Source organism: Mariniflexile gromovii (assembly GCF_017814435.1).
Classification (GTDB): domain Bacteria; phylum Bacteroidota; class Bacteroidia; order Flavobacteriales; family Flavobacteriaceae; genus Mariniflexile; species Mariniflexile gromovii.
Window position 1 is genome coordinate 1 of sequence record NZ_JAGJCB010000025.1, and the last position, 48773, is coordinate 48773.

Below are 48773 nucleotides of genomic sequence, written 5' to 3' on the forward strand. Positions count from 1 at the left end.
ACCAAAATAACAGAACCAAGAAAAATGGCCTGCTTCTCTGGGGTAGTCCCTTTTGAGCACCAATCGGGAAGCTCGATTTACAGAAAACCAAAAGTGTCATTCTATGCTGATAAATCAATTAAAAGCATTCTGCATTTAGGGGCTTTGAGTGCTATAAGGCTTAAAAATGATTTGGGCAATTATTACCGTAGGAAAGTAAGTGAGGGCAAAAATAAAATGTCTGTGTTAAACGCCGTGAGAAATAAAATCATTTACCGTATTTTTGCTGTAATAAAAAACCAAACTATTTATAAAAATAATTTGGTTTTATCATAGAAATCAACCTGACAAATAAAACTTAATGCACTTTTCAGACAGCCTCTTTTAAAAAGTATTTTGAATAATGAAACAAAGCGACTAACTCAAACTTATTCTATCCATACTTTTTTAGAAACAATGCCATTATCTGTTTTTAGTTTTATAATGTATGTTCCTGCACTCATGAATTTGTTTTTATGGGTTATAATAGGTTCATTTGAATTTGTTTCAATTTTAAGAACAGACTGACCTAGCATATTAAACATTTCGGTTGTTTTAATGTTTTTCAAATGAGGGTTTTGAATAATAATATTTTTATCTTCATTTGAAAAATAAACGTCTATGGTCGTCGTGTTGGCGATTGATGGGTTTTCTACGTCAAGTGTTTGTGGTGTTGAAAACGTTATTTCAAACCTGCTTAAATAACTGCCAGCTTCCAAATAAACTTGATAATTGCTGTCCTTCAAATTGTGATATAGGTTTAATTTTTTATCATGAAGATAAATTTTTAAATCACTTGCTGTATTTTCAGTTTTATAAATGGAAATAGTGTTCAAACCTTTTGTTTTTGTGTGAATGCCTAAAGGTAGTATGGTTTGTTCAGTTATGGTATTTATACCTTGAATGGTGTATTTGTTATTGCCAATTAACCAGTACATATCATCCATTTGTTCATCGATATAAGGAGCGTCATAACCCCAATCGTAACCCATGGAGGTGTTTGCATCTACCGTGGTTAAAAGTTGTCTTCTAATGGTATTTACAGAAAGAAATGTGAGTCTTAATTTTTCTCTAACATCCTTATTTTCAGCATTAGTACTTTTTTCTGTTTTGGTGTTAGTTGACTTCATAAATACGGAGTTGGTTCCATCTTCAACCTGAAATACCCGTTGACCATTATTAAATTTAATGGTTCCCGTAGCTTCTGCAGTTACAAAAAATCCCTGAGCCACAGGAATGTAGCGCCCAGGTGTTTTTGTAGGTGTGCCACCCGTAGCAACATTAGGGTCTGAAGTACCCATAGCTGCTGCAGGAACACCACCAGCCAACGTGTAGGTAGCATAACCACCTTGGTAATTTCTTAAATAATGGGAGCCACCACCCCAATGTTCCCAAAAGTACAAGGTGCCGGTTGTGGAGCCTGGACCGGCAATGGTTGTACCATTATCTAATATAAATTGATCGGCATCCAGCGCAGAAGGGTATGGGTTGCCAACCAAATAATCGTTACCAGCATTAATTGCTAAGTTAATATTGCCATTGTTGGGTTTCCCTGCCAGAACATAGTTTTGCCATGTAGCAATAGAACCTGTTCCAGGGCCTTTCATAGAAAAACCTTCACCGGCAATCAGCGTACCAGTACTTCTTACATGTTGCCAAGAAGCATAATTACCACTCAGTTGATTGTTGAATTTCCAAATCCAATAATCTGCAATACCAAGTGGAGAAGCCGTTCCGTTGTAGCCAGAGGTTAAAAAGGTTACATTTTTGAAAATATCTGTTACTTTATAACTATTGTTGTTTGTTGTGCTGTTGCTTTTCCCTACTGGAGAAGACCAATAATTGTAGGTATAGGTATCTGCGGTTCCTTGTTGGTCCATTTCCAAAATGCCGGAACTTGTTACATCTAAAGTGCTTCCTAAATCTTGTAATAGCTGCGATTCTTCTTCTAAATCTATTTTGCCGTCAAGTTTTAAGTTTTCAGTAATGCGTATACTATTGTCTATCACGGTTAAAGTCGTATTGCTTTCTAATACTATGGTTTTAACATATCCTGAAGTTGTACCATTGGAAATGATAGGGTAATTTGTTAATCCTGAAGGTATTAATGTATTTAGTGTGGCTTCTATGCCATTTGTGGGTACACCTGCGCACCAGTTTGAAGGGTTGTTCCAATTAGAGTCGATATCACCGGTCCAATAATTTTTAGTTACAGTTGCTATTATCGCAGTTCTAGTTGCTGTTGTGCAACCACCATTTGTAGCATCTACCCAATAAGTAGTAGTTGAAGAAATACTAGGGGTTGTGAAACTGGTTCCGGTTCCAAGTGATGACCCACCCGTTGCATTTGCGTACCAATTGATGGTTCCTGTAGAAGTAGTTGCCCCTAACGTTACAGTTCCAGTACCGCATCTTGAATTAGGCGTTGTTCCGGTAATGGTAGGTATGGTATTTACAGTGGCCGTTACGGATGTTCTTGTAGCCGTTGTACAGCTACCATTTGTAGCATCTACCCAATAAGTAGTAGTTGAAGAAATACTAGGGGTTGTGAAACTGGTTCCGGTTCCAAGTGACGATCCACCCGTTGCATTAGCGTACCAATTGATGGTTCCGGCCGAAGCAGTTGCATTTAAAGTTACAGTGCCTGTGCCACATCTGGAATTAGGCGTTGTTCCTGTAATGGTAGGACTGGTATTTACGGTGGCCGTTACAGATGTTCTTGTAGCTGTTGTACAACTACCATTTGTAGCAGCAACCCAATAGGTTGTGGTAGATGAAATACTTGGGGTTGTAAAACTGGTTCCGATTCCAAGTGATGATCCGCCCGTTGCATTTGCATACCAGTTAATGGTTCCGGCCGAAGCAGTTGCGTTTAAAGTTACAGTGCCTGTGCCACATCTTGAATTGGGTGTTGTTCCAGTAATGGTAGGAATGCTATTTACGGTGGCCGTTACAGATGTTCTTGTAGTTGTTGTACAACTACCATTTGTAGCAGCAACCCAATAGGTTGTGGTAGAAGAAATACTTGGGGTTGTAAAACTGGTTCCGGTTCCAAGTGATGATCCGCCCGTTGCGTTAGCGTACCAGTTAATGGTTCCTGCCGAAGCAGTTGCACTTAAAGTTACAGTGCCTGTACCACATCTTGAATTGGGTGTTGTTCCTGTAATGGTAGGAATGCTATTTACGGTGGCCGTTACAGATGTTCTTGTAGCTGTTGTACAACTACCATTTGTAGCAGCAACCCAATAGGTTGTGGTAGATGAAATGCTTGGGGTTGTGAAACTTGTTCCGGTTCCAAGTGATGACCCGCCCGTTGCGTTAGCGTACCAATTGATGGTTCCTGCCGAAGCACTTGCGCTTAAAGTCACGGTTCCAGTGCCGCATCTTGAATTAGGGGTTGTTCCTGTGATGCTTGGAATTGCAGTAATGGTGATATTGTTTCCGTTGTCAGTTCCTATAACCGCTGGGTTATTACTTACTATACGTATGCGGTAACCACTTCCGGTTGATGTTGCAATTGGTATGGTTGCGGAAATGGTTCCTGAATTGGTTGAGGTTAAAGTTCCAATAGATACTGGTGAAGCAAAACTACCACTGGCATTAGATAATTGTGCAGTAAACACGTTTCCGCTTATAAAAGTTCCTGTAAAGGTATATGGTACGCTTACTGAAGCTCCAGAGCAATAAGTTGTTGGTGAAATGGTTCCTGTTGATAGCACTGGTACAGGAATAACATTGATGCCGTAATCTTCTACTTCACCATCAAAGCCTATTTCACATGCGCTGGGATTGCTGTTATATTTGGTAGATACCCTCATTCGTGTTGTTCCCAAAGTGGCTGATGCAGGTATTGTTATTGATAATGGAGATAACGATGTGTTGCCATTGGAAACGTTGTTTGCAGATCCTAAATTATAGGATTCGCCTGGGTCATCAAAATCCATATCTTGATTCCAATCAATCCAAACATAAGTTCTGGTTGTATAATTTCCATCTGTATTAACTTTTACGGTTAAATCATAGGATGAGCTTCTATATACTGAGGTGGATTCAGAAGATGTGTAATCTGAATAATCATTAAATTCAGAAGGAGATGTTTTATCTATGGTATTAAAGGTAACGCGCCTTGTCCCTGTTCTGTATTCAGTATTGCCCGTTGATGGACAATAGCCGTTGTATCCTTTAATTATAAATTCGTCAAAAGCAACGCCTGTATCAGTAACACTGTCGTCAGATGCAAAAAGCACCCTAAACTTTGCTTGTGTTGCAGAATTAAAACCAATGTCTTCGCTGGTTAAACTAATGCTTTTAATTTGCCATCCATTACTATCTCCAGACCAACCATCTTCATTATTACTAAAAGCATCCACATCGGTATCATTATACCAATTGGAACTTACAGAACCTAAAGAATTCCAACTGCTTCCATTGTTTAAAGAATATTCAATTTTCATCCCATCCCATTCAGATTCGGTTTTGTACCAAACCTTTAATTCTAGAGTAATGGAATTATAACCGGTTAAATTGATGGCAGGACTTGTGGCGGTAATAAAGGTGTTATCTTTATAATCTGAACCGAATTTTTTTGAATAATAATATTTACCTGTGGCACCAGTAGAATGGCTAGCATCTGTACCTCGAATCCAATCACCATTTCCAGAACCCGTTGAAGTTTCTGTCCAATTATTGGAAGTGAAGTTTTCGGAATAGATTGTTGTTTGCGAAAACGAATTTACAGCAAAAGCTGAAAATAAAGCAAGGAGAGACCTCCTTGCTTTGTGAGAGACAATTTTCATAGAGAGAGAGTACTGTTTTAAAAATTAATAACAATTTACTCTACAATAATAAAACAAAACTCCATGAAATGCAAATAAAATCGATAAAATACAACTAATTAATTTAATTCAACATGAAATGTTGTTTTTTTAGCCTATATTTTGTATCTAAATTTTGGCAATTTTATGGTGATTTCTGAAGGTTATTTAAGTTTGATATGCGAATTTGTAAGATTAAACAACAGTTAATAAAAAGAAGACACTAACATGGGATTATTAACAAAAAAAAGTCCTAAATTAAATTAGGACTTTGAAAGTTCTTTGAATAATTAAAGTGAAGAACTTAATTATTGCGGTATTTGTTGACTTAAACAATGCAAGGTGCCAAAACCCCAAATAAAATCGGTGGCACCAATACCTATAATGTCTCTATCTGGAAAACATTCGGCAATCGTGTTTAGTGCAATACGGTCGTTAACATCATTAAAAGTAGGCACTAAAACAGTTTTATTCAATATTAAAAAGTTAGCATAACTAGCAGGTATGCGAATGCCATCAAAATCTAAACGTTTGGGCATCGGTAAGGTAACAATATTGGGCTGTTTGCCGTTTTCTAGAGTAGCCGATTGCAGTCGTTTTAAATTGTCTTGAAGCGGTTTGTAATTAGCATCTTTTGGGTCTTGTTCAACAACTGTAATAATGGTGTCTTCATTCACAAAACGTGCTAAATCATCAATATGTCCATGTGTATCATCACCTTCAATGCCATTTCCTAACCAAATCACGTTTGTTATGCCCAAATATGCTTTAAAAGCAGCTTCGTAATCTGTTTTTGTTAAACCAGCATTTCTAACTTGTACTGTAGGATGAAGCAAGCATTCTTCGGAAGTTAAAAGCGTTCCTTTTCCATTTACATCAATAGCGCCACCTTCCAAAATAAACGGTATACCGTTAAAAATAGCTTGTTCTAAAGGAATATTTAAAAAATCTGCCACTTTTGCAGGAACATGTTTGTCTAATTTATAGTTAGTGTATTTTGCCCAACCATTAAAATTGAAGTTGATTGCCTTTCTTTCTTTTCCTTTTTTTACAATGATGGGGCCAGAATCTCGCATCCAACTGCGGTTGGTTTTATGAATAATGAAAGCGATATTTTTTAACTGTACGTGCGCCATTTCCAGCATACCAGTTACTTTTGTTTTTAGTTTTTCATCTGCAACAACAAGAAAAACTTCTTCCACCAAAGCTATTTTTTTAATAAACTCAACAAAAGCCCATTGAACAGCTTCATATTTCCCTGGCCAATCGTTACCGTTATGTGGAAAACATAATAAAATACCTTGTTGTTTTTCCCATTCAGCAGGAAATATCCAGTCATTTTTCATTCTTAAATTATTGGAATTTGGAATTTAATTTTTGGATTTTAATTTTTAATCGATGGCTCTTTTTGTGATTTCGTCATATTTATCAATACGTCTATCACGTAAAAAAGGCCAGCTTTGTCGAACGTTTTCCTGCAAACTTAAATCGACTTCAGCAATTAAAATTTCTTCTTTATCCACCGAAGCCTGTGCTAGAATTTCACCTTGAGGGCCAGCAATAAATGATGAACCCCAAAATTCAATCCCATTCGTATCTGGCAGGTATTTTTCCAAACCAATTCTGTTTGCAGCAGCTACATAAATACCGTTTGCTACGGCATGCCCACGCATCACGTTCATCCAAGCACCTTGTTGGTTTTCGCCATATTGTGCTTTTTCTTGTGGATGCCAACCAATAGCGGTAGGGTAGAATAACACTTCTGCACCTTGTAAAGCCGTTAGTCTGGCAGCTTCTGGGTACCATTGGTCCCAACAGATAAGCGTACCAATATTTCCTTTTTTAGTTGGAAATGATTTGAAACCTATATCACCTGGGGTGAAATAGAATTTTTCGTAAAAATGAGGATCGTCTGGGATGTGCATTTTTCTATATAAACCAGCTTCCGTACCATCGGTATCAATAATATAAGCACTGTTGTGGTACACGCCTGCCATTCTTTTTTCAAAAAATGGTACAATAATAACCACGCCTAATTCTTTAGCCAATTCACTAAAAGCAATAAACGATGTGCTGTATAAAGGTTCCGCGAAAGCGAAATTATCAACATCTTCACTTTGGCAGAAATAATGACTTGAATATAATTCGGGTAACAAAATGACTTCGGCACCTTGTTTGGCAGCATCTTTTACCCATTGCATGCATTTTTTTAGATTGTTTTCAGGTTTGTCATTCAAATTTAATTGAAGAACAGCTATTTTATATTTGTTTTTGGACATTACTAATAATTGAAAATTTAATACAAAGATATAATTTTTTAAAAAGACTATTTGTCCTTCTTATAAAGCGGAATTCTGTATGAAAGTGAATAACTATAACCTGCACCTATACCAGTACTATCATAGGTTTTATTAAACCCAGGGATATATACGTTTTCAAAATTATTAGGTTCGGTTTGGCTTGCCATAATTTTTAATTGAACGTTTAAGCCAAGATATAAATTGGTCAATAACTCTGCTTTTATGCCAAGTATGAGCTCTCCCCAAAAGGCCGTTAAACCGTTGAATTCTTGTAAATCGGTTGAGGAAAATTGGGGTGACCAATAGGGGTCGGTAGTATAAATGGTATAGCTATTTAGTTTTTGATTGAAGGTGCTGGCGCCCACGCGAAAACCAGCATAAATCATGTTATCCATGTCCAGCCAGTTTTGGTATAAATTATAGTCAATACCACCTTTTATATAACTACCGCTGGTGGTTATATTTAAATAATCGGTAGTAGTTTGTTTTTCTTCAATACCTAATTCACCAGCAATGTATAGACGCTTTTTTAATCGGAAATCTGCCGAAACTTCAAAACCTGTATAATCATCATCTACAAAGGAACGGACAAGTTTTCCAATATCACCACCCACACGCAGTCCATACTTTTCTTTAATTTTTACGGAATCTTTAACGGTGTTTGCAATGCTATCGTTTTGAGCGTTTAATGACACAGAACATAAAAGCAGACATGTTAGGCAACTAGTGATATATGTTAAAATGTGTTTCTGTTTCATCTTCTACAGATTGATTATCGTTTAAAGGTTGTCTTGATATTATCCAGTTATTAGAATCAAGATTAAGTGTAACGTTTTTAAAAATAGTTTTGTAACCACAGGCGCGAGATACATATACTTCTTCTCTGCTATAATTTATAGTAATTATATCGGTATTACCATCATAAAAATCATCACTACTATCATCTGGTGTACCATTATCATTAACAAAGGCATCTTCAATAAGAGAATATTGTGTGGTGTTAGCATCGGTTCTTAACGGAAGCACTATTTGTGATAAAGATACAATGCCGTTAGTAAGTATAAAATCGTTACCAATACCTCCAATAACCAATTTGGTTACGGCTTTTTTGTTTTCGGGTGTTTCAACATCATAGGCATCAATAATTAAACTAGGTGTGGTTGGTGTACTTTCTGGACAAATATCATCCCGTTCACAACTTATTGTAATCCCTATTCCAATGAAGGTTAATAATATTAAAAGTAAACTCGTTTTTTTCATTTAATCTCTATTAAGAGTTTATTCGTTGATGTGTTTGTTCGTTTATTACACTGTTACGCAGTTACACAATTTCAAATTAAATCATCTTTTCTCCAAAAGTATAACATTTTCAACATGGAATGTTTGCGGAAACATATCTACAGCTTGTGTTTTTGTTACCTTATAAATAGCGTCCATAAGCTCTAAATCCCGGGCTTGTGTAGCACTGTTACAACTTACATACACTACTTTTTTAGGAGCTATGTTTAGTATTTGTTGCACAACATCTTTATGCATGCCGTCACGCGGTGGGTCGGTAATAATAATATCCGGTTGCCCGTGTGCGGTAATAAATGCATCGTTAAACACATGTTTCATATCGCCTACAAAGAATTCAACGTTATTAATGCCGTTTAATTGTGCATTTTCTTTGGCAGCGGTAATAGCATCAGGAACAGCTTCAACACCAATTACTTTTTTAGCTTGTTTTGCAACAAACTGCGCAATGGTACCTGTGCCCGTATATAAATCGTAAACCAGTTCATTGCCCGTTAAGCCAGCAAAGTTTCGGGTTATTTTATACAATTCATAAGCTTGCTCGGAATTGGTTTGATAAAACGATTTTGCATTTATTTTGAATTTCAAACCTTCCATTTCTTCAAAAATGTGGTCTTCACCTTTATAGCAAATCACTTCTTGGTCGTAAATGGTATCGTTTGCTTTTTCATTGATGATGTATTGTAATGAGGTTATCTGCGGAAATGTTTCAGCTAGAAAATCCAATAACATAATGCGTTTTACTTTATCTTCTTTGAAAAATTGAATGACCACCATCACATCGCCCGTAGTAGATGTACGAATCATCATGGTTCTTAATAAACCTATTTGATTACGTGTGTTGAAAAATTCAAAATTATTATCAAGCGCAAATTGCTTCACCGCATTTCTAATAGCATTAGAAGGATCTGCTTGCAAATGGCATTTTTTAATGTCCAAAATCTTGTCCCACATACCAGGAATGTGGAAACCTAGGGCATTTCTATCGCCCAAATCGGCATCCGATTGAATTTCTTCCAAGGTTAACCACCGACTATCGCTAAATGAAAATTCCATTTTATTTCGGTAGAAATATTGATTGGCTGAGCCTAAAATAGGCGTAATCTCTGGTAATTCTATATGCCCAATACGGGTTAAGTTATTGGTAACTTCTTTTTGTTTGTAATACAGTTGATGTTCATAGCCCATATCTTGCCACTTGCAACCGCCACAAACACCAAAATGTTCGCAAACCGGAGTCGTTCTTTTATCGGACAATTTATGAAATACGGTGGCTTTCGCTTCGTAATAGGCTTTACGGGCTTTAAAAGTTTGCACATCTACCACATCACCGGGTACGGTATTGGATAGAAAGATAACCTTTCCATCGGGTGCTTTTGCAATGGTTTTTCCTTTGGCACCAGCATCTAAAACTTCAACGTTTGTAAACGCTTGTTTTTTCGTTCTTTTTGACATGCTGCAAAAGTAATGAAACGATTTACGATTTACGATTTTTGATTAACGATTTTTAATTAAGGAGTTTCAAAGTTGCAAAGTAACATAGAATCTATGTAAAAAATGGCCATTCAAACAATCTAAAAAGCTTTGAAACTTTGTGACTTTGCAACTTTGTAACTACAAAGAATATTCACTAACTTGCACCTCTATCCGGGGATGATTTCTCTCCCACGCTGCTTTTCCGTCCTGATAACTATTGGGGTCTTGGAAGAATAAAGGTACAGTAGGAATGGTTATTTTATCAATTTAAAATTTTATTTAAAATGGCTGTTTTAGAACAATTAACTTCGCAACAAGCGATAGATTTAGAAAAACGTTACGGATCAAACACATATCACCCTTTACCGGTGGTTTTAAGTAAAGGTGAAGGTGTATTTGTTTGGGATGTAAACGGAAAAAAGTATTACGATTTTTTATCAGCATATTCAGCTGTAAACCAAGGGCATTGTCATCCAAAAATTGTAAATGCATTAATTAAACAAGCACAAACATTAACTTTAACTTCTAGAGCATTTCATAATGATGTGCTCGGGAAATACGAGAAATTTGCTTGTGAATACTTTGGTTATGATAAGTTGTTGCCAATGAATTCTGGTGCAGAAGCCGTAGAAGCTGCTATTAAACTTTGCAGAAAATGGGGCTATGAAGTAAAAGGCATTAAGGAGCATGAAGCTAAAATTATTGTTTGCAACAAAAATTTTCATGGACGTACCACCACTATTGTTTCTTTTTCAAGTGACGAAACTGCGAACAAGAATTTTGGTCCCTATTCCAATGGTTTTATTAATATCGATTTTGATGATTTAGAAGCTCTTGAAACCGTATTAAAAAGCAACAAAAACATTGCAGGCTTTTTGGTAGAACCTATTCAAGGTGAAGCAGGCGTATATGTACCAAGTGAAGGGTTTTTGAGACATGCAAAAGCACTGTGTGAACAGCATAATGTTTTGTTTATTGCAGATGAAATACAAACGGGAATAGCAAGAACGGGCAAACTTTTGGCAGTTGACCATGAAAATGTTAAACCCGATATTTTAATTTTAGGTAAAGCTTTGAGTGGTGGTGTTTATCCGGTAAGTGCTGCTTTAGCAAATAATAATATTATGGATGTATTAACTCCTGGAACGCATGGCAGTACTTTTGGGGGCAACCCCATGGCGGCGGCAGTTGCAATAGCTGCTCTTGAAGTAATTAGGGATGAAAACCTTGCTGAAAACGCTGGAGCTTTAGGACAATTGTTCAGAAGTGAATTAAATAAATATATTGAAACAAGCAGTATTGTAAATTTAGTAAGAGGTAAAGGTTTGTTAAACGCCATAGTTATTAACGATACAGAAGATAGCGGTACCGCTTGGAATATTTGTTTGGCTTTGCGGGATAATGGTTTGTTGGCAAAACCAACCCATGGTAATATCATACGCTTTGCACCACCATTGGTCATGACAAAAGAACAACTATTGGATTGCGTTGCTATTATAACAAAAACACTCAAACAATTTGAAAAGTAATATTGTTGAGTAAAAACACAATAAAAAAGCGACCATTTGGTCGCTTTTTTTATTTCTATATATGAATGAAATTATTGTCCCATATATTCACGCATTCTTTCCTGCATTAATTCTTGGTCTTGCATAGTATCCCATCCAAAAACAGATATAACCCAAACAACAAAAATTAAATATAAAACACTTAGTACAATACCAATAATAGCAAGTATTTTTCCTGTTTTTACATTTGAATATCCAATATAAATTTCTGGGTTTGCTATATAGAGTTTAGTTGCTTTAGAGGCTAAAATAATAGCTGTAATACCTAATGCTAAACCAATAATACCATAGCAACAACAGGTAACTATTGATAAGATTCCGAATACTAAAATGAGTGTTGAATTTGGTAGTTTTTGTTGTTCCATAAAAATTTTTGTTAGATTAGAAATGTTTTTATTATAAAATTGGCAATAATTACAACGGCGTTTAAAACAGCCAAAATAAAAATTATTGTATTAGCATTTTTGAAATTCTTGAAAAAATTTATAGTTATAATTACAAAAAGCAATAATAATGTATAAATAGCTGGATACATATAAAATGCAGATGTAAATTCACCGTGAATTATTAGGGATAAAGACCGTTGAAAACCACAGCCCATGCATTCAAAACCAAAAAACTTTTTGTTTAAACAAGGCAACATGTAATCGTCTAAAGAAGACATACTATAATTTTTAGTTTTTCAAATTTATTAAAATTATAGAAGTGTTGTTGGTTTTTTGCACCGCTATTTTTTACCGCCAACAATAATTTTTTTACTGAAAAATTGATCGTTTTCTAATAGTATGTTTACAATATAAACACCATCGCTTAAACTTTTTGTAGAGTAAGATTGCGTAGTTTGTTTAGAACGTATTTTTTTATTGAGAACAAGTTTGCCTGTAGCATCAAACAACTTAAACGATTCTATATTTATAGCTTTCGGGTTGTTTATAGTTAATGAAGAACTGTTATTGTTATGATATACTTCTACGGACTTAAATTCATCAAAATCAGTACTTAGTGTGTTTTTGGTGAAAGTGATTTCAAAACGATTGTTATAAGTCCCTTTTGGAAGATTTATATTAAAAGTTCCATTTACAACATCAGTATAAACATTTGTAAGTTTATCAAAAACATAAACTTCAAGACTTTCGGGTGTTTCTTTTAATCTGTTTATTGAAATGCTAAAATTAGAATTGGTTTTGCTGGTTTTTAGTCCAAAAGGTATTTTAACATCTTGGGCATAATTAATGGATTTGACAACCAATTCTTTGTCACTAGAAACTAAATATGCATCTGAACTTAATTCATTTATGTTTCTAGCATCATAAAATTTATTGTAAACATTATTGTTTGGAGTACTTTCTCTAAAAGCTATTACATTTTCCTTATAAAATGTATTGTCAATATGTGTATGAAGTCTTATTTCAGGAATGATAGTAGGTTGATTAACAATGGTATTATAATCTACACCATTGTTGGATTGAGGAATGATTTTTTCTTTTGAAATATTATTTTTTAAGTTTTTGTTTTTAGCAAAAATAGAGCCGTCACCACCAGGGTTAGAATCCTCTGGAAAATAAACACGCATTGAGTTTTCAAAAATGGCATCACCACCATTAACATTACTGGCAATTACAAACCCTTGCCCAATAGCGGCAAAGCGTCTTTGGTTGTTGGCACTAAAATCGGTCGTGTTTAGAGAGGTGGTGCCAATGGTGCTTCCATCGCCATTATAATTTTCAAAAGGGGCGACTGCATAGTTTCCGTTATCGAATAAATCAAAAGGATCTCCGGGTGCATAAGTGCTATAACCTCCTTCATAATCAACTAAATAATGGGAGTTTTTTTGTTTTTGTTCCCAGAAAAATATTTCACCACTTAAATCTGCATCATTGTTGGGGTGGATAAGAAATAGTTTCAAATCTAAAGCAGAAGGGTATGGGTTGCCGGTTAAGGTTTCAGCATAATTAGGAGTACCGGAATTAGGTTGATTATCAACACCGTCAAATGAGCAACTAACCGTAATGGTGCCATTATTTGGTCTGCCTCTAAAATCTAAAACATTATTAATATTGGGGCTTCCTTTTTGTGTAAATCCATAGCCTGTGCCAACATCTCCTGTATTTGAAATTTTTTTCCAACTATAGTAACCTTCACCATCTTTTAGCGTGTGCATCCAATAACTGGATAATTCTGTAGCAGTTCCGTTATAGGCTGTAGTGTACAAATAGGAAGTTGAATTTATATTGGCTAAATCTGTAGCATCTACGGGATCGTATATATTGGAACCGTTAAAATCGACGTTCGTTTTTGTAGTACCATCAACACTAACACCAACAGGAGAACACCAATAGTTGTATTCATAAATATTTGTTGTTTGGTTTTGGTATATTGAGAAATTGCCCGCATCAGAGTTCTTTACATCTGCAATTTGATAGAGTTGCGCATCACCTCTAAAATACAAGTTTGAGGTTGGTGTTTCTAACCTAATGTCGTTAGTAACAGTTACTACAACATCTTTAGCGTACAAATACGTGTTATTACCTACATACAAATCTTGGGAAAAACTAATATCAGCAAAAGACAAAAACATTACCAAACCTATAAATGGTTTAGGTAACTTTTTAATTTTTGTATAAATTAAAAGTGAAATTAAGGATTTGTACTTCATGGGGTAATAATTAATTCAATCAAATATAACTATTTTCATATTAAAAACTGATCTATTTGCAATTTAATCGTTATAAATTGCTTTTAATCGAATAAAATAGATGGTTTAATGTAAAGTGTAGGCTCTTATTTTATAATAAATTATTGTAATTTTAGAGTTCTAAATTTACATATTAATAATGAAATATTTTAACTATATAATGATAGTGCTTGGTGCTATTGTAGCTATTTATGCTAAAACAGGAACAGAGCAGAACCAATATATTTTAATTGGAGGTATTGTACTTCTTATGGTAGGGATTTATAGAATTTCTAAAACCATTCCAAGTAAAAATGAAGATGAAGATTTGAATAATGATGAAAATTAATAATAATGATTTTTGAAGTAGGCAATAAAGTTTTGGTTTTGGATGAAGCGATGCAAGGTGTTGTAAAAAAAATAGTGGGTAATACCATTACTGTTGAAACTACGGATGGCTTTTTGCTTGATTTTGAAAGTGAAGAGTTGGTTAAACAGACTTCAAAAAGCAGTATAAATAAAGACATGCTTTCGTATGCAAGCATAAATTCGGCTAAAAAAGAAAAGGAGCAATCAGCCAAAAGAAAACAACCTAAAACCAAAGCTAAAGACCGTTTTGAGCCTACTATGGAAGTGGATTTGCACATCAACCAATTGGTGAAATCATCAAGAGGGATGAGTAATCATGACATGCTAACGCTGCAATTGGATACTGCAAAACGCCAATTGGATTTTGCTATTTCAAAACGCATTCAAAAAATAGTTTTTATACATGGCGTGGGCGAAGGTGTGCTAAAAGTTGAGTTAGAATACCTGTTTGGACGTTACAATAATATTAAATTCTATGATGCCAACTACCAAAAATATGGTGTTGGAGCTACCGAAGTTTATATTTTTCAGAATGCACCTAGCAACTAATTAAAAGGCGGTGTTATTTTTCTGGAGGTTGATAAATCACTATCATCTAAAACACCAAAATCAAAAACATCTAAGGATATTATTTGCAAATCGAAGTTAGACACTGTAAGCGTAACCACATAAGTCTGATAAATAGTATGCTGTCTATATTTGGTGGCCTGTGTTTTTGTTGCAACGGCAGGGTTTAAATAATCGGCAATACCATCTAAACTAATATCGTTTCCGGGATTTTGGTCTGGAGATTGATTTTCTTCGTCGCGGGTTAAAATACCATCACCATCATCATCATCATCTAAGTAGTTTGGGTCGTCATCTCCATCAGTATTTAAGGCATCACTTAAATCGCCATCACCATTTGGGTCGGGGCTTTCATTTTTTGTAAGTACGTTATCGCCATCATCGTCTTCATCTAAATAGTTAGGAATTCCGTCACCATCAGTATCATCGTCGGTTAAATCGCCATTACCATTAATATCTTCTAATTCTGCAGGAATGCCATCATTATCATCTTCGGTAAGTACTGTTTTAATGTGCACATTTCCGCTAGTACTTTCAATATCTTTAATAATTTTAACAGAAGAAAGAGGCACATCACTACAAAATAAGCCCGATGTGGGTAATGTGGTATTACTATAGGTTCTATAATTAAATACGTTTGTAGCACTTAAAGCAAAATCGGCTTCATAGGTGTTAGTAAGAGAATCAACAACAAGTATTTCGCCAATACTATCAAGTTCTGTAATTCTAATGGATAAAGATTCTGATGGATCGTTTTTTGTTTTGTAAAATACCAAACCATCGGTTCCACAAACCTGAAATGTTTCATCATAGTCAAAATCAACGGTAATAACATCACCATCATCACATGTGTAAAAACTTAAAATTGAAAGACTAAAAAGAATAAAAAATAATGGACGCATTCGGCTTGGGTTTTAGGCAAAAATAAACGAATTGTTATTTATAACGCAGCATATTGATAATAATTTTATTCTAAGTATTTTTACAATCTAAAAAAAACTGACATGCAACAGGTGTATTTTGATAATGCCGCTACCACACAAATACGGGAAGAAGTAATTTCTGCAATGACCGAAGTAATGAGAACCAATTACGGAAATGCATCTTCATCACATAGTTTTGGAAGGTCTTCAAAAGCTTTAATTGAAAAATCAAGAAAAACTGTTGCTGGCTATTTGAACGTTTCAGCTAGTGAAATTATTTTTACTTCTGGAGGTACCGAAGCCGATAATTTAATATTGTGCAGTGCTGTTAGAGATTTGAAAGTAACGCACGTTATTACTTCTAAAATTGAACATCATGCGGTTTTACATACCATAGACCAATTGGTTAAAGATTATAAAATAGCGGTTAGTTATGTTGATTTGAAGCCCAACGGAAAGATTGACTATTTACATTTAGAAACCCTTTTGAAAAATGAAAATAAGACCTTAGTAAGCTTAATGCATATTAACAATGAAATTGGTAATGTTTTAGATTTGAAACGTGTTGCTTCCTTGTGTAAAGCAAACAATGCATTGTTTCATAGCGATACGGTACAGTCTGTTGGTCATTTTAAAATGGATTTGCAAGATATTCCAGTAGATTTTATTACCGCTGCAGCACATAAATTTCATGGGCCAAAAGGTGTTGGTTTTGCATTCATCAGGAAAAATTCAGCATTAAAACCTCTTATTTATGGAGGCGAGCAGGAGCGAGGACTTCGTGCAGGTACTGAAAGCGTTCATAATATTGTAGGTTTAGAAACCGCATTAAAAAGTGCCCATGATTATATGGCTACCGAAGTTGCTTACATAAAAGATTTAAAACAATACTTTATTAATAAAGTTGAAAGCGAATTGCCCAATGCCACGTTTAATGGAAAGTCTGGGAATATGGAAAAAAGCACCTACACCTTAGTAAATGTATGTTTACCCATACCACCAAAAAAAGCAGCCATGTTATTATTTCAATTGGATTTAAAAGGAATAGCCTGTTCTAAAGGAAGTGCTTGCCAAAGTGGAAGCAATCAAAACTCGCATGTATTGACTGAAATTTTAAATGCTGATGATTTGCAAAAACCATCCATTCGGTTTTCATTTAGTATTTACAATACCAAGGAAGAAGTTGATTACGTTATGACGGTCTTGAAGGAATTTTCAAATTAAATTTCATTATAATACAGCATTAATATCATCAATATTGTTTTTCATGCCTTGAAAATAGCTTTTCATCGATATTTTTATTAAATTGCGTCATATTAATAAGTCTCTCACATTTATAACCCAAATTATATTACTATGAGAAGACTTATGCCGTTTTTTGCAGGAATCACCTTTTTGTTTTTTTTTCAACAATGTATTTATGCGCAGGTTGGTATAGGTACAACATCTCCACATCCTTCTTCAATTTTAGATATTACTTCAGACAGTCAAGGGGTGTTAACACCTAGAATGACAACTGCTCAGAGAACAGGTATAGCTTCTCCAGCTGAAGGTTTATTGGTTTTTGATACCGATGACGATGCCTTTTATTATTTTGACAGTGCCGTATGGGTGAAACTAGAAGGTTCAGTAACTAGGGATAATTATAAGCTAGTAAAAAGTGTTGCTGATTTAGCTGATGAATTAGTAGGAGGAAAATATGTATTGAATGAAGATTATTTATATGAAATTAATGGCACTGTAATATTTGATTTTCCGATAGATTTAAACGGAGCTAATCTAATTGGTGAAGATACAGGAGAAGATATTCTTGTTAATGGTACTGGAGGCGCATTGTTTAGTGGAAATAAAGGCGGGAGAATGAAAGACTTGTTGATTAATGGTAATGGACAACAAGTTTTTGATATAACAGGTACTGGAGTAGAAAATGTTATATGTTATAGTGTTGTTATAACTTCAGCATCATCTATTGGAACTTTAAGTGATTTAGGTGTAGTTTTCTTTTCAGTTTTACAAATTGTGGGCAGTGATGATGGTTTGGCTGTTTCAAATGTTAATTCTTTTTTTGTTCAAAATATTTTTTGGACAAACAATACTGGAACTTGTTTAACATTATCAGGAACTTTTGGTAACCTGCAAATTGCTAATGGAAGAATTGTTGTAGAAGGAGGGGATATAGGAATTGATGTTAGTGCAGATCCTATAATTACTTTATCGGCATCTTTAACTGGAGTTAATATATCTGGAGCAGGTGATCATGTTAAAGGATATGTTGGAGGAACCTACCCAGGTTATAATTTTACAACTGACTGGGACGTAAATTGTCCAGGTATTCCCGTAGAAACAGATGGTGTTGCCACTGGCGATATTAATTTTGAGTCACCAGTAGGTTCAGGGACTTCTATTTCATTTACAGGAACAGGAACAAGTAGTAGAAAAAAAATAACAGGAACAACAGATTCAAATAGTTTGTTTCGATTTACCAAAGATGGTAGTAATAAGATTATCTACGAAGGTAAAAAAACAAGATATTTTGGTATTACAGCTAGTTTATCATTTCAAGGGGATTCTAATAGAACTATTTTTATTTTTTATCTTGCAAAGAATGGTACGGTAATAGAGCAAACTAAAGTTTACAGGGAGAATGGAGAAAATGATGATGTTGGTGCAGCAGCTGTTGTTGGAACGGTAGAACTATCACCAGGCGATTATGTAGAAGTTTGGGCAGAACGCTTTAGTGGTGGCGGTGGTTTATTAATGGTATCAATGAATTTGATTGCTAGATAAATTTTAAAACTTCATCGTAGTTCTAACATTAAAAACACGGGGTGTTAAATAATTAGGAATGGCGTATTGACGCTTCGTATAAACATCGCGTACCCACGTATTGGTAATGGAGTTTTGTACATCGAAAATATTATAAATTTCAAAACCGAACGAGAGTTCTTTAAATGGTTTTTTCCAACCGCTTTTAAATTGTTTTTTAGCATCAACCAACACGAATTGCAAACCTAAATCGGCTCGTTTATAGTCGGGTAAGCGGTTTTGGTATTCGTATGGGTCGGCATAACTTGGTGAGCCACCTGGTAACCCTGTGTTATATACTAGGTTTAAATAAAGTTTCATATTAGGTACATTGGGTACATAATCTTGAAACAAAGCGGCAAACTTTAAACGTTGGTCTGTAGGGCGTGCAATATAGCCTTTACCATCAATATTTTCTTCCGTTTTTAAATAGCCAAAACTAAACCACGATTCGGTTCCAGGTACAAATTCACCATTCAATCGCATATCCAAACCATAGGCATAGGCTTTTGCATTGTTGTTGGCTGCATATCGAATACGTACATTTTCCAAAGTGTATGCGTTTACATCTGAAAGGTTTTTGTAATAAGCCTCAGAAGTTAGTTTAAAAGGTCGGTCCCACATTTTAAAACTATAATCGTTTCCTAAAACCAAGTGAAACGATTTTTGCGCTTTTACGTCGGGTTGCACCACACCATCGGCATCACGCAGCTCTCTATAAAAAGGTGGTTGGTAATAAATTCCAGCCGCAATTCTAAAAAGCATGTCTTTTTCCCAATAAGGTTTTATGGCGAATTGTGCACGTGGACTAAATACGGTTTGATTTGTTGATGAAATACCATCACCGTTTACAGTCCAATTATGCACACGAGCACCAGCATTGTACCAAACATCGCTGTTGCCTAAAGTAGCACGTTTGCTCCATTGTGCATAGGCTTGCAGTCGGTTTATTTGCGTGTAATTGGTAGCTCTTACATTTGTAAATGGTTCTAATGGGCCACTATAGGGCACATAAGGTTGCTCGTTTGCGGGAATTGTTTTTGGAGGTCTTATTGAAAATCCTGCCGAATCTATCACTTCCCATTCAACCAAACGGTCGCGAATATCTTCATTGGTATATTTAATAGACCATTCAATACGGTTATCGTTAATGTTGAAATCGCCTTTATGCTCAATATTGGTAATTAAAGCATCTAAATCGTTTCTTCCGTGGTTCAATTGCGCACCAACACCTCGGCTAAATTCAACCTCGCCTAAATTTTCATCACCTATATTCGAATTTACTTCTCCCAAACGGTATTGTGCCAAAATATCAAAATATTCCTCTTCTGAGGTATAATACCTGGAAGCAATAAGTTTTAAAGTTAAATCATCATTTGCAAAATACGTTCCTTTAAAGGCACCAAAATAGGTTTGGTAACGGTCTTTTTCCTGTCCTTCATAAAATACCAAAAGCGCTATTGGGTCGGCAAGTGTGCCAAAATTGGTTTGTCTGGTTTGCGGTTCGTAATTGTATTTGTTGATGGAAGCGTTTCCTAAAAAACTTAAATGAAATTTACTCGTGAATTTATATGTGAAATAAGCCTGAGCATCGGCAAACGAAGGCTTGAAATTGGTTTCAGTTTCTTTGGCATCTACCAATAAACTGTTATCGCGGTAACGAAGTCCCAAAATACCAGAAAACTTAGAATCTTTACTAATGTTTTCAATGGAGAAACTGCCGCCCAATAAACTTAAATCGGCATTCGCTTCAAATTGGTACGGATTTTTATAGGTAATATCTAAAACGGACGATAATTTATCGCCATATTTAGCCTGAAAACCGCCTGCAGAAAAATCGACATTCTGCACCATATCGGTATTTACAAAACTCAAACCTTCTTGTTGGCCAGAACGCACTAAAAAGGGTCTGTACACTTCTATATCATTTACATATACTAAGTTTTCATCATAATTACCGCCACGTACCGAATATTGCGTGCTTAATTCGTTGTTATTACTAACTCCGGGAAGTGTTAATAATAAATTTTCTACCCCTGCATTGGCACCAGGGATTTTCCTGATGGTTTCGGGTTTTAAAGTGATAATACCTTCAACATCGCGTTGCCTTTTATTGGTTACAACTACGGCAGCTATTTGTTCTACAGAAGTACTCATAACAGGATTAAATTCATAATCCTCCCCATTTTTTAAATTGAATGAACTTACTATTTTTTTAAAGGCAAGGTGTGTGAATTCTATAGAGACATTTTGGTTTGCCGGAATTTCTAAAATATAAAAACCGTTGGCATTACTAACTGTTCCTTTGGTGTCAGATTTAATATTTACGTTTGCAATAGGGGCATTGTTTTGGTCTAAAATAACACCTTTTATGGTAGCTGTTTGCGAATAACCAATAAGAATAATCGAAAAAAATACAAGAGTAAAAACGTAAAAATTTGTTTTCAAATGGTTGCTGTTATGTTTTATTTCCTAAAAAATGTTGCTTCAAAAGTAGTACTATTTCCAACATTATCGGTTACAATTAGTTTAAAATCGTTCTTGGTATCTGTAACAATTCCATCGTTAAAATCGTATGTAAGTGTGTCGGTTTTATAATCATATTCCATTAAAATCCATTTACCGCTTACAGTAGCTCGGTAATTAGAAATTCCAGAAATTGCGTCATCAATTTTAACTTTTAAAAACCTGTAATTGCTTAACCATTGCCCGTCCTTAAAATTTATAGCGGAAATAGTTGGTTTAACAGTATCGGTAGCCAAAGCATAAGTGCCCAATGTTTTAGTGCTTGTAGACAATATATTGCCATCTCTTTGCGTAGATGAATACACCGGATATTTTTTATAACCTACCAATCTGGCAATATACAATTTGTCTTTGTCGGCATCTTTGTAATTGCTAATATCATATTTTATGGTGAAATTTTTTCGGGTTGGAACCACATCTTTATGCAAGTTCAAGGTGTCATTATTCACATCAAAATCAATATAAAAATTTTCATAGAAAGTATCTGGGTAAAAATCGACAGACACATTTCCCAATTTTAAATTGGTCGATTGATTTGCTGTGATATAGTAAGGTGTTGTTTTTCCGGGCTTTGGATTAAAGTTGGTTGGCTTTTTTCCTTTAATATTTATTGTAACAAAGGTTTCGTTGTTTTTAAAATCGGAAACGCGAATTTTATAAACTGAAGACGTGCTATCTTTAATTGTTAAAATACCATCATTTAATGTGGGTTTTAGCAAGCTTAGAGGATTATTTTTTTTGAATAATTTCTGAATGCGCTGTCTGCTATTAATATAATGTTCGTAATCTATATACTGGTTGATGCATGACGATTCATCAAATGAAAACTCGCTAAAGTCTACTTCAAAATTTTGGTTGCCATTTAAAAAAGTTTGCATGTTGTAAACACCATTGGAGTTTGCTGCTAAATCTTGTCTATCAGTCGTTTCTATACCAAAACCAATATTTCCGTAGGCTTCAATACTTTCGGTGGTATAATCACCACTTTTTAAAGGGATAAGGCGTAGTTTTTGTTTCGAACTTAATTTATTTACAGTCGCATTTTCATCTAGTGCATATGCATAAATAGAACTAACGATGGGTTTTGAATTATCTTTAATATCAATGCCAAAAAGCATGGGGTTTATGGGATGCTCTTCTTTGTTACGAATTTCAAAATGCAAATGAGGTCCGCCAGAACCACCCGTATTTCCAGTATAGGCAACCAAACTGCCTTTAGTAACAGGCAAAGTTTCTGCACTGGGGAATAACTCTATTTCATAAGATTCTTTTTCATATTGCTGTTTTTTGATATAGGCTTCTATTTCGGGCGAGAAGGATTGTAAATGGCCATAAACCGTTGTGTAACCGTTTGGATGTGTGATGTACAACGCTTTACCATAACCAAAATGTGCAATTTTAATTCTGCTTACAAATCCATCTGCACAGGCTACAGCTTTTAAACCTTCGCGCTGTTGTGTTTTAATATCTAAACCAGAATGAAAATGATTAGAGCGTAACTCACCAAAATTTCCAGAAAGTATAAGAGGAATTTCTAACGGAGATCTAAAATAATCTTGCGGATAATTATTTTGAGAGTTGGAAAATGTTGAGAAGACCAAAAAAAAACAAAGGATGAATCGCATATAAAAGTAGTTGATGCTAAAATATTAATAAGTTATTAATGTGCAAAAGAATAAAACAAAAATCGAACCATACTATGATTTTGGCTAATAACGAAAAATTTAAAATTTTATTAAAAAACAATTGTAATATATAAGCAGGTATGTTAACTTTGTGAGATAAGTATTGAAATTTGCAAATGAGTAATATTGAAGATATTGTAGATTCTTTAGAAAACAAAATTAGCAAGGTATTACACAAACTAGAGCTTTTGAAGCTTGCTAACTTGAAATTGAATGAAGAATTAGAGGTTTCAAAGCAAGAAATTTTATCTCAAAAAAAGCATATTGCTGTTTGGGAAGAAAAGTATGAGGCGCTTAAAATGGCAAATACAATACTTGGTAGTGACGATAATAAAAGAGAAACTAAGCTTAAAATAAATGCATTAATTAGAGATATTGATCATTGTATAGCTCAATTATCCGATTAGGTAACATCAAAATCAATGTCTGAAAAGCTTAAAATAAAGCTATCTATAGCAAATCGCGTGTATCCTTTAACTATTGATGCAAGTCAAGAAGAAGGCTTACGTAAAGCTGCTAAGAACATTGATGAAATGATTAAGCAATTTGAGCAAAGTTATTCGGTTCGAGATAAACAAGATGTATTGGCTATGTGTGCTTTACAATTTGCTTCTCAAGTAGAACAGAAATCTATAGATAAAGAGAGTGTAAGTGAGCATGTAGAAGAAAAACTAAATGCTTTAAATAGTTTGTTACAATCTCATTTAGTCTCTTAAACGTTCTTTAAAATAAACTAAAAGTTACTGCCTACATTAGTTATTTATTTTTGATAAACTCAACGTTAATTCTTTAAAAAGGGTGAGTTTAAGTTGTAAAAGCATGCTGTCTCGAGCAGATCCTTGATCAGCTTGTTAGCCCTAAACTTGTTTTTAAGGAGTTTATACAAAATCTCAAACTGGTGTAGGCTTTTTTATATATTAAAATTAACTAAACACAATAATGGATAACTCAATTATATTGATTGCTGGGTGTGTAATATTAGGACTTGTAATAGGTTTTATTATAGCAAAAGCCTTAGAGAAAAATAATGCTTCTAAACTTGTTAAGGAAGCTAAAAAAAGTGCAACCTTAATACTTAAGGAAGCCAATAGTGAAGGAGAAGCAATAAAAAAAGATAAATTACTTCAAGCGAAGGAAAAGTTTTTGGAACTTAAATCTGAACACGAAAAAGTGATTTTGGCTCGTGATAAAAAAATGGACGAAGCTGAAAAACGCATTCGTGACAAAGAATCTCAAGTATCCAGCGAACTTGCTAAGAATAAAAAGTTAAGTGAAAATCTTGAAGCAAAAGAAAGAGATTATGATCACAGATTAGGTGTTCTTGATAAAAAGCAAGAGGAAATAGATAAATTACACAAAAGCCAAGTACAGCAACTTGAAGTCATCTCCAGCCTTTCTGCTGAAGAAGCAAAATCGCAATTAGTGGAATCTTTAAAAGGAGAAGCTAAAAGTGATGCCATGGCATACATTCAAAGTGCTTTGGAGGAAGCGAAATTAACAGCTGAACAAGACGCTAAAAAAATTATTATAAACACCATTCAGCGTATAGGTACAGAAGAAGCGGTTGATAACTGTGTGTCTGTTTTCAATATAGAATCTGATGATGTGAAAGGGCGTATTATTGGTCGTGAAGGTAGAAATATCCGTGCTATTGAAGCAGCTACAGGTGTTGAAATTATAGTTGACGATACTCCAGAAGCCATCATCTTATCTTGTTTCGATTCTGTAAGACGTGAAATTGCACGTTTATCATTGCACAAATTAGTGACCGATGGTAGAATACACCCTGCACGAATTGAGGAAGTTGTTGAGAAAACCAAAAAACAAATTGAACAGGAAATTATAGAAGTTGGTAAGCGTACTGTTATAGATTTAGGAATTCACAATTTACATCCAGAACTTATTAAGATGGTAGGTAGAATGAAATACCGTTCGTCTTATGGGCAAAACTTATTGCAGCATTCACGTGAAGTAGCTAAGCTTTGTGGCGTTATGGCTGCGGAATTGGGCTTAAACCCAAAATTAGCAAAACGTGCTGGATTATTGCACGATATAGGTAAAGTGCCAGATGCTGAAGCTGATATGGAAACGCCACATGCTATTTTAGGTATGCAATGGGCTGAAAAATTTGGTGAGAAGGACGATGTTTGTAATGCTATTGGAGCACATCACGATGAGATAGAAATGAAATCGTTGTTAGCGCCAATTATTCAGGTTTGTGATGCTATTTCTGGTGCACGCCCAGGAGCACGTCGCCAAGTATTGGATAGTTATATTCAACGTTTAAAGGATTTGGAAGATATTGCTTTCGGATTTAATGGTGTTAAAAAAGCATACGCTATTCAAGCAGGTAGAGAATTACGTGTTATTGTGGAAAGCGAAAAGGTTGACGACCAAAAAGCAGCCGATTTATCATTCAGCATTTCTCAAAAAGTACAAACCGATATGACCTATCCTGGTCAAGTTAAAGTAACTGTAATTAGAGAAACCAGAGCGGTAAATATTGCAAAATAGAGTTTATTTAATTCTTTTAAAGAACCCATAAATTAAAAAAAGTCCAGTTAACTAACTGGATTTTTTTTTGGTAGTGTGATAGTAAACATGGAGCCTTTATTTACAGCACTATTTAATTCTATACTTCCGTTGTAAGATTCAATATGGTTTTTTATAAGGTAAAGGCCAACACCTTCAGAGTTTTCGTTTTTATGGAATGTTCTGTAAAGTTTAAACACTTCATTGCCGTATTTTTCCATGTCTATACCTATACCATTATCTAACACAGTAATTATATATGAACATTTTGTTTCCGATGAATTGAACTTAATTAATGGATCTCTTTCTGGATGTTTATATTTTATGGAATTTGACAATAGATTTTGAAATATGCTTTCTAAATATGCTGGGTTAAAATCTATATTTATTAGTGGGTCTACATTATTTATTATTACAGCATGGGTTTGTTCTATTTCTACTTCTAAAAGTTTCAAAGCATTATTTATGTAAGTATGAACGTTTAACGTTTGCGTTGTTTCGTTTTTATTTGTTTGAACCGATACTATTTCATGCAGATTAGAAATACTTTTACTTAAAGATTGGGTAACGGTTTTTATATGTGCAATTAATTCTTCCTTTTCTTTAGCTGTTTCTGCTTCATCATAAAATTCTAATAAGTTTTCAAAATTTGCAGCATGCGACTTAAGATTATGCGTAACTATGTGGGCAAAACTTGTTAATTTTTCGTTTTGAAGTGTTAGCAAATTCAACAGTTTCGTATTGGCAAGGTCTTTTTCTTTAAGCTCTGTAATGTCCAAATGTGTTCCAATAATTCTTAGTGGATTTCCTTCATTATCCCTATCAATTATTTTTCCTTTGTCTGAAATCCATCTTTATGTCCCATCTTTGTGCATCACACGATGTACATTGGTGTATAGGGGCTTAAGTCCGTTTAAGTGGTCTTTAAAATCTTTAAAGTATTTTTCTTTATCCTCTGGGTGAACTCTATTGTTCCAGTCTTGAGGATTGGTTCCAAATTCTTCAGACTCAATGCCAATTATTTTTTTTGATTCCTCTGAAAAAAATACCCTGTTTAAATGAGCATCAAATTCCCAAATTCCAATGTTTGAGTTTTTTAGTGCAAATTTCCATTTATACTCACTAAAATTACTTGACATTGAATTGATTAACTCGGAATTTTTATAATCGCCAGATTTATTATCCATTATAATATGAGGGTTTAAAATATAAATTATTATAAGATAATATATATGTTAGTTATAGCAAAATACAAATGAATTGATTAAATATAATAAAAATTGGCTAATTATGCTTACTTTCTAGGGTGGTATTTTTCTACAATTTTTGCTAAATGGCTTTTGTCCAGATGAACGTAAATTTCGGTTGTAGTGATACTTTCATGACCCAACATAAGTTGTATGGACCTTAAATCGGCATTATTTTGAAGTAAATGTGTAGCAAACGAATGCCTAAATGTATGAGGAGATATGCTTTTTTTAAGTCCTATTTTTTCAGCCAATTGTTTTATAATGGTAAAAACCATGGCCCGTGTAAGTTGTTTGCCTCTTCGATTTAAAAATAAGGTATCTTCAAATCCAGCTTTAACAGTCATGTGATTTCGAATGGCACTTCTGTAGATATTGATATATTTTTGGGTGACACCTATAATAGGTACAAAACGTTGTTTGTCACCTTTGCCTGTTACTTTTATAAAACCTTCTTCAAAAAATAAATCGGATATTTTAAGATTGATAAGTTCGCTAACCCGTAAACCACAGCCATACAAGGTTTCTAACATAGCTCTATTGCGTTCGCCTTCGGGTTTACTTAAATCAATGGCATGAATTAGCTTATCAATTTCTTCCTCTGAAAGGGTATCGGGTAATTTTCGCCCTATTTTAGGAGATTCAATAAGATCTAAAGGATTGGAAGTTATGTAATCTTCAAATACTAAATAACTAAAAAAACTACGTAATCCAGATATTAAACGCGATTGCGATCGGGTGTTTACAACTTTAGCAGTTTCATAAATGAATTGTTGAACAGTTTCGGTTTTAATTGAAATTGGTGAAACGCTCATATTATGTGCTTCTAAATAACCAATTAATTTTTTAACGTCAAGACTATAATTATCAATGGAATTTTTAGATAAACCGCGTTCTATTTTTAAATAGAGTTTATAGTCTTTCAGTGCGTTTTCCCATTTCATAAGTGTAAAAATAATGCTAATTTTTATAATTTAAATAGAAAATTATAAAAAGCAATTATGGGAGTTTATCCATATAAATTGTTAATAATTTATATTTTAATTTTCTGTAAATCAATATTTTAAATTTGGTATGTTAATAAAATTGTTAATAACTCAGGTTTTAGAATCCGTTATCCAAGAAGAATGCTTGTTAATTTGCATTATAATCAATTAAAACCATTTTAATTATGAAAAAACTATTTTTATTGACAATTTTTATTATTTTCTCAATTGTTACGGTAAATGCGCAAGATGTAACACAAACATCTCAAGGAAAATGGCTTATAGAAGCTAACACTGGTTTTTCTGCCGGAGTAGGTGAAGTTGGTTTTTTACAACATACAGCAAATACTGGCTTTGGGTTGGTATCGGTTGATGGTACCACAATTTGGTCTATTGGAGCTGAAGGAGGTTATTTTGTAATGGATGATTTGGCTGTTAAAGTAGGTTTGGGGTATACTGATTACGACGGCGATTCGGTATTCTCATATAAGCTAGGTGCTAAATATTACATTATGGGAAAAATACCTGTTCAAGTTGATGTTAATGGGGCTAGTATTACAGATTTTGATGAGAATCCATTATGGTTAGGTTTACAAGGTGGTTATGCTATTTTTTTAGGTGAAAATGTAAGTATTGAACCAGGAATTAGATATAGCTTGTCTTTAAATGAGGATTTCACAGATGAGGGTATTTTTGAAGCACGTATTGGGTTTGCGCTACATTTCTAATTTAATTATAAAAAAATTTCTAAAACCGAAGCTAATCCCTTCGGTTTTTTTGTCCCATATATAATACTTTTTGAATTGCAAAGTAAAATTTTTACCTAAAAAGCTATTTTAAATTCAGTATTGGTGCTCAATCATTCATTAATAAAGCGATAATTTATTATAAACCAAATCATAACTTAACTTGTTAATTGCGTGTAGGATAAGTATAATTTTTTAGTAAAAATTAGAATAAAACATCCTTTAAATACATTTTTTTTCGGTGAAATGTTAAATTTTGTTTGCTGATGTGAGAAAAATGAACTTCTTTTGTTGCGAATTAATCAAATTTAATATTTAAAAATTATGAAAAAATTATTATTAAGTGCTGCAATTGCAGTATTAGGATTATCACAAGTAAACGCTCAAGACGCAGTAGGTGGTGGTCAAACAGCAAAAGGTAAAATTTTAATAGAAGCTAATACAGGTTTTGGTGGTATTGAAAATACTGGTAATTCTTCTAATACAGGATTTGGTTTGTACTCTATTGATGGTACTACAATTTGGTCTATTGGTGCAGAAGGTGGATACTTTGTGATGGATGATTTAGCTGTTAAGCTGGGTCTTGGATATAATGATTATGATGGAGCTTCATCTTTTACTTATAAATTAGGTGCAAAATATTATATTGTTAGTAAATTTCCAGTACAAATAGATGTAACTGGTGCTTCTAGTGATGATTATTTTGGAGATGAAACACCATTGTGGTTAGGTCTTCAAGGAGGTTATGCTTGGTTTGTAGGAAACAATGTGTCAATTGAGCCTGGTATTCGCTATAATCATTCTTTAAATGAGGATTTTACTGATGAAAGCGTTTTTGAATTTCGTATAGGATTTGCTTTACATTTCTAATTGAAGAGAAATTTTTATAAAAACCGAAGCTAATACCTTCGGTTTTTTTATATCCAATTTTTAATATATTTACGCCATGAAAAAACTAATCATCATCAACGGACCAAATTTGAATTTATTGGGCAAACGTGAACCAGCTATTTATGGTAGTTTAACGTTTACTGAGTTTTTAGAAGAGATTAAAGATAAATATCCAAAAGCTCAAATAGATTATTTTCAATCTAATATTGAAGGTGTTTTAATTGATAAATTACACGAAGTTGGTTTTAGTTTTGATGGTATTATTTTAAATGCCGGCGCCTATACCCATACGTCTATTGGTATTGGAGATGCTATAAAAGGGATTGAAACGCCCGTGGTAGAGGTGCATATTTCCAACACATTTGGCAGGGAAGAATTTAGGCATCAATCATTTATTTCACCTAATGCCAAAGGCGTTATTCTTGGTTTTGGTTTGCAGAGTTACGAGTTGGCAATTCAAAGCTTTCTTTAGAACACAGCCTTATTTTTAAGAAATTTCACATTTAATTAACTTAACATTGTAGTTTTTTTACGATTTTATTGTGAGAATTTTAACAATGAATACAATTAGATTTGTTTTATTATTAATCAATAAAATATTTCTAAAAATGAAAAAAATTACTCTTTGTTTAGTGTTTGCAATTGTTGGGTTTATTAACTTGAATGCCCAAGAGTTTAGGTTAGGGGTGAGTGGGGGTGTTCCATTAAGTGTTAGTAACGAATATTCTGCAGCACTTGATATTAGTTATTTGTTGAATATTACAGATAAATTCGATGTTGGTTTAACAACAGGTTTGTCATATTGGTTTAAACGTCCAGAATTTTATTCAGGAAGTGTGAAATTTTTGGAAACAGAAGAAATCCCTTTAATCCCAATAGCTTTAACCACTCGTTTCAATGTTTTCAAAAGTTTTGATTTGGGTCTCGATTTGGGTTATGCTATACCTATGGAATCAGAAATGTATCAAAGTGGATTTTATTTTGCACCAAAAGTTCAGTATGGAATTTCTAAATCTACAGATATTGTTTTAGGGTACAGGGCAGCTAAATTAGAATCTGATTTAAATAATTCAACCGTAGATATGCTTACACTTGGGATAGAATTCAAATTATGAAGATTAAAATAGCTATAATCTTTATTTTGATGTTGCAAAGTGCACTACTTGTGGCTCAACAAAATGACGATAATAATAATTTAGAGGTTTCAAAAGATGAAAACAAATCTAATTATTACAGAGCTTATTTTACAGAAATTAAACTTAATAGTAATTTGGCGTTTCGGCAGGAAATGAATACCAGAACCGGAAGTGATTATACGGTTTTTGAATTTCCTTTATTGTTAAAGTATAATATTACTAAAAAAGTGAGCCTTTTGATGGGACCAAAAATTGATTTATATACAGATGGTAAGGGTGTGATGAATAGCCCGTCGGTTTATGGTACATTTGGTGTTCAATACGACGCATCTGAAAATTTATTATTTGAAGCCATGTTTAATTATAGATTAACAGACGATATGCCAATACAAACCGATTATACTTTTGGTTCAAAAAGCGCCTTTAAATTAGGCTCAAAATTTAGATTTTAAAAACAAAAAAGGTTTCAGAATTTCTGAAACCTTTTTTATATCTAATAATTTAAGACGTCTAATAGTTCTAAGAAGTCTACAAGTGAATAACTTCATCATAAGCAGCAGCAACAGCTTCCATAACCGCTTCACTCATAGTAGGGTGCGGATGCACTGCTTTTAATACTTCGTGTCCTGTAGTTTCTAGTTTTCTACCTAAAACAGCTTCGGCAATCATATCGGTTACACCAGCACCTATCATGTGGCAACCTAACCATTCACCATATTTAGCATCAAAAATAACTTTTACAAAACCATCTTTGTTGCCACCAGCACTCGCTTTTCCAGAAGCAGAGAATGGGAATTTACCAACTTTAATGTCGATTCCTTTTTCTTTTGCTTGCTTTTCAGTTAAACCAACACTTGCAATTTCTGGAGTACAGTAAGTACAACCTGGAATGTTTCCGTAGTCTAAGGCTTCAACATGCATGCCTGCAATTTTTTCAACACATAAAATACCTTCAGCCGAAGCAACGTGTGCTAATGCTTGACCAGGAGTTACATCGCCAATGGCATAATACCCAGGCATATTTGTTTGGTAAAATTTATCAACTAATATTTTATCGCGGTCTACAACAATACCAACATCTTCCAAACCAATGTTTTCAATGTTAGTTTTAATTCCAACGGCACTTAAAATAATGTCAGCTTCTAAAACTTGTTCACCGTCTTTGGTTTTTACGGTAGCTTTAACGCCATTTCCAGAAGTATCAACTTTAGTGACTTCAGCCGAAGTCATGATATTGACACCACTTTTCTTAAATGATTTTTCTAATTGTTTTGATACATCTTCATCTTCAACAGGTACCACGTTTGGTAAAAATTCTACAATAGTAACTTCAGTTCCCATAGAGTTGTAGAAGTAAGCAAACTCAACACCAATTGCACCAGAACCAACCACAATCATTTTTTTAGGTTGTTTGTCTAAACTCATGGCTTCTCTGTATCCAATTACTTTTTTACCGTCTTGTGGTAAACTTGGTAATTCGCGAGAGCGTGCACCTGTAGCAATAATAATGTGGTCGGCACTGTATTCGGTTCCGTCAACATCTACTTTTTTGCCTGGTTTAATTTTTCCGTAGCCATTAATAACGTCAATTTTGTTCTTTTTCATTAAAAATTGAACACCCTTGCTCATACCATCGGCTACACCACGGCTACGACCAACTACAGCATTAAAATCTTTATCATATTCTTTAACAGATAAACCATAATCGCCTGCATGTTTAAGATATTCAAATACTTGGGCAGATTTTAATAAGGCTTTTGTAGGGATGCATCCCCAATTTAAACATACACCACCAAGATTTTCTTTTTCTACAATAGCAGTTTTAAAACCTAATTGTGATGCTCTAATGGCTGTAACATAACCACCTGGACCACTTCCAAGAACAATAATATCGTATTTACTCATGAGATTTTTTTAATCGGTTAATATCTGGCTACGAATTTACGAAACCTAATTTGAATAAAGAATTTAGAAGTCTATAAATTTATATCTTTTATTACCTTTGTTTTCAACAATTACCTTATGAACATACCAAGAACAAGTTTTCCTCGAATCGTAATTATAGGTGGTGGTTTTGCAGGCGTTGCCTTGGCCAAAAAGCTATCAAAGCAAGAAGTACAAGTGGTTTTGTTGGATAAAAATAATTACCATACGTTTCAACCGCTTCTTTATCAGGTGTCTACGGGTGGTTTAGAGCCAGATTCCATTGCGTATCCCATTAGAAAAATACTTAAGGATTTTCCGAATTTCCATTTCAGATTGGCAAATGTTGAAGAAATTAATACGGTTGAAAATAAAGTTTTAACAGATATTGGCGAACTTAAATTCGATTATTTGGTGATTGCTTCAGGAGCCGAAACCAATTATTTTGGTAATTCTGAAATTGAAAAACACAGTATGGCCATGAAAACCATACCGGAATCTTTAAATTTGAGAAGCCTAATTTTAGAAAATTTTGAAGAAGCGTTATTGACTTCCGATTTGAACGAACGTAACTCCTTAATGAATTTTGTAATAGTTGGCGGTGGCCCAACAGGCGTAGAGCTTGCAGGTGCTTTGGCTGAAATTAAAAAAGGCATTTTACCTAAAGATTACCCCGATTTAGATACACGTTTGGCTCAAATTCATATCATCCAATCCAGCGATTGTATTTTGAAAGGGATGAGTGATAAGGCATCTGAAAAAGCCGAAGATTTTTTAGAAAAATTAGGGGTGAACGTTTGGAAGAATGTACGCGTTACCAATTACGATGGTAAAACAGTGACCACCAATACCGATTTAACTTTTGAAACTGCTACTTTAGTTTGGGCAGCAGGTGTAAAAGGTGCCGCCATTAAAGGTATGGATGCTGGCGAATTTGTTACAAAAGGCGAACGACTTTTGGTGAACGAATTCAATCAAGTTAAAGGGTTTAACCATGTTTTTGCAATAGGTGATATTGCTTGCATGGCTACCGAAGAATTCCCAAATGGATTGCCCATGATGGCGCAACCTGCCATTCAACAGGGAAAGCAATTGGGCGAAAACATGGTTCGGTTGATAGAGGAAAAACCAATGCAACCATTTATTTATAAAGATAAAGGTGCCATGGCAACTATTGGGCGCAACAAGGCGGTGGTAGATTTACCAAAATTCAAATTTCAGGGTGTTTTTGCGTGGTATGTTTGGATGTTTGTACACCTGTTTTTCTTAATTGGTTTTAGAAATCGTATGGTGGTTTTTATAAATTGGGTGTATAATTATATCCGTTTTGATAGGGAGGCCCGTTTGATTATCCGTCCGTTTAAGAAAAAACTTAAAAGTTAAAGCAATCAAATCAGCTTAGCAACTTTGGAACTCAGCAACTTTGAATCTTAGAAGTTTTACAAATCATCCGTAAAATGGCGTCTTTCTTTTGCTTTGCTGAATTTTTCTTCGTTATATTTTGATGAATTTCCTTTAGGTATAGAAAGCGATTGCCATTCATTACCTTTTAAAAGCTTCCCTAAAAAAACAATTTGCCCAATATGGTATGGATAATGTGCCAATTGTCTGTTTATGGCTTCGGTAACGGTATGTCCTTGGTTTCGAATGTAAATGATACGTTCTAAATCTTCACTTTTTAAAGATTTTAAAGCAGAAAACAAACAAGCCCAACCACTCTCCCAAGAGGCTATTAAATCTTCAAAAGAAGGATAAGTGTCTTCAAACTCTGCATCACGATGTCTCCATGTTTTTTCGCCATCTTCGGTTAAAAAATGAGTCCATCGGCTTAACATATTGCCAACAATATGCTTTACTATAATGGAGATAGAGTTGGAGTCTTCATTACTTTGCCATTGAATTTCTTCAAAAGTTAATTGATTAAAAGTTTTATCACCTAAACTTTTGTAGTATTCAAATTGTTTGATAACACTTATTAAATAGCTTTCCATTTTATTCAAATTTCAAATTCTAAATTACAAAAATAACAAGTTTCAAAAGCAGTTTTTTTAATGAAAATAAGTTGGAATTTGCGGCTTGCTTTTTGGAATTTTAAAGTTTATTTATTCTGGAATAAACTTTAATGCCACACCATTTATACAATGTCTTTTACCTGTTGTGTTTTTTGGTCCGTCATCAAAAACATGACCTAAATGCCCGCCACAAGTAGCACAATGTTCTTCATCACGCGAGTAGCCCAAATCATTATCTTTACCAAAAGCAACATTGCCTTTTATTTCTCTATCAAAACTTGGCCATCCCGTACCGGAGTCAAACTTATGTTCACTTTTAAATAATGGGGTATTGCACGCAGCACAAACGTAAGTGCCTTTTTTGTAGTTTTTGTTTAAGGGACTTGAAAATGGCCGTTCGGTACCTGCTTCTCTTAAAACGTAATATTCCATGTCCGATAACTGAGCTTTCCATTCGGCATCGGTTTTGGTAATTTTATAGGTTTGTTTTTTTTCTTTTTGAGCATTGCCATTGCAGCTGAATAAAACTAAAGCAGTGCAGAATATGATTAACTTTTTCATGTAATTTATTTTGAGGTTTTATATTTCTTTTGGTCGTTTATAAAGAATCAACATAACAGTTTAAAAGCATTAAATTCTTTTGAGTCATAAATAATGTATTTTTAAGTTAAATAATTAAGGTACAATTTTTGTATTTTTATATCGAAAATAAAACAATAAAGATGAAACTGAAAAATGCATTTATAATATTAGGTATGGCGGGATTGATTTCGGCATGTGCCACAAACCCGTTTACAGGAAAGAAAACCATGGCTTTAGTGCCGAATTCCCAGTTGTTTCCAACATCTTTTGCGCAATACGATCAATTTTTATCTGAAAACAAAGTGGTAACAGGTACATCTGATGCTGCGATGGTTACTAGAGTAGGACAAAAGATAGCGGTTGCGGCAGAACGTTGGTTAAACGCAAACGGACATGTTGGTTATTTAAATGACTACAAATGGGAATATAAATTAGTAGATGACAAAACCATAAATGCTTGGTGTATGCCTGGAGGAAAAATTGTGGTTTATACCGGTATTTTGCCAGTTACAAAAAACGAAGCAGGTTTAGCGGCCGTTATGGGGCATGAGGTAGCACATGCTTTGGCAAACCACGGGCAACAACGTATGAGTGCTGCTTATGTGCAGCAAGGTGTTGCCATTGCTGGAAATGTGGCCATTAAAGATGAGGCATCCAGAAATGCGTTTAACCAATATTACGGTATAGGGTCTCAAGTAGGGGTGATGTTGCCTTTTAGTAGAGCACATGAAACGGAAGCCGATAAAATTGGTTTGTATTTAATGGCGATTGCAGGTTATAACCCAGAAGAAGCTGCAGAACTTTGGAAACGTATGAGTGCCGCAAGTAACGGACAAGCACCACCAGAATTATTAAGTACACACCCGTCAAACGATTCAAGAATTTCTAATCTTACGGCTTTAGCGCCAGAAGCTAGAAAAGAAGCAGCCAAATTTGGTGTAACTTCATTTAAGTAATAATTAGGTAAGATAGAATTCAAAAATATTTGTTTACTTTGAAGCTGCTCATAAAAGGGCAGCTTTTTTATTATGGAACAACTGGAAAAAGGAAGTAAAAAACTTTTAAATGCGTGGGCATTTTACGATTGGGCTAATTCGGTTTATACCTTAACCATTGCTTCTTCCATATTTCCCATATTTTATTCGGCATTGTTTTTAAGTGAAATAAAAGTTGTGCATGCTTTCGGAACAGAATTTAAAAGCACCGCGTTAATAACATTTGTAACTGCATTTACTTTTTTGGTAGTAGCTGTTACATCGCCTATACTTTCTGGTATTGCTGATTATGTAGGCAACAAAAAAAACTTTTTGAAATTCTTTTGTTACGTTGGAAGTGCAGGTTGTATTGGGTTGTATTGGTTTGATATAACACCCGATAGAATTCATTGGAGTTTGCTTTTTTATTTTATGGGATTGATAGGCTACTGGGGAAGCTTGGTTTTTTACAATTCCTATTTGCCAGACATTGCTTTTCCGGAGCAACAAGATAAAGTAAGTGCCAAAGGTTTTTCGCTAGGTTATATAGGAAGCGTTATTTTACTTATAGTGAATTTAGCCATGGTGATGAGTCAAGATGATGGTGCCTCTAAAATGCAGATGATGCGTTATTCATTTATAACCGTAGGGTTGTGGTGGGCGTTATTTAGTCAATATTCATTTTATTTTTTACCTAAAGGAACATCTTCAGGTCATAAAGTTACTACCGCCATTGTTTTTAATGGATTGAAAGAATTGCGCTTGGTTTGGGTGCAATTAAAACAAAATTTAAGGTTGAAACGCTATCTGTATGCTTTTTTTGTATTTAGTATGGCGGTTCAAACCATTATGTTGGTGGCTGTTTATTTTGGTGAAGAAGAAATAGCTTGGGGTGGTGATGGTGAAAAAACAACGGGACTTATAGTTAGTATATTAATTATACAATTGGTAGCAGTTGTAGGAGCTATTTTGACATCGAGAGCTTCAGAAAAATTTGGAAACATAAAAACATTGATTTTTGTTAATTTCATTTGGATGAGTTTATGTTTTTATGCTTACTTCATGGAGACTCCTGTTCAATTTTACATCGCAGCATCTTTAGTAGGATTGGTTATGGGAGGTATTCAGGCATTGGCACGGTCTACTTATTCTAAGTTTTTACCAGAAACCGAAGATACCACATCGTATTTTAGTTTTTATGATGTTGCCGAAAAAATAGGCATCGTAATTGGTATGGTTATTTTTGCATCTATAGACCAAATTACGGGTAGTATGAGAAATGGTATTCTGTTTTTGTTTTTATTCTTTTTAGCAGGTATTGTTTTATTGTTTAGAGTGCCAAAAGAAGCAAAGTAACAGACAAAAAAAATCCACACTTGGTTTATAAGTGCGGATTTTTTTCAGTTTATAAGGAATGCTCAATTAAGACTCCGCTGGCTTTTCAGCCTTTTCAATACTAATATTTAGTTCTTGGGCTTTTTCATCTAAATCAATATTGATACTATCACCTTCTTCAACATGCGAAGTAATAATTTCTTCAGCTAAAGCATCTTCAACGTATTTTTGAATCGCACGTTTTAAAGGTCTGGCTCCATATTGTTTATCAAAACCTTTGTCGGCAATATAATCTTTTGCTTTATCACTTAGTTTTAAATGGTAACCTAAATCTTTAATTCTTAATAGAAGTTTGCCAAGTTCAATATCAATAATTTTATTGATATCTTCTTTTTCTAAAGGATTAAAGACTACTACATCATCAATTCGATTTAAAAACTCAGGAGCGAATGATTTCTTTAAAGCATTTTCAATAACACCTTTAGCATTGGCATCTTCTTGTGCTTTTTGCGAAGCGGTTCCGAAGCCAATTCCTGCACCAAAATCTTTAAGTTTACGAGCTCCGATATTTGAAGTCATAATGATAATGGTATTTCTAAAGTCAATTTTTCGGCCTAAACTATCGGTTAAATAACCATCGTCAAGCACTTGAAGTAACATGTTAAATACATCTGGATGCGCTTTTTCAATTTCATCTAAAAGAATAACCGCATAAGGTTTGCGTCTTACTTTTTCGGTTAATTGCCCACCTTCTTCGTAACCAACGTATCCTGGAGGTGCACCAATTAATCTAGAAATAGCGAATTTTTCCATGTATTCACTCATGTCTATTCTAACAAGCGCATCTTCACTGTCAAATAATTCGCGAGACAATACTTTTGCCAATTGTGTTTTACCAACACCTGTTTGACCTAAAAATATAAATGAACCAATGGGTTTGTTTGGGTCTTTAAGTCCGGCGCGGTTACGTTGTATGGCTTTTACAACCTTAGCAACAGCATCGTCTTGACCAATAACCTTACCTTTAATAAGTTTAGGAAGTTCTGCTAATTTATTTATTTCAGTCTGTGCAATTCTATTTACAGGAATACCGGTCATCATCGAAACTACATCGGCAACATTGTCTTCAGTAACAATTTCACGGTGTTGTTTGGTATCTTCTTCCCATTTTTCTTGTGCAATGGCTAATTCTTTTTCAATGCGTTTTTCATCATCTCTCAATTTTGCCGCTTCTTCATATTTTTGCTTTTTAACAACCGAATTTTTGGTTTCTTTTACCGTTTCTAGTTGTTTTTCAAGTTCAATAATTTGTTTTGGCACTTCAATATTGGTGATGTGTACACGCGAACCCGCTTCATCCAAAGCGTCAATAGCTTTGTCTGGTAAAAATCGCTCGGTCATGTACCTGCTTGTTAATTTCACGCAAGCTTCAATAGCTTCAGGTGTGTAATCAACATTATGATGCTCTTCGTATTTAGCTTTTATATTGTTAAGAATTTCAATGGTTTCTGTAACCGTAGTTGGTTCTACAATGACCTTTTGAAAACGACGTTCTAAAGCACCATCTTTTTCAATATATTGGCGATATTCGTCCAAAGTAGTAGCACCAATGCATTGAATTTCACCTCGTGCCAATGCAGGTTTAAACATGTTGGAGGCATCTAAACTTCCCGTTGCGCCACCGGCACCAACAATAGTATGGATTTCATCAATAAACAAAATAACATCATCATTTTTTTCAAGCTCGTTCATAACGGCTTTCATGCGCTCTTCAAACTGTCCACGGTATTTAGTTCCAGCAACTAAACTTGCTAAATCTAAAGTCACAACACGTTTTCCAAAAAGTATTCTCGATACTTTTCGTTTTACAATACGAAGTGCTAAACCTTCGGCAATGGCCGATTTACCAACACCAGGTTCTCCTATTAAAAGCGGGTTGTTTTTCTTTCTTCTACTTAAAATTTGAGAAACACGCTCAATTTCTTTTTCTCTACCAACTACAGGGTCTAACTTGCCTTCTTCTGCCAAAGCAGTTAAATCACGTCCAAAATTATCTAAAACAGGCGTTTTGGATTTCTTGTTGGTTTTACTTGTAGGTGAATTAAAAATATCTTTTGAAGCCTCATCTTCAGTATGGGAATCATCATCTTGAAATGATTCTGCTTTTGGTTCTATATAATCGCTGTCGTTTGTTATCATAAATTTGAATTGTTCTTTAACGTTGTCGTAATCAACTTTAAGCTTATTTAAAAGCTTGGTAGTGGGGTCGTTTTCATTTCTTAAAATACAAAGCAATAAATGCGCTGTATTAATAGAGGTGCTTTGAAAAAGTTTAGCCTCTAAAAATGTTGTTTTTAAAGCACGTTCTGCTTGCCTAGTAAGATGTAGGTTCGTTTTATTGTTTGAAGCTACTACAATATTCGGGTTAGCGGGACTTAATATTTCTACTTTGCGACGTAGATGGTTTAAATCTACATCCAATGCGTTTAAAATATTTATAGCCTTGCCATTGCCATCACGCAAAATTCCAAGCATTAAGTGCTCGGTCCCGATAAAATCATGACCAAGTCGCAGTGCTTCTTCTTTGCTAAAAGCAATTACATCTTTTACTCTTTGGGAAAAATTATCATCCATAGTTCGTTTCCTTTCTGCATTAAAAATAGTAAAACATTTTACCAACGGCAAAAACTATACCCTAAAATGTGTGAAAGTTGCTAATTGACGAAAAAATCTTTATAAAATCAAAATTTTTCATCTGATATTTATTAACGAAAAAAGCTTTCAAAATTGTTAATAAAAAACACGAAAAAATGCCATTTTTAAACACATCTTAGCTATTGAAATACGTATATTAGCATGTTTTGAAAAACACATAAAACTTAATTAAATTATTTATGGCAGAAGGAGAAAAATTGATCCCTATTAATATTGAAGATGAGATGAAAACGGCTTACATTGATTATTCAATGTCGGTCATTGTGTCACGTGCTTTACCAGATGTAAGAGATGGATTAAAACCAGTTCACAGACGTGTACTTTTTGGCATGCACGAATTGGGTGTTAGAGCAACAGGTGCCCACAAAAAATCAGCAAGAATAGTTGGAGAGGTTTTAGGTAAATACCACCCCCATGGCGATACATCGGTTTACGATGCCATGGTACGTATGGCTCAAGAATGGAGTTTAAGATATATGTTAATTGATGGCCAAGGAAATTTTGGGTCGATAGATGGAGATAGTCCTGCGGCAATGCGTTACACCGAGGCGCGTATGCGTAAAATATCGGAGGATATGTTGGCAGATATTGACAAGGAAACTGTAGACCACAAACTTAATTTTGATGATACCTTACAAGAACCAACTGTACTGCCAACCCGTATTCCTGGGTTATTGGTTAATGGTGCTTCTGGTATTGCGGTAGGTATGGCAACCAATATGCCGCCTCACAATTTAACCGAGGTTGTTAATGGTACGATTGCCTATATCGAAAATAACGATATAGAAATAGACGAGTTAATTAAACACATTAAAGCACCCGATTTTCCAACAGGTGGTACTATTTATGGCTACGATGGTGTAAAAGAAGCGTTTCATACAGGTAGGGGGCGCATCGTAATACGTGCTAAAGCCAATATTGAAGAGGTTCAAGGGCGTGAGTGTATCATTGTTACCGAAATACCGTATCAAGTCAATAAAGCAGAAATGATTAAGAAGACTGCGGACTTGGTAAATGAGAAAAAATTGGATGGGATCGCTACCATTCGCGATGAATCGGATAGAAACGGGATGCGCATTGTTTACGTTTTAAAACGTGACGCTATACCAAACATCGTTCTTAATAAATTATTTAAATATACCGCCCTACAATCATCATTCAGTGTTAATAACATTGCATTGGTAAAAGGACGTCCGCAGTTATTAAATTTAAAAGAACTTATACATTATTTTGTTGAGCATAGACATGAAGTTGTTGTAAGACGTACTACTTATGAATTACGCAAAGCGGAAGAACGTGCTCACATTTTAGAAGGATTGATTATTGCTTCTGATAATATTGATGAAGTAATTAAAATCATCAGAGCATCTTCAAATGCAGATGAAGCTCGTGAAAATTTAATAGAACGTTTTAAACTTTCAGAAATTCAAGCCAGAGCTATTGTTGAAATGCGTTTGCGTCAACTTACAGGTTTAGAACAAGACAAGCTGCGTTCAGAATACGAGGACATTATGAAACTCATCATCGACCTTAAAGATATCTTAGAAAGGAAAGAGCGTCGAATGGAAATCATTAAAGATGAGTTAGCGGTTGTAAGAGAAAAATATGGTGATGAGCGTCGTTCAACCATCGAGTATGCTGGTGGCGATTTAAGTATTGAAGACATGATTCCAGATGAAAAAGTAGTAATTACTATTTCTCATGCGGGTTATATTAAACGTACCTCATTATCAGAATACAAAACGCAAAATAGAGGTGGGGTTGGTCAAAAAGCTTCAACCACCAGAAATGAAGATTTCTTGGAATATTTATTCGTGGGTACCAACCACCAATATATGTTATTCTTCACCCAAAAAGGGAAATGTTTCTGGATGCGTGTTTATGAAATTCCCGAAGGTAGTAAAACATCTAAAGGTCGTGCCATTCAAAATTTAATAAATATTGAGCAAGACGACGCTGTAAAAGCATTCATTTGTACTCAAGATCTTAAAGATGAAGACTATATTAATAGTCATTATGTTATCATGGCCACTAAAAATGGTCAAGTTAAAAAGACTTCTTTAGAGCAGTATTCACGTCCAAGAACCAACGGTATCAATGCTATTACCATAAAAGAAGATGATATTTTATTAGAAGCACGTTTAACAACTGGTAATAGCCAAGTGATGTTAGCGCTTAAGTCTGGTAAAGCCATTCGTTTTGAAGAAGCGAAAACACGTCCTATGGGCCGTAGTGCATCTGGAGTTAGAGGTATTACGCTTGCTGATAAAAAAGATGAAGTGATAGGTATGGTTACTATTGAAAACCCTCAAGAAGAATCGGTATTGGTGGTTTCAGAAAATGGTTATGGAAAACGCACCTATATTGATGACCCTGAGGATGGTGAACCAGTATATAGAATTACAAATCGTGGAGGAAAAGGCGTGAAAACCATCTCTATTACAGAAAAAACTGGTAAATTAGTGGCAATTAAGAGTGTAACCGATAATGATGACTTAATGATTATCAATAAATCGGGCATTGCCATTAGATTAGAGGTTGAAAATTTAAGAGTTATGGGTAGGGCTACTCAAGGCGTTAAATTAATTAATCTTAAAAATAACGATTCCATTGCGGCAGTTGCTAAAGTGATGCGTGATGAAGATGATGAAGTTGTTGATTCTGAAGATGTTGAAAACTTGGATGCTTCGGACGATGGCACAACTCTTGATAATGATGGTACTATAGAAGAAAATAACACAGAAAACTAAATTAAAAATTATAACAATGAAAAAACAGATTATCATAGCATTGGCATTTTCAGTTAGCGCATTTTCATTTGCCCAAAAAAAGGAATTGAGAGCCGCCGACAAAGCTATATCAGGAAAAAATTATGCCGAAGCTAAAGCAGCTTTAAAAGAAGTAGAACCATTGTTATCATCTATGGATGATAAGTACAAAGCCCAGTATTATTATTTAAATGCAGCCGCTTTGTATGCTGGTGGTGCAGGGTCCATGAATGATATTGATGCTGCTTTAAAAAGTTTACAAAACGTTAAAGGCGATTATGTTTCAGAATCATTTGAATTGAAACAATCCATGGTTAATAATATCATAACCAAAGGGAATAAGTTTTATGAAAATAAAGATTTTTCAACATCTTCAAAGTATTTTGAGAAGGCTTACAGATTAAGTCCCAAAGACACTTTGTTCCTTTATTATGCTGCAGCAACGGCTGTGAATGTTCAAGAATATGATAGAGCATTAACTATTTATGAAGAACTTAAAAATTTAGGTTACACAGGTATTGAGACACAGTATTTCGCTACCAATGTTGAAACAGGTAAAGAAGAAATTCTTGATAAAAACACACGCAACCTGTATGTTCAAGCAAAAAGCCACAACAACCCAGGAGAGCGTAAAACAGAGTCTAAAAAGCCAGAAATTGTTAGAAATGTAGCGCTTATTTATATTGATAAGGGAGATAATGATAAAGCACTTGCAGCCATAAAAGAAGCAAGAGAAGAAAATCCAGATGATATTAACTTAATTCTATCTGAAGCTAACATTTATTATAAAACTGGTAAAACGGAACAATTTAAGAGTTTATTGGAAAAAGCAACCCAAATGGACCCTAATAACCCTGAATTACAGTATAATTTAGGTGTGATATCAGCAGATTCTGGCAATCCGGAAGCTGCCAAAGCATATTATGAAAAAACTATTGCTTTAGATCCAGAATTCATTAATGCATATATAAATTTATCGGCTTTAATTCTTTCAAAGGAAGAACCAATTATTAAAGAAATGAATGGTTTAGGTAGTTCTAAAAAGGATGATTTGCGTTATGACGAATTAAGAGCGCAACGTTTAGATTTATATAAGCAAGCTGTTCCTTATTTAACAAAGGCACTTGAAATTGATACTAAAAATATTAGTGCAGCAAAAACCTTAGCGAATATTTACAGTATTTTAGGTGAAAAAGCTAAACAAGATGAAATGAAAGCAAAAGTTGAAGCTTTAGAAGCTGAAAATTAAAAGCTTGATTTTGATGTAATATTAAAAAACGCCGCTATTAGTGGCGTTTTTTATTGATGATTTTTTAGATAAACGAAGTTTGGAATTTTTACTAACAAAGCAAAATCAAATAAAAGCATTTCTTAGATTACTTTTTTAATAACCCGAAGTTTATGGGTATGTACTTTTCTGTCTACATTATAAATACCCGAGTGGTCTAATCTATCAATTCTAACCTTACCGTGTGCGTGAATGATGTAGTTATCGCTCATTATAATGCCAACGTGGGTAATAGCGCCTTCATTATTATCAAAAAAAGCTAAATCTCCAGGTTCGCTTTCTTCAATAAAGCTTAAAGCTTCCCCTTGCGTTGCTTGTTGTGAGGCATCGCGCAATAATTTATAACCATTAAGTTTGTAAACCATTTGTGTAAAACCTGAGCAATCTATTCCAAATGGGGTTTTTCCGCCCCATAAATAAGGTGAATTTAAATATAGAAAAGCGGTTTTAATAAGGTTTTCTTTTGGTTTTTTTCCTTCAACGATAGTGCCATCGTGATTATGATTCAAAATAGATAACCCGTTAAGTGAGGAACCTAATAAAATAGGGTGTAATTGTTGGTTGGTATCCTCTATAAATTCAACTAAGTCAATGGAAAGTTTTGGACTTTCTTTATATAGCTGGTTGTATTGTTCTTCAGTAATTTCTATAAGTTGTTTGTTGTCAATCCAACCTTCATATTTATCAAAAGCAAGTCTTATTTTACTCCAACTTTTACGTTGTTCTAAAATTTTAAAAATATCGCCATATAAAACCTGTGAAACAAGTTCACTAGCATCCGATGGTTCATTTCTAAGAGGAACAATGCTTAAATTACAAATTCCGTATTGCATATAATTATTGTCTATTGCTTATTGATAATTATATGTTGATATGCTGTGAGTGATTTGGTACAAAATCTTGAATAAAAAACCATGTTTAAATAAAAATAATCAATAAAATAATCAATCCTCTTTGCGTTCTATAATAATTGCTGATGCTCCGCCACCGCCATTGCAAATAGCGGCTGCACCAATTTTGGCATTGTTCTGTTCTAAAACATTTAATAAAGTAATCACAATTCTAGCACCCGAACAGCCTAAAGGGTGGCCAAGTGAAACGGCACCACCATTTACGTTCACATGGCTATCATTAAGCCCAAGAATTTTCATGTTGGCTAATCCAACTACAGAAAAAGCTTCATTGAATTCAAAAAAATCGACATCTTTCAATTCAATTCCAGCTTTGTTTAAAGCTTTTGGAAGTGCTTTTGCAGGAGCTGTAGTAAACCAATCAGGTTCGTGGGCAGCATCGGCATAACTTTTTATGGTTGCAAGCGGTTTTAAACCATGTTCTTTTGCTTTAGTTTTACTCATTAAAATTACCGCTGCGGCACCATCATTTATGGTAGAAGCATTGGCAGCAGTAACCGTTCCATCTTTTGAAAAAGCAGGGCGTAATTGCGGGATTTTATCTAAAATAACATTAGTATATTCTTCATCTTTGGCAACCATAATGGGTTCTCCACGTCGCTGAGGTACTTCTACAGGTACCACTTCATTATCAAATTTACCACCATCCCAAGCTGCTGCAGCTCGTTTGTACGATTGAATTGCGAAAGCATCTTGGTCTTCACGAGAAAACTTATATTCGGTAGCACAAGCATCGGCACAAACACCCATGGCATTTTGGTTATAAGCATCAACCAAACCGTCTTTTTGCATCCCGTCAATTAGCGTTGTTGGTCCAAATTTAGTACCAGTTCTAGCGTGTAAATAATGCGGAATTAAACTCATGTTTTCCATGCCTCCAGCAACAATTATATCGGCATCGCCCAAAGCAATACTTTGTGCAGCTTGCATAATGGCTTTCATTCCAGAAGCGCAAACTTTATTTACTGTAGTACAGGGCACCGTATTAGGTATGCCGGCATAAATAGCAGCTTGTCTTGCGGGTGCTTGTCCTGTCCCTGCTTGAACCACGTTGCCCATTAGTACTTCATCAACCAATTCTGGTTTTAAGTTTATTTTATTTAAAGCGCCTTTTATTGCAATAGCACCAAGTTGAGGTGCGGTAACTGTTGAAAGCGCCCCCATAAAACTACCAATTGGTGTTCTTGCAGCCGAAACAATAACTACTTCTTTATTCATTAGATAAATCTTAAAACTTATAGTATGCGAAAATAATGATTTTTTAATAGATATTAGAGCGATTCAATGATTATAAAAAATAGGATTGCCTTATAATTTTATTACTTTTGATTTCCTTAACTTTTTAAATGGAAGACTTTATAAATAAATTATATAGAAACCATTCCTTGATTTATAAAGGTCTGTTGTTTGTTTGTACTACTTTTTTAATTGTGTATTTGTTTCCAAAAAGCGGAAAGTTTAAATACAGTTTTGAAAAAGGAAAGCCATGGCAATCTGAAAATTTATATGCCCCTTTTGATTTTGCTATAAAAAAATCAGACGCAGAAATAGCTTCAGAAAAGCAAACTATTATTGATAATTCCATATTATATTTTGATATTGATAATACTGTAGAAACTAAAGTAAATGAGTTGTATAAACAGCAATTTAAAAGTGCTTTTTCCGATTCAATTTCAAAAAGAATATTAGAAAAATTATATAAAGTTGGAAAAGAAATAATTTCTGAGTTTTACGCTTTTGGTGTTTTAAATGAAAGTTATAGTTTTTCTGAAGATAGGGCTATTGCCATTCTTGACGAACGCGTTAAAAAACAAGACGGTTTTTTCTCAGATTTAATAAAGCAAGATGCCGTTACCCCTGTTATAAATAATGTGTTACAAAAGCACCATTTAACTAACTATAAAACAAATTTTGTATCGTTGTTTTTTGAACTTATACAGCCAAATTTAACATTTGATAAATCGTTTACCGAAAAAGCATTACAAGAAGAGTTAAATAAAATAGCATATGCAAGGGGGAGTGTAGAAAAGGAAACATTAATTATTTCTAAAGGTGAAATAATTGAAGGTGATAGGTATCAAAAATTAAAATCATTACAGTCTGAATACGAATCTCAAATTTGGACGGAATCGAATTACAACTGGATACTTTTCGCTTATACCTTACTAGTGGCGTTGGCTTTGTTGATGCTGCTTTTATTTTTAAGAAAATACAGAAAAGAAGAAGTATTTGAAAACAATACCAAGGTCACTTTTATTTTCTTTAATATATTGTTAATGGTGTTTATTACCACCTTGGTTGTAAATTACAACTCGCAGTTTATCTATGTTGTACCCATTTGTATTTTACCATTAATATTTAAAGCGTTTTTTGATGCGCGTTTAGGTTTGTTTGCCCACGTTATCACAGTATTGCTTTTAGGATTCATTGTACCCAATAGTTATGAGTACATGTTTCTTCAAATTATAGCAGGAATTGTAACAATTTTAACCGTTTCGGAATTGTATAAACGTGCTAACCTGTTTATTTCCGTAGGTCAAATAACTCTTATATATATTGTTGCGTATTTTGCCTTTTTCGTTATTCACGAAGGTAGTGTGGAAACCATTAAGTGGGAAATGTTTATTTGGTTTGTTTTAAGTGGGCTTGCCACTCTATTTGTGCAACCGCTTATTTATATATATGAAAAGATATTTGGGTTGGTTTCAGACGTATCACTTTTAGAATTGTCTGATACGAATTCAAAACTTTTAAAAGAACTTTCAAATAAGGCACCCGGTACATTTCACCATTCGTTAAATGTAGCAAATCTTGCAGAAGCTTCGGCAAACGAAATAGGTGCCAATGCCATGTTAGTAAGGGTAGGAGCCTTGTATCATGATATTGGAAAAATGAAGAACCCAACCTATTTTACCGAAAACCAATCCACAGGTATCAACCCTCATGATGAATTATCTTCAAAAGAAAGTGCCAGAATAATTACAGGGCATGTTATTGACGGGATTGAAATAGCAAAAAAATATAAATTACCAGATAGAGTTATAGATTTTATTAGAACGCATCACGGTACAAGTATTGTATATTATTTTTATATGCAGGAGAAGAAAGATTATGAAGAGGTAGATAAATTAGACTTTAGTTATCCAGGGCCTAAACCATTTAGCAAAGAAACCGCCATATTGATGATGTGCGATAGTGTTGAAGCAGCTTCAAAAAGTTTGAAAGATCCAACATCTACAAAAATTGATGCTTTTGTAGAAAATATTATAGATAAGCAAATTGAAGGCGGACAATTTTTAAATGCTAACATTACTTTTAAGGAAATCCAATCTATAAAAAAAGTGCTAAAACACAAGCTTGCAAACATTTACCATTTACGGATTGAATACCCTGAATAATATTTAAAAAAATTGAATAAATTAGTTGCGTTCTTATAATGTATACATTACATTTGCAACCGCAATTTTATTGCACAAGTTCATAATAGAATTTTAGGAGAGGTGCCAGAGTGGTAATGGAGCAGATTGCTAATCTGTCGACGGGTAACTGTCGCCAGGGTTCGAGTCCCTGTCTCTCCGCAATTTTCGGGGTGTAGCGTAGCCCGGTTATCGCGCCTGCTTTGGGAGCAGGAGGTCGCAGGTTCGAATCCTGCCACCCCGACAAATTAGTATATCAATCAATATCAAAAACCTGTTAATCGTATGAT

41 protein-coding genes, 2 tRNA genes and 1 other RNA gene are annotated in these 48773 nt (G+C 34.3%); 23 read left to right on the top strand and 21 right to left on the bottom strand.

What is annotated here, in order from left to right; translation table 11 throughout:
• A partial coding sequence (locus J8H85_RS17025) for a transposase (protein WP_209656641.1) occupies positions 1 to 315 on the top strand: 315 nt, incomplete at its 5' end.
• A 92-nt stretch (positions 316 to 407) separates the two neighbouring features.
• Here the strand turns inward: J8H85_RS17025 and J8H85_RS17030 are convergent.
• The 6 genes from J8H85_RS17030 to rlmD form a co-directional block, all read right to left on the bottom strand.
• The gene (locus J8H85_RS17030) at positions 408 to 4814 is read right to left on the bottom strand and encodes an Ig-like domain-containing protein (protein ID WP_209656643.1); all 4407 of its coding nucleotides are present in this window, start codon (positions 4812 to 4814) and stop codon (positions 408 to 410) included.
• Between the two features lie 326 nt (positions 4815 to 5140).
• Entirely contained in the window at positions 5141 to 6178 is a 1038-nt protein-coding gene (locus J8H85_RS17035) for an agmatine deiminase family protein (protein WP_209656645.1), read from the bottom strand.
• Positions 6179 to 6223: 45 nt separating this feature from the next.
• Entirely contained in the window at positions 6224 to 7111 is an 888-nt protein-coding gene (locus tag J8H85_RS17040; protein ID WP_209656647.1) for a carbon-nitrogen hydrolase, read from the bottom strand.
• Between the two features lie 47 nt (positions 7112 to 7158).
• Positions 7159 to 7890, bottom strand: coding sequence for a DUF6048 family protein (locus J8H85_RS17045; RefSeq protein WP_209656649.1), 732 nt, complete (start codon positions 7888 to 7890; stop codon positions 7159 to 7161).
• Positions 7856 to 8392: a DUF6452 family protein gene (locus J8H85_RS17050; protein ID WP_209656651.1), complete on the bottom strand. Its 537-nt coding sequence runs from the start codon at positions 8390 to 8392 to the stop codon at positions 7856 to 7858. Before J8H85_RS17050 ends, J8H85_RS17045 begins: the two co-directional genes overlap by 35 nt.
• Before the next feature lie 81 nt (positions 8393 to 8473).
• A complete protein-coding gene (gene rlmD, locus J8H85_RS17055; protein ID WP_209656653.1) occupies positions 8474 to 9883 on the bottom strand; it encodes a 23S rRNA (uracil(1939)-C(5))-methyltransferase RlmD in 1410 nt (469 codons plus the stop codon).
• A gap of 305 nt (positions 9884 to 10188) precedes the next feature.
• Here rlmD and rocD point away from each other — a divergent pair, with 305 nt between their 5' ends.
• A complete protein-coding gene (rocD, locus tag J8H85_RS17060; RefSeq protein ID WP_209656655.1) occupies positions 10189 to 11433 on the top strand; it encodes an ornithine--oxo-acid transaminase in 1245 nt (414 codons plus the stop codon).
• Positions 11434 to 11504: 71 nt separating this feature from the next.
• Here rocD and J8H85_RS17065 read toward each other — a convergent pair whose 3' ends face one another.
• From J8H85_RS17065 to J8H85_RS17075, 3 genes are all read right to left on the bottom strand, one after another.
• On the bottom strand, positions 11505 to 11837 hold the full coding sequence (locus J8H85_RS17065) for a CCC motif membrane protein (protein ID WP_209656657.1): 333 nt from the start codon (positions 11835 to 11837) through the stop codon (positions 11505 to 11507).
• 11 nt (positions 11838 to 11848) lie between these two features.
• The gene (locus tag J8H85_RS17070; RefSeq protein ID WP_209656659.1) at positions 11849 to 12136 is read right to left on the bottom strand and encodes a DUF2752 domain-containing protein; all 288 of its coding nucleotides are present in this window, start codon (positions 12134 to 12136) and stop codon (positions 11849 to 11851) included.
• 63 nt (positions 12137 to 12199) lie between these two features.
• On the bottom strand, positions 12200 to 14128 hold the full coding sequence (locus tag J8H85_RS17075; RefSeq protein ID WP_209656661.1) for a T9SS type A sorting domain-containing protein: 1929 nt from the start codon (positions 14126 to 14128) through the stop codon (positions 12200 to 12202).
• 178 nt (positions 14129 to 14306) lie between these two features.
• Between J8H85_RS17075 and J8H85_RS17080 the strand changes: the two genes are divergently transcribed.
• Entirely contained in the window at positions 14307 to 14495 is a 189-nt protein-coding gene (locus J8H85_RS17080) for an LPXTG cell wall anchor domain-containing protein (RefSeq protein ID WP_209656663.1), read from the top strand.
• A gap of 5 nt (positions 14496 to 14500) precedes the next feature.
• Complete coding sequence (locus tag J8H85_RS17085; RefSeq protein ID WP_209656665.1) at positions 14501 to 15064, top strand: Smr/MutS family protein; 564 nt, start codon at positions 14501 to 14503, stop codon at positions 15062 to 15064.
• Here J8H85_RS17085 and J8H85_RS17090 read toward each other — a convergent pair.
• Positions 15061 to 15984 carry a hypothetical protein gene (locus tag J8H85_RS17090; protein WP_209656667.1) on the bottom strand — a complete coding sequence of 308 codons (924 nt, stop codon included), beginning with the start codon at positions 15982 to 15984 and terminating at the stop codon, positions 15061 to 15063. The two genes, J8H85_RS17085 and J8H85_RS17090, sit on opposite strands and share 4 nt — an antisense overlap.
• Positions 15985 to 16086: 102 nt before the next feature.
• Here J8H85_RS17090 and J8H85_RS17095 point away from each other — a divergent pair, with 102 nt between their 5' ends.
• Together J8H85_RS17095 and J8H85_RS17100 are read left to right on the top strand one after the other, a co-directional pair.
• Positions 16087 to 17229, top strand: coding sequence for a cysteine desulfurase family protein (locus J8H85_RS17095; RefSeq protein ID WP_209656669.1), 1143 nt, complete (start codon positions 16087 to 16089; stop codon positions 17227 to 17229).
• Positions 17230 to 17361: 132 nt separating this feature from the next.
• The gene (locus J8H85_RS17100; protein ID WP_209656670.1) at positions 17362 to 18792 is read left to right on the top strand and encodes a hypothetical protein; all 1431 of its coding nucleotides are present in this window, start codon (positions 17362 to 17364) and stop codon (positions 18790 to 18792) included.
• A 3-nt stretch (positions 18793 to 18795) separates the two neighbouring features.
• Here the strand turns inward: J8H85_RS17100 and J8H85_RS17105 are convergent, their stop codons facing one another.
• Positions 18796 to 21258, bottom strand: coding sequence for a TonB-dependent receptor (locus J8H85_RS17105; RefSeq protein WP_245243848.1), 2463 nt, complete (start codon positions 21256 to 21258; stop codon positions 18796 to 18798).
• Positions 21259 to 21275: 17 nt separating this feature from the next.
• Positions 21276 to 22961 (bottom strand): M23 family metallopeptidase, encoded by a 1686-nt coding sequence (locus J8H85_RS17110; protein ID WP_209656671.1) that lies wholly within the window; start codon positions 22959 to 22961, stop codon positions 21276 to 21278.
• A 176-nt stretch (positions 22962 to 23137) separates the two neighbouring features.
• Here J8H85_RS17110 and J8H85_RS17115 point away from each other — a divergent pair, with 176 nt between their 5' ends.
• The 4 genes from J8H85_RS17115 (at position 23138) to rny (ending at position 25535) form a co-directional block, all read left to right on the top strand.
• On the top strand, positions 23138 to 23428 hold the full coding sequence (locus J8H85_RS17115) for a hypothetical protein (protein ID WP_209656672.1): 291 nt from the start codon (positions 23138 to 23140) through the stop codon (positions 23426 to 23428).
• A gap of 15 nt (positions 23429 to 23443) precedes the next feature.
• Positions 23444 to 23737 (top strand): cell division protein ZapA, encoded by a 294-nt coding sequence (locus J8H85_RS17120; protein WP_132218847.1) that lies wholly within the window; start codon positions 23444 to 23446, stop codon positions 23735 to 23737.
• 57 nt (positions 23738 to 23794) lie between these two features.
• Positions 23795 to 23901: non-coding RNA, 6S RNA (ssrS, locus tag J8H85_RS17125), on the top strand.
• A 59-nt stretch (positions 23902 to 23960) separates the two neighbouring features.
• A complete protein-coding gene (rny, locus tag J8H85_RS17130; RefSeq protein WP_209656673.1) occupies positions 23961 to 25535 on the top strand; it encodes a ribonuclease Y in 1575 nt (524 codons plus the stop codon).
• A gap of 47 nt (positions 25536 to 25582) precedes the next feature.
• Here rny and J8H85_RS17135 read toward each other — a convergent pair whose 3' ends face one another.
• The 3 genes from J8H85_RS17135 to xerA all read right to left on the bottom strand — a co-directional run bounded on the left by J8H85_RS17135 (position 25583) and on the right by xerA (position 27744).
• The gene (locus J8H85_RS17135; protein WP_209656674.1) at positions 25583 to 26332 is read right to left on the bottom strand and encodes a sensor histidine kinase; all 750 of its coding nucleotides are present in this window, start codon (positions 26330 to 26332) and stop codon (positions 25583 to 25585) included.
• A gap of 75 nt (positions 26333 to 26407) precedes the next feature.
• A complete protein-coding gene (locus J8H85_RS17140) occupies positions 26408 to 26740 on the bottom strand; it encodes a PAS domain-containing protein (RefSeq protein WP_209656675.1) in 333 nt (110 codons plus the stop codon).
• A 107-nt stretch (positions 26741 to 26847) separates the two neighbouring features.
• Complete coding sequence (xerA, locus tag J8H85_RS17145; RefSeq protein ID WP_209656676.1) at positions 26848 to 27744, bottom strand: site-specific tyrosine recombinase/integron integrase; 897 nt, start codon at positions 27742 to 27744, stop codon at positions 26848 to 26850.
• Between the two features lie 227 nt (positions 27745 to 27971).
• Here xerA and J8H85_RS17150 point away from each other — a divergent pair, with 227 nt between their 5' ends.
• The 5 genes from J8H85_RS17150 (at position 27972) to J8H85_RS17170 (ending at position 31011) form a co-directional block, all read left to right on the top strand.
• On the top strand, positions 27972 to 28514 hold the full coding sequence (locus tag J8H85_RS17150) for an autotransporter domain-containing protein (RefSeq protein WP_209656677.1): 543 nt from the start codon (positions 27972 to 27974) through the stop codon (positions 28512 to 28514).
• A 342-nt stretch (positions 28515 to 28856) separates the two neighbouring features.
• The gene (locus J8H85_RS17155) at positions 28857 to 29402 is read left to right on the top strand and encodes a hypothetical protein (protein ID WP_209656678.1); all 546 of its coding nucleotides are present in this window, start codon (positions 28857 to 28859) and stop codon (positions 29400 to 29402) included.
• A 76-nt stretch (positions 29403 to 29478) separates the two neighbouring features.
• Positions 29479 to 29895, top strand: a complete 417-nt coding sequence (gene aroQ, locus J8H85_RS17160) for a type II 3-dehydroquinate dehydratase (RefSeq protein WP_209656679.1) — start codon at positions 29479 to 29481, stop codon at positions 29893 to 29895.
• A 136-nt stretch (positions 29896 to 30031) separates the two neighbouring features.
• Positions 30032 to 30538, top strand: coding sequence for a hypothetical protein (locus J8H85_RS17165; protein ID WP_209656680.1), 507 nt, complete (start codon positions 30032 to 30034; stop codon positions 30536 to 30538).
• Entirely contained in the window at positions 30535 to 31011 is a 477-nt protein-coding gene (locus J8H85_RS17170; RefSeq protein ID WP_209656681.1) for a hypothetical protein, read from the top strand. Before J8H85_RS17165 ends, J8H85_RS17170 begins: the two co-directional genes overlap by 4 nt.
• A 76-nt stretch (positions 31012 to 31087) precedes the next feature.
• Here the strand turns inward: J8H85_RS17170 and lpdA are convergent, their stop codons facing one another.
• Positions 31088 to 32464, bottom strand: a complete 1377-nt coding sequence (gene lpdA, locus J8H85_RS17175) for a dihydrolipoyl dehydrogenase (RefSeq protein ID WP_209656682.1) — start codon at positions 32462 to 32464, stop codon at positions 31088 to 31090.
• Positions 32465 to 32581: 117 nt separating this feature from the next.
• Here lpdA and J8H85_RS17180 point away from each other — a divergent pair, with 117 nt between their 5' ends.
• Complete coding sequence (locus tag J8H85_RS17180; protein ID WP_209656683.1) at positions 32582 to 33865, top strand: NAD(P)/FAD-dependent oxidoreductase; 1284 nt, start codon at positions 32582 to 32584, stop codon at positions 33863 to 33865.
• Positions 33866 to 33921: 56 nt separating this feature from the next.
• Here the strand turns inward: J8H85_RS17180 and J8H85_RS17185 are convergent, their stop codons facing one another.
• Positions 33922 to 34473 carry a DUF1572 family protein gene (locus tag J8H85_RS17185; protein ID WP_209656684.1) on the bottom strand — a complete coding sequence of 184 codons (552 nt, stop codon included), beginning with the start codon at positions 34471 to 34473 and terminating at the stop codon, positions 33922 to 33924.
• A gap of 111 nt (positions 34474 to 34584) precedes the next feature.
• Positions 34585 to 35055, bottom strand: coding sequence for a peptide-methionine (R)-S-oxide reductase MsrB (gene msrB / locus J8H85_RS17190; RefSeq protein ID WP_209656685.1), 471 nt, complete (start codon positions 35053 to 35055; stop codon positions 34585 to 34587).
• Between the two features lie 161 nt (positions 35056 to 35216).
• Between msrB and J8H85_RS17195 the strand changes: the two genes are divergently transcribed.
• Both J8H85_RS17195 and J8H85_RS17200 read left to right on the top strand, forming a co-directional pair.
• Positions 35217 to 36032 carry a M48 family metallopeptidase gene (locus tag J8H85_RS17195; protein WP_209656687.1) on the top strand — a complete coding sequence of 272 codons (816 nt, stop codon included), beginning with the start codon at positions 35217 to 35219 and terminating at the stop codon, positions 36030 to 36032.
• A 72-nt stretch (positions 36033 to 36104) separates the two neighbouring features.
• Complete coding sequence (locus J8H85_RS17200) at positions 36105 to 37406, top strand: MFS transporter (RefSeq protein WP_209656689.1); 1302 nt, start codon at positions 36105 to 36107, stop codon at positions 37404 to 37406.
• A 66-nt stretch (positions 37407 to 37472) separates the two neighbouring features.
• Here the strand turns inward: J8H85_RS17200 and J8H85_RS17205 are convergent, their stop codons facing one another.
• Positions 37473 to 40019 (bottom strand): ATP-dependent Clp protease ATP-binding subunit, encoded by a 2547-nt coding sequence (locus tag J8H85_RS17205; RefSeq protein ID WP_209656691.1) that lies wholly within the window; start codon positions 40017 to 40019, stop codon positions 37473 to 37475.
• Between the two features lie 260 nt (positions 40020 to 40279).
• Here J8H85_RS17205 and gyrA point away from each other — a divergent pair, with 260 nt between their 5' ends.
• Together gyrA and J8H85_RS17215 are read left to right on the top strand one after the other, a co-directional pair.
• Entirely contained in the window at positions 40280 to 42850 is a 2571-nt protein-coding gene (gene gyrA / locus J8H85_RS17210; RefSeq protein ID WP_209656693.1) for a DNA gyrase subunit A, read from the top strand.
• 16 nt (positions 42851 to 42866) lie between these two features.
• Entirely contained in the window at positions 42867 to 44117 is a 1251-nt protein-coding gene (locus tag J8H85_RS17215; RefSeq protein WP_209656695.1) for a tetratricopeptide repeat protein, read from the top strand.
• Positions 44118 to 44239: 122 nt separating this feature from the next.
• On the opposite strand, the gene J8H85_RS17220 is transcribed toward J8H85_RS17215, so the two are convergent.
• Positions 44240 to 44989: a C40 family peptidase gene (locus tag J8H85_RS17220; RefSeq protein ID WP_209656697.1), complete on the bottom strand. Its 750-nt coding sequence runs from the start codon at positions 44987 to 44989 to the stop codon at positions 44240 to 44242.
• Positions 44990 to 45100: 111 nt separating this feature from the next.
• Positions 45101 to 46285 (bottom strand): acetyl-CoA C-acyltransferase, encoded by a 1185-nt coding sequence (locus J8H85_RS17225; protein WP_209656699.1) that lies wholly within the window; start codon positions 46283 to 46285, stop codon positions 45101 to 45103.
• 128 nt (positions 46286 to 46413) lie between these two features.
• On the opposite strand from J8H85_RS17225, the gene J8H85_RS17230 reads away from it, so the two are divergent.
• The 3 genes from J8H85_RS17230 to J8H85_RS17240 all read left to right on the top strand — a co-directional run bounded on the left by J8H85_RS17230 (position 46414) and on the right by J8H85_RS17240 (position 48727).
• Positions 46414 to 48465, top strand: a complete 2052-nt coding sequence (locus tag J8H85_RS17230) for an HD family phosphohydrolase (protein ID WP_209656701.1) — start codon at positions 46414 to 46416, stop codon at positions 48463 to 48465.
• 96 nt (positions 48466 to 48561) lie between these two features.
• A tRNA-Ser gene (locus J8H85_RS17235) sits at positions 48562 to 48645 on the top strand.
• Positions 48646 to 48652: 7 nt separating this feature from the next.
• A tRNA-Pro gene (locus J8H85_RS17240) sits at positions 48653 to 48727 on the top strand.
• The last annotated feature ends 46 nt before the right edge of the window (positions 48728 to 48773 follow it).

Bases quoted from the DNA above. Each gene is read 5' to 3' on its own strand.
- J8H85_RS17030 (WP_209656643.1), bottom strand. From the start codon at position 4,814: ATGAAAATTGTCTCTCACAAAGCAAGGAGGTCTCTCCTTGCTTTATTT.
- J8H85_RS17035 (WP_209656645.1), bottom strand. From the start codon at position 6,178: ATGAAAAATGACTGGATATTTCCTGCTGAATGGGAAAAACAACAAGGT.
- J8H85_RS17040 (WP_209656647.1), bottom strand. From the start codon at position 7,111: ATGTCCAAAAACAAATATAAAATAGCTGTTCTTCAATTAAATTTGAAT.
- J8H85_RS17045 (WP_209656649.1), bottom strand. From the start codon at position 7,890: ATGAAACAGAAACACATTTTAACATATATCACTAGTTGCCTAACATGT.
- J8H85_RS17050 (WP_209656651.1), bottom strand. From the start codon at position 8,392: ATGAAAAAAACGAGTTTACTTTTAATATTATTAACCTTCATTGGAATA.
- rlmD (WP_209656653.1), bottom strand. From the start codon at position 9,883: ATGTCAAAAAGAACGAAAAAACAAGCGTTTACAAACGTTGAAGTTTTA.
- rocD (WP_209656655.1), top strand. From the start codon at position 10,189: ATGGCTGTTTTAGAACAATTAACTTCGCAACAAGCGATAGATTTAGAA.
- J8H85_RS17065 (WP_209656657.1), bottom strand. From the start codon at position 11,837: ATGGAACAACAAAAACTACCAAATTCAACACTCATTTTAGTATTCGGA.
- J8H85_RS17070 (WP_209656659.1), bottom strand. From the start codon at position 12,136: ATGTCTTCTTTAGACGATTACATGTTGCCTTGTTTAAACAAAAAGTTT.
- J8H85_RS17075 (WP_209656661.1), bottom strand. From the start codon at position 14,128: ATGAAGTACAAATCCTTAATTTCACTTTTAATTTATACAAAAATTAAA.
- J8H85_RS17080 (WP_209656663.1), top strand. From the start codon at position 14,307: ATGAAATATTTTAACTATATAATGATAGTGCTTGGTGCTATTGTAGCT.
- J8H85_RS17085 (WP_209656665.1), top strand. From the start codon at position 14,501: ATGATTTTTGAAGTAGGCAATAAAGTTTTGGTTTTGGATGAAGCGATG.
- J8H85_RS17090 (WP_209656667.1), bottom strand. From the start codon at position 15,984: ATGCGTCCATTATTTTTTATTCTTTTTAGTCTTTCAATTTTAAGTTTT.
- J8H85_RS17095 (WP_209656669.1), top strand. From the start codon at position 16,087: ATGCAACAGGTGTATTTTGATAATGCCGCTACCACACAAATACGGGAA.
- J8H85_RS17100 (WP_209656670.1), top strand. From the start codon at position 17,362: ATGAGAAGACTTATGCCGTTTTTTGCAGGAATCACCTTTTTGTTTTTT.
- J8H85_RS17110 (WP_209656671.1), bottom strand. From the start codon at position 22,961: ATGCGATTCATCCTTTGTTTTTTTTTGGTCTTCTCAACATTTTCCAAC.
- J8H85_RS17115 (WP_209656672.1), top strand. From the start codon at position 23,138: ATGAGTAATATTGAAGATATTGTAGATTCTTTAGAAAACAAAATTAGC.
- J8H85_RS17120 (WP_132218847.1), top strand. From the start codon at position 23,444: ATGTCTGAAAAGCTTAAAATAAAGCTATCTATAGCAAATCGCGTGTAT.
- rny (WP_209656673.1), top strand. From the start codon at position 23,961: ATGGATAACTCAATTATATTGATTGCTGGGTGTGTAATATTAGGACTT.
- J8H85_RS17140 (WP_209656675.1), bottom strand. From the start codon at position 26,740: ATGGATAATAAATCTGGCGATTATAAAAATTCCGAGTTAATCAATTCA.
- xerA (WP_209656676.1), bottom strand. From the start codon at position 27,744: ATGAAATGGGAAAACGCACTGAAAGACTATAAACTCTATTTAAAAATA.
- J8H85_RS17150 (WP_209656677.1), top strand. From the start codon at position 27,972: ATGAAAAAACTATTTTTATTGACAATTTTTATTATTTTCTCAATTGTT.
- J8H85_RS17155 (WP_209656678.1), top strand. From the start codon at position 28,857: ATGAAAAAATTATTATTAAGTGCTGCAATTGCAGTATTAGGATTATCA.
- aroQ (WP_209656679.1), top strand. From the start codon at position 29,479: ATGAAAAAACTAATCATCATCAACGGACCAAATTTGAATTTATTGGGC.
- J8H85_RS17165 (WP_209656680.1), top strand. From the start codon at position 30,032: ATGAAAAAAATTACTCTTTGTTTAGTGTTTGCAATTGTTGGGTTTATT.
- J8H85_RS17170 (WP_209656681.1), top strand. From the start codon at position 30,535: ATGAAGATTAAAATAGCTATAATCTTTATTTTGATGTTGCAAAGTGCA.
- lpdA (WP_209656682.1), bottom strand. From the start codon at position 32,464: ATGAGTAAATACGATATTATTGTTCTTGGAAGTGGTCCAGGTGGTTAT.
- J8H85_RS17180 (WP_209656683.1), top strand. From the start codon at position 32,582: ATGAACATACCAAGAACAAGTTTTCCTCGAATCGTAATTATAGGTGGT.
- J8H85_RS17185 (WP_209656684.1), bottom strand. From the start codon at position 34,473: ATGGAAAGCTATTTAATAAGTGTTATCAAACAATTTGAATACTACAAA.
- msrB (WP_209656685.1), bottom strand. From the start codon at position 35,055: ATGAAAAAGTTAATCATATTCTGCACTGCTTTAGTTTTATTCAGCTGC.
- J8H85_RS17195 (WP_209656687.1), top strand. From the start codon at position 35,217: ATGAAACTGAAAAATGCATTTATAATATTAGGTATGGCGGGATTGATT.
- J8H85_RS17200 (WP_209656689.1), top strand. From the start codon at position 36,105: ATGGAACAACTGGAAAAAGGAAGTAAAAAACTTTTAAATGCGTGGGCA.
- J8H85_RS17205 (WP_209656691.1), bottom strand. From the start codon at position 40,019: ATGGATGATAATTTTTCCCAAAGAGTAAAAGATGTAATTGCTTTTAGC.
- gyrA (WP_209656693.1), top strand. From the start codon at position 40,280: ATGGCAGAAGGAGAAAAATTGATCCCTATTAATATTGAAGATGAGATG.
- J8H85_RS17215 (WP_209656695.1), top strand. From the start codon at position 42,867: ATGAAAAAACAGATTATCATAGCATTGGCATTTTCAGTTAGCGCATTT.
- J8H85_RS17220 (WP_209656697.1), bottom strand. From the start codon at position 44,989: ATGCAATACGGAATTTGTAATTTAAGCATTGTTCCTCTTAGAAATGAA.
- J8H85_RS17225 (WP_209656699.1), bottom strand. From the start codon at position 46,285: ATGAATAAAGAAGTAGTTATTGTTTCGGCTGCAAGAACACCAATTGGT.
- J8H85_RS17230 (WP_209656701.1), top strand. From the start codon at position 46,414: ATGGAAGACTTTATAAATAAATTATATAGAAACCATTCCTTGATTTAT.